Genomic DNA, 56,760 nt, shown 5'->3' with positions numbered 1-56,760 from the left:
GTATTCGCCGTCATCGGCTCTGTCTTCGAGGTTCATCATCCGAAGCAGCGTCGATTTGCCCGAACCGGATTCGCCGACGATGCCGAGCACTTCGCCCGGATAGACGGTGACATCGACGCCGCGCAGCGCCTGTACCTCGCCGAAGCTCTTGCGGATGCTGTTCATCGTCAGGATCGGGGAAGACAGCATCAGCCGCGGCGGCTGGCGCCCGGATGCCGAAAGATTTGCGGCAGAAAGATCGGAGGCGGAAAGGGGTGCAGCGCTCATTGCTCGATCCTGCCTTGCTTGTAATAGGTTTCGCCAATGGCAACGGCCTCGCCGTCCTGCTTGCAGATATGCTTGACGCCATACTGGCTATCAGAAACCTCGAAGGTGGAGGAGCCATCATCCTGCGGTAGTTCGTTCATGAAGTAGCCTGTTACGCCGCTGCGGTGACAAATCTTGTCAGCATGATCCTCGACCCGGTAGGGCACATCGTCGAAGACCAGCGGCTCGACGCGTGTATAGGGAGGTACGGCATGGATGCGCTTTTCGCGGCCGGCCGAGAGGATGGTAAGGTTCGCCGCCTGGTTCATTTTCGGCACATCCCAGCGCGGGATCGGCGAAGGGGTCATCACATGGCGACCATTGACCATGCTCGGATAGCTCGATCCCTGCATGATCCGGCCGGAGCGCACCAGCTGTTCATAAAGCGTAAGCCACAGCTGGCCGTAATCGGCATCACCATGCATGACGCGTGCTTCTGACATGTCCGGCTGGACAGGTCGCAGTGGTTCGGGATTGGGAACCTGCAGCACGAGGATCTGGTCCTCGCGCAGCTTCTCTTCTGGGATGCGGTGGCGCGACTGGATGATGTCGGCCTCAAGCGTATCCAGGGTCTCCCGGGCCGAGCTGACCCGGCGCAGGAACTTGCGGATGCTGCTGGCATTGACGGAATCGTCGGCACCTTGGTCGATGACCTTGACGACGGAAGTCGGCTTCAGGAGTGTCAGCGTTACCTGCAGACCGCCCGTTCCCCAGCCGCGGGCGATTGGCACTTCACGGCTGGCATAGGGTACCTGATAACCGGGAATGGCGATGGCTTTGAGGATGCGGCGGCGCATCTCGCGCTTGGCGGATTCGTCCAGGAAGCCATAGCTGAAGGCCGCCCAGGGTTTGGTCAGTTGATCGAGTTTCACGGCATTGCCTTTTCGAGTTCGGCCTGCTTGACCGCGCCGTCCTGGCGCGTGCCGGTTTCATTGGCTGCCTTGTCGGCTTTGACGCGCCTGATAGCATCGAGGCTCGACTGGAAGGTCACGTAATGCGGCAGCTTGAAATGGATGCAGAAGCCGGAGCTTTCGACCGGCTCCGTGTGATAGAGGATGAACTCCTCATTCGAGGCCGGATGCGGATTGGGCTGGTTGGAAGCAAGATCGAGCGAGGCGGCGGCGATGACCTTTACCTCGTTCCAGCCGAATGTGGCAGAAAAGCCGAGCTCCAGCCCCTTGCTCTTGGAGATGACCTCGCTTTGGCTGACACGCACGCGTCCCGCGCTGAAGAGCGTGCCACGGGGATGGCGGATACGGACCTCGGCCTCGCCGAGCCTCAGCTCGTTGACGGTCGGATGCACACTACCATAACCGCGCATGGTCGAGTAGCCGAGCGCCAGTGTCCCGCCGGTATCGGCACGCGCCAGACTCTGCAGCTTGTGGGCGCGGCTTGCCGGAAGGAGCAGCGGCTCGCGCGTCACATCTGGGATCTCGTCAAGCGGCACATCCGCGGCCGGCGTCTCGGCGATCAGGCCCTGCGCCTTCTGCCAGTCGGCCAGCGACGGTTGGGTGGCGGGTGCCGGCTTGTCTGCCGATACTACCGGTTCGGGAACGAAGGTCGCGCCGTTCAGAACATCGACGTTCAGCAGGCGGTGCGAATAGTCGAGCGTCGGCCCGAGGATCTGGCCGCCCGGAATATCCTTGAAGGCGGCCGAAATGCGCCGGACGGTGAAGAGATCCTGCTGACGCACCGGCTTGGCAATCGTCAGGCGCGGCTGGGTCGTGCGATAAGCGCGCAGGAGCAGTACCGCCTCGTAGAGATCGCCGCCGGACTGGGCCAGCGCCAATGCGGCAAGCTCCGGCGCGTAGAGCGACGCTTCGCCCATGACACGGTCGACCAGATAGGGCAGGCTCTCGCCGATAGCTTCCACGCGGGCCTTGTTGATCTGTCCAAGCTCTTCGCGATAGAGACGTTCAGACTGTTCAATGGCGTGTTCGCCGCCACGTGTTGCAACATAGGCCATCAGAGCACCTCTATCTTCGTGGAGCGGGGAATGCCGATGAGACTTGCACCATCGGCAAGGTAAATGTCCCAGCCGAGCGGATAGCGGATCGCCTCGGCGCGTAGTGCCCAAAAATCCAGATGCACGCCACCAACGGCGATATCGATAGAACCATTGACGCCGGGGCCTGTGAGGCGAAGCCTCGTTCCGGAGCCGATCTGCGCTTCCCCAAAAATCGTCGCCGAGACATCGGGATAGAGCAGGTTGCCGCTCAGCATCGCTGAAAGCGCGGAGATATCAGAGCGCTCGCCGATCGAGGTAAAGACATATTCGGCCTGTGGCAAGGCGACGGCATTGGCGCCGGTCCTGGCAATGTCTGCCTTCAGCCTCTCATCGGAGCAGAAGAAGCTGCATTCGCGATCAAGCAGGCTTTCGGCCAGCGCGAGCAGACCTGGAAAGGGCAGGGGCTGGGAGCGTCCCGGCCGGGCAAGCGCCCACATCAGCGCATCGAACGTGGCATTGGTGCGCATGTCATCATCGGTCGGAAGGAGCAAGGTCTGGCTCATCAGAAGGTCTCCATCCGTACGCGCGTCGCCTCGACCTTGCGCAGCCTGATATCGTCGTCCTGCGTCTGACGGCGATGTTCACCCGCCAGGAAGGTCTCGATGTCGGTCTTGCGGATATCGCTTGCGAAGCTCGCATCGACGACGGCCATTGCCATGGCATGTTGGAGATCGCGTCCGACGACGGCGCCATAGCCTTCCGTGCCATGATCGGCCAAGCGGATATGGGCTTCTGCCATCAGCACCTCGCCGAGATGGAATGCCGTGTTCTGCACGGTATCCGTATAGGGCAGCATTGCGAGACCGGTCCGGTTGACCAGAACCTCCACCGGTCCGAGCTCATCGAGCAGATCCTCCGCAACGGCCTTGATTCTCTCAGCATCGGCCCTGGCAAGTATGTCGAGCATGCTTGCATGGCTGACGCTGGCAGGGCGCGCGCCGGCTTCCATGGTGTCATTCATCGTCCTGTCCTTTCGCCGTGGTCGCAGCGCGATCCTCCGGCTCGTTATCAATGCTGAATTGCACGCGTTCTCCGGCCCAGACGGTCTCGGAATAGGCGATTGGCCGGCCTTCCATGTCGACGTCGGTCTTCTGGACGACGAGCACCGGCTGCTGGGGCGACTGGGCAAGAAGCTGCGCCTCATCACCGATCGCGCGCCGGGTGAGGATCGTGGTGCTCTGCCTGACATAGTCAGGGATGCCGAAGGCAGCGTAGATGGTGGTGACCGATTCACCTGCGCGGCGGCGCAGATGCATGTTCGGGAAACGCTCGACCGGATGGTAGGAATGGCTGAGGCTGATCGGCACATCGTCGGCAAAGCCACGGCGGGCGATCATGTAGACCTTTGCGCCTTCCGGGAGCTTCAGTGCTGCGGAAATCCCCGGCGGCGCTACGATCTCCGACTCCGAGACCGGCTGGCCGGAGGGAACGCGCCCTTGTTCCAGCAGGTTTTTGCGGAAGCGCGTTCGCCGGGCGATATTGTAGGTGATGACGGAGTGCTCTTCCACGAAGGTACCGCGCCCCTGCTCGACCCGCACCTTTCCGGCAGCAGCAAGCTCGGCGATCGCCCGCCGTACGCTGTGGCGGCCGACCTGGAACTGCTCCATGATCTCGGTTTCCGTCGGCAGGCGGCTTCCCGGTTGGAGCGCACCTGACGCGATATCCCTGTTGATCTGCTTCTCAACGATCTGCCACTGGCCCGACCGGGATCTTGCTTCGATCGAATGTTGTTCGTTCGTCATTCGGATGAATCCAAAATTCATTCGGATGACTTAAACATAGCGGCTGTCGGTGACGCTTTTGTGTAAGCGGGGACGATTTCTTCGTTGAGCGACTGCTGCTGAAGTGAAACGGCTGTGCGGACCTGATCCGGAAGATCTGGATGTACGAATAGGCTGACGACGAGTCATCATCCGATATCGGCTTCGCGTTCATGTCCGACACCAGGAGAACCGGTGGCGCCAGATGACCTGGTGTGGGAGCGAAATGAAACTCAGACCGCGTAGGGATTTTCTGCCGGCGTCGTGAACCAGTGTGGGCCGTCCTCGGTCATGTAGATATGGTCTTCGAGGCGAACGCCGAATGTGCCGGGGAAGACGACCATTGGCTCGTTCGAGAAGCACATGCCCGGCGCCAGCGGTGTTTTATTGCCGCGGACGATATAGGGCGCCTCGTGGATTTCGAGGCCGAGGCCATGGCCGGCGCGATGCGGCAGGCCGGGCAGGCGGTAATCCGGGCCGAGCCCATGCCGAGCAAACACGTTGCGGGCGGCCGCATCCAGACTTTCGCAGGGCGTGCCGAGTTTTGCCGCATCGAAAACGGCCTGCTGGCCCTCACGCTCGAGTGCCCATGCGCGTACGAATTCGGGATTGCCCTCGTCCAGCATATAGGTGCGTGTCAGATCGGAATGATAACCGTCGATCCGGCAGCCCGTATCGACGAGGATGACGTCATCCGCCTGCAGGATCTGTTCGCCATCCGCCCCATGCGGCAGCGCGGTCGCCGCACCGAAGGAGACAATGCAGAAGGTCGAGCCGCCATCGGCGCCGGCAGCGCGATGCTGCTGGTCGATGAAGCGCGCAACGTCCGAGGCGGCTATGCCGGGCGCGAGAGTGTCGCGGACCTTGCGATGAATATCGAGCGTAATACCCATCGCATACCGGATGAGGGCGATTTCAGCCGGCGATTTGATGGCGCGTAGCGCGCGAATGACAGGCCCTGCATCGACAAGACGGGTCGCCCCCATCTCTCCGGTAAAGGCGTAATAGAAGGCAAGCGGTAACCCATCGTCGAGCGCGAGCGTGCCGGACGGGCCAACAAGTCGCGATACCAATGCGGCAGGGCTTTCTTCTTCTTCCCAGACGGCAATCTCACCGGGCAGATGCGCCAGCGTCTCGACGCGGCTGCGCTCAAAACCGGGTACAATGTAAGTGAGCTTATCCTCAGTCACGACCGCACCGAGCAGCCGCTCGCTCAGGTGCCAGACGAGACCGGTGAAATAGCGTAAGCTCTCTGTCGGGCCGAGCAGCGTGGCGGCGATGCCGTTCGCCTGCATACGCTCGCGCAAGCGCGACAGGCGGCTGCGCCGTTCTTCGTCAGTGATGGCTGCGACGGGATGGGACCAGGCGGGGAGAGACACGCTATATATCCGTTATCTTTGTCAAAATTGAATGCTTGATTCCAGCATAGGGCAATTGTAGGCAGTGTGTCGACAAACATTCCACAGGATTTGATCATGCTCGTCAGCGAATATACGATCCCCGGCGTTCATGTCTGCGACCATCTCGTCGACGTACCGCTCGACTGGAAAAATCCGGATGGCGCTTCAATCAAGGTCTTCGCGCGCGAAGTCTGCGATCCCGCACGCAAGCAGGAAAAACTGCCTGTCCTGCTTTTCCTGCAGGGTGGCCCGGGCGGCAAGTCGCCGCGGCCGGTTGGCGGCGGTCCGTCCTGGCTCGGCGAGGCGCTCAAGAACTGCCGCGTCGTGTTGCTCGATCAGCGCGGTACGGGCAAAAGCACGCGCATCGAGAGCGCCACCATGGCTGCCTTTGCGGATGGGAACGCCGGAGCCGATTATCTCAGCCATTTCCGGGCCGACAGCATCATTGCCGATTGCGAGCATCTCCGGAAGAGCGTGTTCGGCGGCGCGCGCTGGGAGACGCTTGGCCAGAGCTATGGCGGCTTCCTGACACTGACCTATCTGTCGCAGGCGCCGGAGGGGCTGGCTGCCTGCTATGTCACGGGCGGGCTGGCCGGGCTCTCGGCAACGGCAGATGACGTCTATCGTCGCACCTATCCGCGCGTCGCTGCCAAAAACCGGGAATACTACCAGCGCTATCCCGCCGATCGCGACCGCATCGCCCGGATCGCCGAGCGCATTGCCGCCGATGATGTGCGCCTGCCTGATGGGGATCGCTTGACGGTGCGCAGGCTGCAGACCATCGGCATCGATTTCGGTATGGCGCCCGGTTATGAAAACGTGCACTGGCTGGTGGACGAAGCCTTCTCCGATCCGGAGGAAACGCGGTTCTCCGATGCTTTCCTCGCCTCCGTCATGTCGCTGACCTCCTATGATGGAAATCCAATGTTCGCCGTATTGCAGGAAAGCATCTACGGGCAGGGCAAGGGTGCGACCGGCTGGGCGGCAGAGCGTATCCGGTCGGAATTCGCCGAATTCGGTGAAGAGAGCCGGCCGCTCTATCTGACCGGCGAGATGATGTATCCGTGGATGTTTGAGGAAATCCGATCGCTGCGGCCCTTCCGCGATGCGGTGGAGGCGCTGGCGCGTCACGACGGGTTCGAACCGCTCTACGATCCGGCCCGGCTTGCATCAAGCGAGATCCCGGTCGCCGCAGCGGTCTATTTCGATGACATGTATGTCGATGCCGAGTTGTCACTCGCGACTGCTCGTGATGTCGGCAATATCAAGACCTGGGTGACGAACGAATTCGAACACGACGGCGTGCGCCAGTCAGCCACTGTCTTCACGCGCCTCAGGCAGATGGTTCGCGATCGCGGCGGCCCCCTCGGTTAATCCGAGGGGTTTCCGCCTTTGGTATGTTCGCACATACGTCGACGTCAGGCCGAAAGCGACCTGCCGCCGACGGGGTCGAAGAGATGCATGCGGTTCATGTTGAAGGAGAGCGGCATTTTCGTGCGTGGGCGCGGGTCGCTCTCGGGATCGACATTGGCGCACATGCTGACCGAGCCGATGTCGAAATAGATCATCGTTTCCGGCCCCAGCGGCTCCACCAGGTCGACATTCGCCTCGATGGTTTCAAAGCCGGGTTTCGGCGTCAGGCTTGATATCGATTCCGGCCGGATTCCGAAGATGACCGGCTTGCCGGCATGCGCCTGATATTCCTGAAACCGGGTCGCGGGAACCGCAAGCCGGCTGCCGTCTTCCAGGATGACGACCAGCCCATCTCCCTCGGCCTCAAGCATCGCAGTGAGGAAATTCATCGACGGCGAGCCGATGAAGCCGGCCACGAACTGGCTGACAGGATGATGGTAGAGTTCCTGCGGCGGCCCGGCCTGTTCGATGATGCCGCCATTCATGACGACGACGCGATCAGCCATGGTCATGGCCTCGACTTGGTCGTGGGTGACATAGACTGTCGTGGTTGGCAGCAATTGGTGCAGGCGCTTGATCTCGGTGCGCATCTGCACACGCAGCTTGGCATCGAGATTGGAAAGCGGCTCGTCGAACAGGAAGACCTTGGGATTGCGCACGATGGCGCGACCCATGGCAACACGCTGACGCTGGCCGCCCGAGAGCTGGCCGGGGCGCCGCGACAGGAGTTCGGTAATATGCAGCGTCTCGGCCGCACGGATGATGCGCTCGTCGATTTCCGCCTTCGGCAGCTTCTGCTGTTCGAGGCAGAAGGAGATGTTCTCGCGCACGCTCATATGCGGATAAAGCGCGTAGTTCTGGAACACCATGGCAATGTCGCGCTTGCCGGGGCCAAGCCGGTTAACGACCTGATCGCCGATGACGATATCGCCGCCGGTAATGTGCTCCAGGCCGGCAATCATGCGCAGCGTCGTCGACTTGCCGCAGCCGGACGGGCCGACAAAGACGACGAATTCGTTGTCCTCGATATCGAGGTTGATGCCGCGCACGGCTTCGTAAATGCCGTAGGATTTGACCACGTTGCGCAGTTCAAGGCGTGCCATTGTGATCTCCCTACTTTTCGTGCAGCCAGACGGCCATTGCGCCCGGCTCTCGGTTTGCCCAGAGATGGTAGGGGATCGCCCTGAACCGCCTCGGCTTCAGCGCCGGCGGCTCTGTGCGATAGAGCGAATCCTGCCAGTCGGATGCATCGGCTTCCAGCGCATCGCCTTCCAGAACCGTGGCGCCGCCGAGAAGCGTTTCGTCGAAGCTGGCGGCAATCTCGCCCTGCGAAGGCAGCCTCAGCCGCTGCGGTTCCGTACCGAGATCGGCTTCCTCGACGCAGAAAATGACAGGTCCGCGCCGCAGCGCAAAGCGGCCATTGTCCTCCGTCGCCGCCGGATGGGCATAGAGGCGGTCGACCGGCATGTCAAAGGCGAGCCGAACCTCGTCGCCGTCCTTCCATTCGCGTTCGATTGGTGCATATCCCTTGCTGACATTGAGCTTGATCGCCTCGCCATTGACGAGGGCCTTGGCATCGCGGCACCAGCCGGGAATGCGCAGCCGCAGCGTGAAACGCTTCGGTTGGTCGAGGCCGAGCGAGATCCCGACATCACCATTCCAGGGATATTCGGTCTTCTGCTTCAGACGCAGGAAGGAATTGCCGACCGTGAGCTCGGCGGCATTTTCGCCGTATAGGTGGATCGCGACTTCATCCACCTTGGTCGAATAGAAATATTGACCGAGCGAGGTGATGAAGCGGGCGATATTGGTCGGGCAGCAAGGGCAGTAGTGCCATTTCCAGCGGCGGTTCTGGCCGTGGCTTTCAAGCACGTTCTCATAGAAATAGTGTTGGCCGTCGCGAGAGATGCCTGACAGCGCGCCATTGTAGAGCACGGTTTCGAGCTTGTCGGTGAACTTGCTGTCGAGCTCGATCTGCGCCATGCGATGGCTGAAGAAGCCGAGCGCCACGGCAGCGCAGGTCTCGGCATAGGCCGTCTCGTTCGGCAGGTCGTATTCCCTAGTGAAGCCTTCGTTCGAGGCCGAGGGGCCGAGGCCGCCGGTGACATAGAGCTGGCGTCCCACCAGATTGTCGAAGAGCCGGCCGCAGGCGCTTTTCAGGCTCTCGTCGTCATTCTCAAAGGCAAGATCGGCCATCGCCGAGAACAGATACATGGCACGCACGGCGTGACCGACGACCTGCGTCTGTTCGCGCACCGGCATGTGTGCCTGGCTGTAGGCATAGGTCTGGAACACGTAGCTGGCCGGGTCCTCACCGCGCTTGCGAGCCTCTTCATCATAGTAAGAGGGCATCTGGCCGCGTTCGTCGACGAAATAGATGGCGAGATCAAGGTGGCGGGGATCCTTGGTGACGCGGTAGAGCTTGACCAGCGCCAGCTCGATTTCCTCATGCGCGTCGTAGCCGCGCAGCTTGCCCGGCTCACGGCCGAATGTGTCGATGATATGATCGACGGCACGGATCATCACGTTGAGGAAGCGGCGTTTGCCGGTCGCTTCGAAATAGGCGACCGCACCTTCCAGCAGATGGCCCATCGAATACATTTCATGCAGGTCGCGCAGATTGGTCCAGCGCTTCTCCGGCTCGCGGCGAATGAACCAACTGTTGAGGTAACCGTCGGCCATCTGGCCATGTTCGAGCTTCTCGACAATCGCGTCGATCTTGGCCTCGATGTCCGGATTCGGATTGTTCTTCAGCGTGTAGCTCGCGGCCTCAATCCACTTGCCGAAATCGGAATCGAAGAAATGCTGCATCGACAGGCCACTCGGCTGGATCGGCCGCGCCAACGGACCGGCCGGCTTGTCGAAATCGAGCACTTCAAGAAAGCCCTCCTCGTCAAGCCGCATATGCTGGGTGGGGATGGTCACGTCGCGGACGGTTTCCGTCCAGCTCTTCCAGAAGCCGCTGTTGAAGACGACGCGGGTATGGTCGGCCGGCACGTAGCGGTCGATCGGGGAGCGAGATTGGGATTTCTGGGCGATGGGCATGGGAACTCCTTGAGCGGACGGGCCGCTTCTCATTTCACGGCGCCGGCCGTCAGGCCGCGCACATAATAGCGTTGCAGAAGAAGGAAGAGGATGATGCAGGGGATCATGGTCACCACGATGCCGGCCTGCAGTGCGCCCCAGTCGATGATGCCGTAAAGGCCGGAGGACACGTTCACCAGCATGATCGGTAGCGTGAACTTGTTCTGGTCCGACAGGAAGATGAGCGCGGCGAGGAACTCGTTCCACGAATTGAGGAAGGCGAACATCGCCACCGTCGCCACGCCAGGCAGCGCAATCGGCAGCATGATGCGGCGCAGGATTGTCGCCTGCGAGGCGCCGTCGATGCGCGCCGCCTCGATCAGCGCCTTCGGCACGGCATCAAAGGCATTGCGCATCATGAAGACGGAAAACGGCAGCTGGAAGGTGACGTAGATCAGCACCAGACCGAACAGGTTGTTCTGCAGCCCGAGAAGCTTCAGGATCAGGAACAGCGGCGTCAGGATCGACTGGAACGGGATCATCATCGTCGCCATGATCAGCACGAAGAGGAGCGACTGGCCGGGAAACCGGAACTTGGAGAAGCCGTAGCCGGCCGGCACGGAGACGACGACCGTCAGCACAACCGTGCCGACGGCGATCATCACGGAATTGGCAGCGTACACATACCAACCGGCGCCAACGTTCTCGAGCCGCCGGTAATTTTCCAGCGAAAAGGTCTTGGAAAACAGCGCAGCCGGGTTGGCGAGCGCCTCGGCAGCCGGCTTGAAGGAGTTGGCGAGCGACCAGACGATCGGCATGATGAAGAAGATCGCCAACAGGATCGATGCCAGCAGGAAGAGCAGGTAGCCCGTCTGGCCGCCCCGCGGATTGGTGTTCGTCTTGGATGGGGTCACGGTCATTAGCCTTCCTCCGGCCGCTCGCGCAGCAGCACGAATTGAATGGCGCTGATGGCGACCAGCACGATCAGCAGCGCGAAGGAGAGCGCCGAACCGTAGCCGAGCCGATAGGATGAGAAGGACGCCAGGTAGATGGAGAACACCGCCGAGATCGTGCTGTTTTCCGGCCCACCCTGGGTGATGATGAAGAATTGGTCGAAGGCGAGCATCGAGGAGGTGACATTGAGGACCAGAGCCAGCACCAGCGAATTGCGCATTAGCGGCAGGGTAATGCGGCGGAACCGGCTGAAGACGCTGGCGCCGTCGATCTTGGCGGCCTCGATGACATCGTTGGAGATGCCCTGCAGACCGGTCAGCAGAATGACCATGGTGAAGCCTGCGGTTTTCCAGACGACCATCAGGATGATCACGGCCATCGCCGGCCAGAAACTTTCCAGCGGGCGCGGTGCCGAGCTGATGAGACCTATGCCACGCAGGACCTGTGCGAAGACGCCGCTGTCGGGATTGAGCAGCCACATCCAGAGTGTGGAGGCCGCGCCGAAGCCGATCACGACAGGCATGAAGAAAATGGTGCGGAAAAAGCCTGCCGAGCGCAGCGGGCGATCGACGAGCAGCGCCAAGGGAAAGGCGACGGCGAAGATCGCGGCCGTCACCAGCACGGTATAGAGCATCGTGAAGCCCAGCGAATGCCAGAGCTGCATGTCGCCTAGCAGCTCGCCGTAGTTGGCAAGACCGATGAATTTTTTCCGGCCGAGCAGCGGCCAGTTGTAGAAGCTCATCCATATCGTCATGGCGAGCGGAACGAGAAACAGCACAAGGATGAACAGGAAGCCGGGCAGGATGAAGGCCAGTCCCAGCCAGCCCTTCGGCTCCGGCTCACCGGAGATCGGCTGTTTTGCGTGTGTTGTCGGCGTGTCGACCACTGTCATTCCTCGAAGATTTCAAAACCGCGCGTCGGCAATCCGCGGAAGGAGCGGGGCGGAAGGCCGCCCCGCTTGAGACGCAATTACGGATTGGTACGGTCGAGGATCTTGGTGAAGTCGTCCTGCGCCTTCTTGATCGAGCCGTCGACATCATCGCCGAAGATCGTGCCCTGGATCAGGTTGAGGAACGGGCCTGTGCGGCTGACGAACAACTCATCCGAGGAAAAGGTGTAGGGCGTGCGCGCCTTGGCCAGGATATCGTAGGCGATCAGGTTGCGCGGGTCGAACTTGGCATAGGCTTCCTTGGCGAGGTCCGTGCGCGACGGCATGCCGGATTCCTGGGTAATATAGACCTGCTGCTCGGGCTCCATATAGAATTTCACGAAGTCGAGCGCGACCTTCTTCTTTTCCTCGCTGATACCCTTGATGAGCGCCACCGTATCACCGCCGGCAAAGCTCGATGCGCCGCCCTTCGGGCCGGGGATCGGAGCGACGGCGAACTTGACGTCAGGATATTTGCTGGTCAGCAGGTTGACGATGTAGGAGCCGGTCATGAGGATGCCGACCTTGCCGGAGGCGAAGGCTTCGACGGCGTTGTTGCCGTTGCCTGAACGGGAGGTCGGATGAATGGCACCTTCCTTCCACATGGCGCGATAGGCGGCAATGGTGTCACGCAACGCCGGCGTGTCGACGGTCGCCGTGCGGCCATCATCGGAGAGCACGTCGGCATTGGCCGCCCATAGATGCGGCAGGAAGTCGTAAATCAGCCAGCTGCCGGAATTGGCGACGAAGTAGAAGCCGTAGGTTTCCTTGTCGAGCGCATGGATCTTCTTGGCGTCGGCGGCAATCTCCTCGAGAGAGGCCGGAGCCTTGTTCGGGTCGAGGCCGGCCTTCTTGAAGAGGTCCGTGTTGTAAGCGATGATCGAGGCATCCGGCAGCGCCGGCACGCCGTAGACCTTTCCGTCATAGGTGGCAAGGCGGATGTGCGACGGGCTGAGTGCTGCCGAATAGGGCAGGCCCTTGACGAAATCGCTGATGTCCTCAAGGCTGTCATTGGCCGCAAAGGTTGGCAGGTAGATCAGATCGAGGACCGCGCCATCAGGCGCTGCACCGCCGGCAATTGCGGCGCCGAGCTTCGGCACCATCTGCTCGGCGGTGATCTGGGTCACGTTAACCTTGTCGGAATGCGAAGCATTGTATTTTTCGGCCAGGCCCTGAAGCACGGCACCCGAAGATGTGCGCACCCATAGCGTGATTTCTTCGGCGCTGGCGAGAGAAGAGCTCGCCAGCAACGCAACAGCGGCAATCGTGGTTTTCAAATGTAACATGTGGGTTCCCCTTCTCTTATGCGAGGCTCCTCTGCCTCGAGACGAAGGCGACGTTAAAGGAGAAAATTTTTTATGTCGACAGGCTGTATGCATCAAAAGGCCATCTTTTTGTTAAAACCTTTTAGCAGCTAATTTTTTTCTGCTAAAAGGTTTTAACAAGCCAGTTGAGTGGGTGCGATTTTGAAGGAATCTGGTAGCGGCCGACATACGATCCGTGACGTTGCGAAGGCTGCGGGGGTCAGTATTTCAACGGCGTCGAACGCGCTGAATGGTACTGGGCGAACCAATGCCGAGACCCGTGACAAGGTACGACGGATCGCTGAGGAGATCGGATTTCGACCGAATGCGCTCGCGCGCGGGTTGTTGACCAAGCGCAGCCATGCGATCGGCATGCTGACCAATGATACATACGGGCGCTTGACCCTACCTATGGCGTCGGGCGTGTCGGAAGTGCTGGTCGATCATGGCGTCTCCCTCTTCCTTTGCGCCACCAACAATGATCCAAGACTGGCAAGACTGCATCTCGAAGCGCTGCGCGACCGTCAGGTCGATGGCATCATCTTCACCGCGACGCGCATTGATCTGGAACCACCGCCGGAACTGACCCTATTAGGCATTCCGGTGGTCTATGTCTTCGCGCAGGGGCCATCGGATAGCGTCAGCTTTCATCCCGATGATGCTCAAGGCGCGCGGCTCGCTGTCGAACATCTCCAGGGTCTCGGTCGGACGCGCATCCTGCATATTACCGGCGAGCAGAACTATCGCGCCGCCTGCATCCGCGCCGAGGCCTATCGGGAGCTCGTTGGACAGAGGGCCGAGGTCATGTTCGGTGACTGGTCGGAAGAATGGGGGCATGCGGCGATCGAGACGGTATTCTCGCGATCGGGGGCCAAACCGGATGCGATCTTCTGTGGCAGCGACGAGATCGCTCGCGGCGTCATCGATGCGCTGCGCGACAGAAACGTCTCCATCCCCGGCGACGTTGCGGTCGTAGGGTTCGACAATTGGGAAGTCGTCTCAAGGCAGACACGCCCGCCGCTGACGACCATCGACATGGAGCTCAAGGAGCTTGGTCACCGGGCCGGGCTAGCGATCCTCGGTCTCTCGAAAGGTGAGCCGGTCCAACCTGGCGTCGAGAGATTGCCCTGTACGCTCGTCGTTCGCCGGTCTGCCGGCCAGGGCGATCAAGCCCGAGGCCGGCAGGGCTGATCATCTATCCGCATGCGGCCTGACTGGCTTCGTCCTCGGCACCCTCCTTGTTGTCAACGCCGCGCGGCCTCAACGCCTTCGTCAAACAAAGGGCTGCGACGATGATCGGCAGGCAGACAAGGTAGGAAACTCTGATGCCGGCATGTTCGGCGACAAAGCCGAGAAGGGGCGGAGCCAGGAAAAATACGACGAAGGACATCTGCCCGAGAGCTGCGACGTTGAGATGGGCTGGGCGATCAGTTCGCTGTGCCGCCGCAGAAACGGCGAGCGGATAGACCGCACTGCAGCCGCCACCCATCAGCGCAAAACCGAACAGCGCGACATAGGGGTGTGGCGCAAGCCAGACGGCGCAAAGCCCGACCACCGCGAGAACCAGCAGAAACGTGGCGACGGCGCGCGCACCATATCGGTCGACTTGCGGATCGACGAACAGTCGGGCGACCGCCATGAAAAAGGTGAATAGCGTCAGTCCAAGGCCGCCGATAAAGGGTTCGACCGCGAAGGTGTCACGCATATAGATCGCCGACCAGTCGATACCTGCGCCTTCCACCAGAAAGGCGGCAATGCCGATCACGCAAAGTGGCATCAGCCCCCATGTCGGCAGCGCGATACTTGGGCCTTCTACATGCTCGGCTCCGGCACGGGCCGGCGCATTCTCTATGCCCGAGATGACGACAATGCCGACGATCAAGACAAAAGTGAATGTCAGCGCAAGATGCAGATGCATTGGCACGCCCGCCTGACGAACGGCAGAGCCGACGAGCGCGGTCAGGAAGAATCCAAGGCTCCAGAAGCCATGTGCCCTGTTCATCACGCCGCGGCCGAGTTGGGCTTCGATGCGATCGATCTCGACATTGAGATTGATCTCCAGGGCGCCGGCCAGCAAGCCCTCACAGAACAGGATGAAGAAAACCAGCCAGGCGGCATTGGCCCAGGGAATGGTCGCCAGCAGCGCGGACGTTCCGAGCACCGTCAGGAACGCCGTCTTGCGCGCGCCGAAGTGCGCGATGAGCGGCGACGCGAATGTCAGGGAAATCAGCGCACCGATCGCCGCGCCGATCAGCGTGAGGCCGAGTTCGGACTTGTTGACGCCCAAGGCGTCCTGTAGGTCGGGCAGCCGCGAAAGCAGTGCTCCCATCGAAATGGCGAAGAGAAAGAAGCAGATGTAAATCCGGTGTTGCGGCTGGATATGCATTCGATCGCTCCGGGAGTTTGATCTCAATCGCAACGATGGCGAAAAAGACAATTTCGAGTGGCATTTCCGAGATATATCTTGTTGACGGCAACCGCAACAACAACCTTAACTGGTTGTTGACAGACTCTCGGACTGTGTCCTGACGGCCGCAGGGCAGGGCGTTAAACCATCGTATATCTGACCTTTCCTTGTGCGTGGACTTAGCCTGCCCAGGTCGTAGCGAGCCTCAAAGGAGAAAGATACGATGCTCAAGTCCATGACCACTGCCGCGCTGGCGCTGTCCCTTGCCGCAGCCCCGGCTCTCGCGGCTCAGAAGGCCCACAATGCCAAGATCACGGTCGTCTTCGACCATGAATTGCCAAACGTCCCGGGCAAAAGTATGCGCGGCGTCCTCGTTGAATACGGGCCGGGCGGGTATAATCCCGCGCATACCCATGCGAAGAGCGCTTTCATCTACGCGACGGTTATCGAGGGTGAAATCAGAAGCAAGGTGAACGATGGCAAGGAAAAGGTCTTCAAGACCGGTGAGAACTGGATCGAAGTACCCGGCGATCATCACTTGGTAAGCGCGAATGCCAGCAAGACGAAGCCGGCAAAAATTCTGGCCGTATTCGTCGTCGATACCAAGGAAACGGAGCTGACGACGCCTGATCCCTGATCGAGAAGTCTATGTGTTGAGTTGGAAGGGGATGTTCTCTCATCACCTTCCCGTAATTTCGGCTTTACAACGCCCCTCGTTTTCAATCTGCGATGGAAACGGGATCAGGGCTGGCCGGGCCACGCTGGAACGGACGCCATCAATCGCGCAAATGCCGCTTGAGATCGCACACCCGTCTTGGACAGGAGCCTTGCTGTATGCGTTTTGACAGTGTTGGGAGACAGGGCAAGCATCCTGGCGGTCTCTGGAACCGAAAATCCGCAGCCGACAAACACAGCCACCTTCGTTTCCGCGGCGGTTAGGCTGAAGATGTTGCGAAGCTGTTCTGCCTGCCCGGTGGCGCGGCTTTCCGCATCGACGATCTGAAGAAGCACGCGGGCGCCGGAATCTGCCGAATCCCAGGCGACGAAGGAATTCGGCGGCAGCGGAGTGACCTGCGCGAGGTAGGGCGGCTGGCCCGACGGCCGGAGAATCTGGACTGCACCCTGCAATTGCGTGGCGGTTCCGCTTGCGATTTCGATGGCTTGCCGTATCGCGTGGGCCAGAGCCTTGGAGCTGCTGGAAATGCTTGGCAGCGCCGAGCGCTCATGCCTGTTGATGGAAAGGCCGTCGCCCCGTCGCAGGATGTCTTCGGCGGCGGAATTCAGCAGGACGATTTCGCCTTGGCTATCGAGCAGCATGGCCGCATCGGGCAGAGCCTCAAGCAGCCGCTGCAGAAGGCTGGCTTCCCGCCTTATGCTTCCGACATGAAGGGAGAGCTCTATCGAGCGGGAAAGATGCGGCGTCAATTGCAGCAGCTTCCGGGCAGCCTGGGTGTTTTCGGCGTCCTGAGCCTTGGAGAGAAAAAGCGCTACCCCGCCGATACCGCCGCGTTCGTGCAGGCTGGCGTGAGGAACGAAGAGCTGATTGTAGATATTTTGAGGCGCGCAGATGTCGGCATAGTATGCGGTGCGCCGAACGGCGGCATCATCGATGAGCTCATTGCCGATCGCCACCTGATCCGGCTGAACTTTCTCGAACGCCTTTGCATAGGGATTGCCGGCGTAATGTTGCAGATAGAGATCGTTGAGATCTTCGCGCATCCGGCCGGGGATCAGAAAGCTGCTTTTTCCATCAGGGGCCTGATAGACAATATTGCCGGCTGTTGCCCCGACATAGTCTACAACCGCGCATAGCGTGCTGGACCACAACTGTATGTTTACAGAGGCCCGATAGATGGCATCGACAATATCCGCATGCTCCATTTGACTGTCTTTCGATTGGTAAAGTCATATGAGCGGCCGAAGCCGAATATTAGTCTGACCGAATCTTTTAGAGGAGAGACTGATACTTGAGCATCACCCGATTGGGTGATGATAGAAAACTCCGTGGCTTATCAAGGAATAAGGCCGCGTATCTGGAGCCATCTGGTCGGTTCCTGCCATGGGACGCCGATAGGTTTGGCATGGGAGGCGATACTGCGTATCGCCTCGTCGATGTTCGTCCATCCCTTGGGTGTCGAGTTTCGAACTCGCCCAAGCGACGGAAATAGACACAATCTATGCGGGATAAAGCGCGGCTTGTTAGCGCTGGTGGCGATATGTGCCGCAGGTCGTATCCATAATGTTGACCATTCAAAATTAAGTAAAAAACAAGTTTTCCTCTCAAGAATTAGGGTATTCGACGCATGAGAGGACGATATGAGCGAAGAACAGATTAAGCGGCCGATTTGGATCCGCATCACAGGCTACGGGTTCGCTGCCGTTTTGTTTGCGAGCGCAGCAATCGGTGGTCTTGCCTGGCATCGCCAGAGCGCGATGAGCGATCAATCGCTTCAGAAGGAGCTCTCGGCAGACCTGCACGTCATCCAGACCGATATGGATGCGCAGAAACGCGCTGCTGCCGGGCTTGCAGTAGCCCTTGCCGGTGAGCCTGAAACGGCTGATCTGATCGCCAAGAATGATCGGGCATCCATTCTTGCAAAATACACGGCCAGCCTGCCGGCGATCAAAGCGCAAGGCCTTCAGCTCATCACCTTCAGCAATGGCGATGGCCTCGCGGTCGCACGTATCCATACGCCTGACACCTTCGGCGATGACCTCAAGGGACGTCGCAAGATGATCGTTGCGGCGCTGACGCAGGGCAAACTGAATGCAGGCATCGAACCTGGGCGGACCGCCGTCAGCATGTTTGCCTCAGCCCCCGTTATCAAGGACGGCAAGACTGTCGGCGTCGTCGATGTCGGCACCTCGCTGACGAATGACTATTTTGCGCCGCTTGCAAAATCCGTCGATGCTGAAGTTGCGGTCCATATCCTGCAGGACGGGAAATTTGTGCCGCAGGCCTCGACCTTCGGGGACAAGACAATCCTCACCCAGGAGCAGTTGCAGGCGGGTTTCAACGGCGACCGCGTCCGTGTCCATGCCGTTCTCGGCAACAAGGACTATGAAGTTACCGCCATTCCCTTCGAAGATTTCTCCGGTCGCAAGATCGGTGTCTTCGAAATCGGCTCCGATGTGACGGAAATCGTCGAAGCATCGCAGCAGGCGCTCTGGATGGCTGGGATCGGCACAGTTGTCGTTTCGCTTATTTCGCTGCTCGGTTTCCTCGTCTTTGCGCGTTCGATTGCGTCGGTCATGAAGAAGACGACAGGCACAATGGCGCGTCTGGCCGCAGGTGATATCAATGTCGAGGTCGAAGGTCAGGGCCGGCCTGACGAAATCGGCGCTATGGTCCGTGCCGTTCAGGTCTTCAAGCAGAACGCGATCGAGCGGGTTCGCCTCGAACAGGAGGCGGAAGCCAATCGCAGCTTGAGCGAAAAAGAGCAGATCGAGCGCGAGAAGGAAAAGGCGAAGGACGCTGCCGATGTGCAGTTTGCCGTCGACAATCTCGCTGCCGGCCTGTCAAAGCTTGCCGAAGGGGATGTGTCCTACCGTATCGCGCAGCCCTTCGTGACAAGGCTCGATGGCGTCCGCAGCGATTTCAATGACTCCGCCGAAAAGCTGCAATCCGCGTTGAACCGGGTCTCGCAGAATGCCCGCGGCATCGATTCGGGAGCAAACGAGATCAAGTCGGCTGCCGACGATCTCGCCAAGCGTACCGAGCAGCAGGCGGCGGCTCTCGAAGAAACGGCTGCGGCTCTCGAAGAAATCACCACGACCGTCAAGGGTTCCAGCAAACGCGCCCAGGATGTAGGCCAGCTCGTGGCGCGTGCCAAAACCGGCGCCGAACATTCTGGCGAGGTGGTCCGCAAGGCCGTGCTCGCCATGGAGCAGATCTCCAAGTCTTCCGGTGAGATCGGCAATATCATCGGCGTGATCGACGACATCGCCTTCCAGACGAACCTGCTGGCGCTCAATGCCGGCGTTGAAGCAGCCCGCGCCGGCGAGGCCGGCAAGGGCTTTGCCGTCGTCGCGCAGGAGGTGCGTGAACTGGCCCAGCGCTCCGCAACGGCGGCCAGAGAGATCAAGGATCTGATCACGGCCTCGAATGCGCAGGTGCACGCAGGTGTGCAGCTGGTCGACGATACCGGCAAGGCGCTTCAGGCGATCGTTTCGGAGGTCCAGGAGATCAACCGTCATATTGCTGCGATCGTCGAAGCATCGCAGGAGCAGTCGTTGGGCCTCGACCAGATCAACACCGCCGTCAATCAGATGGACCAGGACACGCAGAAGAACGCTGCCATGGTCGAAGAGTCGACCGCTGCAAGCTACAATCTTGCGAAGGAGGTTGCATCGCTCAACCAGCTTCTGGCTCAGTTCAAACTGAACGAAGCAGGCTATGCTTCGCATTCGGCGCCTGTTCGTAGCGCCGGGCGAAACGATGCACCGGCGCCGTCCCCCGCCCGGGCGCTCGGCCGCAAGATTGCCTCCGCATTCTCAGGAAACGCCGCACTTGATACGAAGGGCGGCAACTGGGAAGAGTTCTGAGGTTCGATCCGTCAAAGCAAGACAAGGTGCGGCGATCATCGCCGCACCGTTTTTATTTGGTGGCGCAAAGCAGCCGCTAGCCGATCGACAGGCGCTTTTCGGTTTTGGCGTCGAAGAGATGCAGTTTGGTGAGATCCGGCATCATTCTGACGGTATCGCCGGCTTGCAGGGAAATCCGGTCTCGCACCGTCGCCACCAGGGGATCCGATCCTAGCTTCGCGTTAATCTGGGTCTCGGCGCCTGTCGGTTCGATGACCGTCACCTCGGCGCTCACGCCATCCTGGCTGACGATAAGATGCTCCGGACGGATGCCATAGACCACCTCCGCGCCGCGTGCTGCCGCAGCAGCCTCTGGCAGCGGCAGGTGCGCCCCTCCGTCGGCGATGAATTCAAGCGGTCCGGACGCGCTGATCTTGCCTTTTATGACATTCATGCCCGGCGAACCGATGAAGCCGGCGACAAAGAGATTGGCTGGCCGGTCGTAGAGATCAAGCGGTGAACCGATCTGCTCGACGTAACCATCGCGCATGACGACGATCCGGTCGGCCATGGTCATGGCTTCGATCTGATCATGCGTCACATAGATGGTCGTCGTTTTCAGTCGCTGATGCAGCTGCTTGATCTCCGAGCGCATCTGCACGCGAAGCTTGGCATCGAGATTGGAGAGAGGCTCGTCGAAAAGGAAGACTTGCGGCTGGCGCACGATCGCACGGCCCATGGCAACACGCTGACGCTGACCGCCGGAGAGATTTCTCGGATAGCGGTCGAGCAGATGTTCGAGGCCGAGAATCTGCGCCGCATCGCGGACGCGCGCCTTGATCTGCTCCTTCGGCGCTTTCGCCAGTCGCAGCGAAAATCCCATATTCGCTTCGACCGTCATATGCGGATATAGTGCATATGATTGAAAGACCATGGCAATGTCGCGCTCCTTTGGAGCGACAGTGTTGACGACCTTGCTGCCGATCGAGACGTTGCCACCGGAGATTTCCTCAAGCCCTGCGATCATGCGCAGCAAGGTCGACTTGCCGCAGCCGGAAGGGCCGACGAGGATGACGAATTCTCCGTCGCGGATATCGATGTCGACCCCGTGCAATACTTCGAAGTGACCATAGTTCTTGCGGACATTTGCCACGTTTACGGACGCCATAACTGTCTCCGGCTGAAAATCTGATTTCGGATCTGCGCTCGCTCGGGCAGAGCGATATGCAGCGCCTCGCTTATCGAGGCGCTGTCGCGGTGGCGTAGGGAACGAGCGCCGCATCAACAGCGGCAAGGCAGAGATCGCGGGCTTTCGGAGCGACACGCTTTTCGACCACATCAGGGTAGAGGCGGGCGAGATGCTGGCTGATCAGCGTTTCCGGAATCTCGTCGGGCAACCGGGCGAGCAGTTCGTCGACTGCTGCTGCCGCACGTGTGTCGGGCCAGTAGTACCGGATGCGGTCGCTATAGCTGAAATGCCGCTGCAACCGCTGCTCATCAGCCGTACCACCATAGTGGCCAGCCCAGTGGCTGGGCTCGGCGAGCATGATCTCTTCCATCGCCGCCGCCAGCCCGCTGCCTGGCCTACCATCGCCAAGAATACCGGCGATCGCATCGAGGCCGTAGAGCGCCTCCCGCAGTGCGAAGGTCAGGCCGGGGCCGACTTTCAGGATCGCAAACCCGCCGTCGACCAGAGCCGAGAGTGCGGCTGCCGGCTGATAGTCGGTGGAATGGGCTTCGAAAAGCAGTCCCTTCATCCCATCAAGCGCCGAGATGAGCTTTTGCGCGCGGTCGGGCTTGTAGAGCGCGACATTGGCGTTGCCGAACTCGACTCCCGGCTGGACGACAATGGCGATAACGCGCTCCAAAGCTGGAATGACGCCGGCTTCGGCAAATGCCCGACGGTGAACATCAAGCGTCCTCAGAACTGCTTCCCGCCGCGTAATCTCCAACTCGTCCAGTGCATGGGTTGCACCGCCGGGCGGCGGCACCTCGGTGCCAATGACATAGACCGGCAGACGTCGACCGCTGCGACGGGCAGCCTCTTCGGCAGCTTTCGCCAGACGTGCCGCTCTTGCGGCGGTCAGTTCGTCGGCAAGCGCCACGGGCTCGCCAGCGCAGCCCATCGACGTGTCGAGATGCAGTTTTTCGAAGCCGGCCTCGACGTAAGCCGTCACCATAGCCTCAGCACGCGCCATCGCATCCTCGGCAGGAAGCTTTCGCCATGGGTTCGGGCCGAGATGGTCGCCGCCGAGAATGATGCGGTTTGCCGGAAAGACGACCTCTGTCGCGATACGCTCGATGAAGGCCCGGAAGTCCACCGGCTTCATACCCGTATAACCGCCTTCCTGATTGACCTGGTTGCAGGTCGCTTCGATCAGGACGACATCACCCCGCCGGGCCGCATGTCGCAATGTCGCCTCGATGACCAGCGGATGAGCCGAGCATACCGATGTGATGCCGCGCGGCAGGGGCAGGCCTCTTTCGCCGAACAGTTTCGCCAGGGCGGTCTGGCGGTTTTGATCGATCACGGCGCTCATACGAGTGTGACGACCTTGGTGAGATGACGCGGCGAGACGGTATCAATCTGTCTTGCTTGCGCTGCGCGTTCGCCAAGGATCTGCAGCGCCGGCAGGACGACGAGACCGGCAAGCGACAGCTCGACATCAACAGGAAGCTCCAGATCGCCGGGGCCGCCGAACCCGATGACCACGGCGCCTTTCTCGCGCAACTCGCCGACGAGCTTGGCCTCGGCTTGTCTCTGGTCCGTGCTGTAGAGCATTATGGCAGCCGTCTTCTCGTCGACGAGGCTGATCGGCCCGTGGCGGTATTCGAGCGGATGGAAAGCCTGAGTCATTAGCTGGCTCATTTCCATCAACTTGAGCGCCCCTTCGAGCGCTATGCCGAAAAGGGGGCCGCCGCCGAGAAAAACGAAGTGAGAGCGATCCTCGATGATGTCGGGCAGGGCGGTGTCGAGCGTATTCGCGAGCTGACGTGCCGATGCGACGGCCGAGGCAGGCACGGTCTGACCGATCAGCTGCAGGCTGAGCAACACCATGAGGCTTGCCGAGACCGTCATGACGATGCCTTCCTCGGGATGGGTCGGAGAGCAGATCAGCTGGTCACAGTTCTTGGCGAGTGTGCTTTTGGGCTCGACGGTCACAGCGGTCACGAAGGCGCCGGCAGCGCGGCTTGCCTTTGCCGCGGCAACCGTTTCCGTCGTTTCGCCGCTACGCGAGAGCGCGACCACATGGGTCTTCTGCCATTCCGGCCAGAAGTAAGAAGGACGGTTCAGCCATTCCGCTCCCGGAACGGCGATCGCCTTGCGCTTGAGGCTGTTGGCATAAGCGGCCAGAGACAGAGCGAGGTTGAAGGAGGTGCCACAGCCGACGAAGACGAGGAGGTCGTCCGCCTTGTCGCTTGCCGTATTCGAGCCGATGGCTTTTTCCCAATAGGGAAACTGTTCGAAGATTACCTTTTCGGTCGTGTTCATGATGTCTCCGATTATTTGACCGAACCAGCCAGCAGACCGCTGACGAGGTACCGGTTGAGGAAGATGACGACCAGGGCAGGGATGACGATCGCAATCGATCCGCTTGCCGTGATCAGCCCGTAGTCGATGAAGTTCTTGGTGACGAATTCAGGAATGAGAACCGTCAGGGGTTTCGTCGCCTGCGGTGAGAAGATGAGGGGAACGAGGTACTGACCCCACGCCCCCAGGAAGGTGAGGATAGCGGCCGCCGTCAGGCCGGGTCCGGCGAGTGGCAGCACGATGTGGAAGAAGATGAAGAGGCGACCCGCGCCATCAAGCTGTGCCGCCTCTTCGAGCGCGATCGGAAGCTGCTCGAAGACGCTGCGCAACAGCCAGAGGGAGAGCGGCAGATAGGCCGAGACATAGATCAGCGAGACGCCGGTATAGGTATCGACCAGATGCATCCTGATCATGATCTGATAGAGCGGGATCAGTACCGCATAAGCAGGGATGGCCAACGTCGCGACGACAGCGCCAAACAGAAGCTGACGCCCGGGAAAGCGCATCCGGGTGAATGCATAGGCGCCAAGCGCCGAGATCGCGACGCAGAGAGCCGTGGCAGCTGCAGACGTGATCACGCTGTTGAGCAGCGCTGCACGGAACTGCTTCCACACCTCCACCCCGCCGATTCGCGCAATGTTGATGCCGAGCAGGCGCGAATAATGGTCGAGCGTGAAATGCTGCGGGAAGAAATGGATCGGCCGCGTGGAAAAGTCTTCCGTTGGTGTCACGGAACTTGCGATCGTCCAGTAGATCGGGCCAAGCGACCAGATCAGCAGCACCGCAAGACCGACCCAAATCATCAGGCGATAGAGAATGGTTGGTTTCATCAGTCGAACCGTGTGTTGCGATAGACGCGCAGGACGTAGACGAGCGAGACGAGCAGCGACACCAGCGTGATGACCACCGACAGAGCCATCCCGTAGGAGAAGCGAAGGTTCTGGAACGTCTCGAGATAGATCTGCACGAGGATCGGCCGCGTTTCGAGGCTTGATCCAGCCAGCACCCAGGCCTCGTCGAAAAGGTTGAAGGCATTGACCGTCGCGTTCGTCATGGCAACGGCGATTGCGCTGCGCACGAGCGGGAGCGTGACCAGGCTGAACATCTGCACGCGCGTCGCGCCGTCGATGCGGGCAGCCTCATAGAGATGTGCCGGGATGCTCTGCATGGCCGCAAGCACGATGACGATGGTCAGCGGCATCATGCGCCAGACATGCACGACGGTGACCGCGATGATCGCGCTCGTCCGGTCGTTGAACCAGACATGGTTTTCGAAAGGCAGGCCAAGTGCGACGAGGATGCCGTTTAACAGGCCGGCGCCGGGCTGATAGATCCATAGCCAGATGACGGAGTTGACGACGCCGGGGAGCGCCCAGGGCAGGATGACAGCCGCAAGCACCCACTGGCGCCCGACCTTCATCTGGTTGATGAGCGCTGCGGCAAGCACGCCGAAGATGGTTTCGGCAGCGACGGCGAGAACGACGTAGATGAGGGTATTCGTCCAGGTCGTCGCCAGCTGTCCGTCCGACAGCATGCGTGTGTAATTTTCCAGTCCGACAAAGGGCGTTCCGGCCTGCATCGGATTGACCCGGTGCAGCGAGTCCCAGACCGTCCGTCCCATCGGATAGAAGACCAGAGCTGCCATCGTCACCAGGATCGGCAGCACCAGCAGCAGTCCGAGCATGGTGTCGGCGTTGAGGCCGACACTACGCTTGGCTGCGACACCTTCAGCGGTGGCTGTTGTCATTGCGCCATCGCCTGCTTGGCTGCATCGGCGATGCTCTGCATGGCCTGATCGACGGTGACCTGGTCCTTTGCCGCGCTGTTGATCGCCGTGTTCACCGCGCTCGAAAACTGCGGATACCACGGCGGCGTTCCCTGCTGGAACAAAGGCTCGACGGTCTTGGACTGTGCGACAAGTGCGTCGCCGCTCGTCAGCTTGCCTTCCGTATTGAGTTCGGCGAGCGCCGAAGTCCGTGTCGGCAGGAAGCCGTTTGCCGCATTCTTCTTCTGGAACTCCTTGCTGGTGAACCATTTGACGAAGGCGACCGCCGCTTCCTTGTTCTGCGAGACATTTGGAATGGCGAGCGCTTCCGGAAGGCCGAAGCTGCGGGTCTGACCGCTTTCGGTCGGCACGAGGATCGCTTCCACCTGGCCGGCGACCTTGGACTGCTTCGGATCGTTCATCTGGCCCAGGCGACCTGGTTCACCCGAGATCATGATGCTGGTCAGCCCCTGGGCGAACATGCTCTCGTTGATCTGGCTGTCCTTGAGGCCTGTCGAGGCCGGATCGACCAGACCGTCCTTCAAGAGCTTCAGTTCGAAGGCGAGCGCCTTGTAGCCGGCTGAATCGGCGGTAAGGAAAAGCGGCTTGAAATCCTTGTCGAAGAGTTCGCCGCCGAACGCCTTGGTCAGCAGATACCAGCTGGTGGAGGCGCCTTCGGTCGCCGAGAGCGGCAGGCCGATCGGATAGGTGGAGATGCCCTTCTCCTTGATCTTCTTTGCTGCCTCGACTAGCGCGTCGAGCGTCTTCGGCATTTCGGTAATGCCGGCATCCGTGAAATGCTTCTTGTTGACGAGCATGACGCGGAAGTCGTTCGTGTAGGGTACGCCGAGCAACTGACCGTCGACGGTGAAGATCTTGGTGACGCCAATATCATCGACACTATCCTTGTCGATCACGTCGTTCAGCGGCATGTACCAGCCGGCGGCGCTGAACTGACCCGTCCATGACCAGTCGAATTCGGTGACATCGGCTGGTGCCGTGCCGGCGACGAGCGCCGTTACCAGCTTCGGCCGGATATCGTCCCAGGAGAGGGTCTGGAGATCGACATGAATGCCGGTCTCGGCTTCAAAATCGGCCGCAACCGTGGCGCCCTGCGGCGATGGCATCAGCACCGTGATAGACTGGCCGGCAAGCGGCTTGGCATCGTCCGCCAGGGCAGGCAGGGCGATCGCAAGGGCGGCGGAGGCAAGCAAAGGCAATATGAATTTACGCATGTTCCCATCCTTCGTTATCGTTGACAGTCATTGTCTTGATCGCGCGATCACGGTTTCGGCCGCGACCGCGATTTGCCCGAACCAGCGCTCGTCGAGCGGCCAGTCGAGAAGTTGGGCGGCGGCCAGAAGCGCGCCGCCAATGGGGGGAAGTACGGGTGAAACCGCCCGCCGGCCGATCCGCCGTTCGACGGCCTCGAGCAGCAGACGGCTGGAGAAGGTGCCGCCCGCATAGGTCCAGTCGGTGCCGGGTTCACAATGGCCTGATATCGCCCAATGGTGTTTGGCAAGCTCCTCGGCTGCCTTCTCGATCAGGTCGATTGCGGTTTCGTCACCCTGGCTCGCTGTTTGGTCGACAAGGACGGAGAGCGCTGCAATACCTGCGCGCGGACGCGTGAGCCCGCTGATCCAACCTTCGAGCGCGTTGATCGGATCGGTGATATCGAGATCGAGGTGGTCATAAATGGCCTTTGCCAGCACGGTCGGTTTGGCACGTCCATCAAGGCTCTGGCTGATGAGATGCAGGGTTTCGCGGCCGATCCAATAGCTGCTGCCCTCGTCGCCGATCACATCGCCCCAGCCGCCAGCGCGTGCGGAGGCACCCGCGACATTGCGCGCCCAGGCCATGGAGCCGGTACCCGACAGAACGAGGATGCCGGGGCGCCCGGCAAAGGCGCCGAGATGGGCGGCGTCGACGTCATTCAGCACGATCCCGCGGATATCCGGAAAGGCGTCATCAATGCATTGCTTCTGGAGCGCGGAGAGATGTGCTACTTCACCATAGGCAGGCAGGGCAGCGCCGACGGCGGCCAGTCCCGGCTCATTGCGGAACGGTTCGATATGCCGCTCCAGCTCCTGTCGCCAGTCCGGATTGTCCATCGGATTGACGCCGCCGCCGAGCGCAGTGCGGAGAATCTGGCCGTCTCTGTCGGCCAGTGTGACGAGCACCTTGCTGCCGCCGCCATCGATGCCGAGGATCAGCTCGTTGCTCATTCTTTTGCTCCGAGCTCTGCGTAGGTCGCTTCAATACCGAAGTTGGTGAGTTCGGCGCGCCATTGGGGTGTCAGGCCCTTGTCGGTGATGAGCTTTGCGGCGTTCAAGGGCGCGACCTTGTAGGTTGCCATCGTCCCGAATTTCGAGGAATCGGCGAGCACATAGCCGTTGGCAGAGCGGGTAAGCATGCGCCGGTTCAGGCTAGCTTCGGCACTGTCCACGCTGTAGATCGCGCCGTCTGGGCTGATGGCGCTTGCTCCGAGAAACAGCTGATCGAACCAGATCGTTTCCAGCATCGCCTCGGCTTGCGGGCCGACAAGCGAGGCGTTTTCGCTGCGCAGCTGGCCACCGAGAAGCACGACCTCGAGGTTCGGAATGTTGAGAAATTCCTGAGCGACGATCAGGCCGTTGGTGAAGATGCGCAGCGGCATCGGATTGATGCGGATTAGGCGCGCAAGCTGAAGAACCGTCGTGCCGGCGTCGAGGAAGATCGCCGTGCGGGGCAGCAGCAGCTCATAGGCCGCATTGGCGATTGCGCGCTTGGCCGAAAGCTGGCGCTTTTCCCGTTCCTGGAAAGCCATTTCAACCGAGGAACCTTCGGCGATGCGTGCGCCACCATGCACACGGTCGATCGCGCCATCCTGTTCGAGAATTTGCAGGTCGCGCCGCACGGTTGCCAAGGAGGCGCCGACAGCGTCGGCCAGGTCCTGAATGGTGGAAAAGCCATTCGCGTAGAGATGGCTGCGGATGGCATCGAGCCGATCAGTCTTCACGCCGCCAGTCTGGTTCACAGATTGTCCCCTGCTGCAATTGTGCTTCTTGCATCAAGGTTCCCACTCGATATGATCAATGTCAATCAAGATTATGATCGTTTATGATCATTTTCATGTTGGCCCATCAGGTGGTGCAGGATCAAAAAGAAAGGCACGCCGTCTCTGATGACGACGTGCCTCTTGGCTTTTGTTTGGTGAGCGAATAGCCCTGTGGCCGATCTCAGCTATATCTGGGCAGGAGGTCGCCGTGTGCCTCGATCAGGTCGTCGACCAGGCCCCAGATCTCGTCCGGCGACAGCTCTGCCGATGTATGCGGATCGAGCAAGGCTGCCTGATAGATGCGGTCGCGTTTTCCCGTCAATGCTGCTTCAACGGTCAGTTCCTGGACCGAGATACTGAGCTTCATCACAGCGGCGAGCTGCGAGGGGATCCTGCCGATGCGGGTTGGCTGGATGCCGTTCCTGTCCACATGGCAGGGCACTTCCACGATACATTCGGCCGGAAGGTTCTCGATCAGGCCGTTATTGGGAACATTGCCATAGATCAGCGCCGGATTGCCGGTGACGGCGGCGTGAATGATGCCCGCGGCATATTCATTGCTGCGGCAGACTTCGATCGGCTTGTCGCCTTCGAGATCCCGGCGCAACGCATGCCATTCTGAAATCTGCCGCTCGCAGCGGCTGATATACTCGTCAAGCGGGATGTTGAGCTTGTCGATGAGCTCCGGACGGCGGTCCTTGATGTACCAGGACGTATATTCGGAGAAATGCTCGCTGGATTCCGTCACGAAATGGCCGAGCCGCTTCAGCACATCGAAGCGCACCCGGTCGTCGGATGGCACACGTCCCTCGCCGGCGAGAGCCTTGAGGCGGGGATAGAGATCCTCGCGTCTGCCATCGGCATGCAGCTTCTCGTATTTCAGGAAGAAGGCGACGTGGTTGATGCCAGCCGAGATGTAGTTGATGTCGGCAATGTCCTCGTCGAGGCAGGAGGCGAGATGGGCGGCCGTATGCTGCACGCTATGGCAAAGGCCGACCGTGCGGATACTGGGCGCCACCTCCTTGATGGCCCAGCAATTGATCGCCATCGGGTTCACATATTGCATCAGCAGTGCATCCGGGCAGACCTCCTCCATATCGCGGCAGATCGCTTCCAGCACCGGAATGGTGCGAAGTCCGCGGAAGATCCCGCCGATGCCGAGCGTATCGGCAATGGTCTGCCGCAGGCCGTATCGCTTCGGTACGTCGAAATCCGTGACAGTCGCAGGCTTGTAGCCGCCGACCTGCATCATCAGGATGACGAAATCCGATCCGCGCAGCGCCTCGCGACGATCGAGGGTTGCCTCTACCCTTACCCTCTGCAGATTGAGCGCCTCGCAAATGCGCCGTGCTACGATCTCCGATGTCTTCAGCCGCTCGGGATCGATATCGAACAGGCTGACTACATAGTCGCTGCCCGAGGGCGTGGAGAGCACGTCCCCCAGAATGTTCTGTGCAAAAACGGTGCTGCCCGCACCCACGAGGCAAATCTTCGGCATTTCGGTCTCCCGCGAATTAAGATCGCCACAGTCGTGCCTCTTCCAAATCAGAATTTCTTCCTGCTATTGAAGGGATTATTCCTGGATTGAAGCGTTGGACGCATGAAAGACGATCATTTCAAAGAGGGCGGCGAGTGGGCGGGGTCGCCGCGGAGCTTCCTGATCGAGCGCCACACGGCAGATGCCATGAGCGCTGCGCATTGGCACGACCATGTCGAGATCAACCTGCTTCTCGATGGTGCCATGACCTATCTCTTCAATGGTCGGCAGGAACGGGTCGAGGCCGGGCGCCTTGTCCTCTTCTGGGCGGCCATTCCCCACCAGACAATCCTGGTGACGCCGGAGGTGCCGCTCATCTGCGTCTACCTTCCGCTCGTCGACTTTCTCGCGCTCTCCATCGACAAGAAGGCGAGACAGGCAATCATGCAGGGTGCCTTCGTGGTCGAGCCCCGCCGCCGCGAGACGACGCTGCTCACCGTCTCTGCCTGGGTCGAGGAATGGGGCACGGGCGACCCCGTCCGGCGCCAGCTGATCGCGGATGAGGCCAAGCTCAGGGTGCGCCGGCTCATCCTAGATCACGCCGATGATCGAGGCTCGTCCGTCGCAGCCGCTGCGACGCCGGTAAGCCCCGCCATCCGCCATTCCGAGGTGCTGACCGACCTGATCAACCGGCATTTTTCCGAACCGCTCGGCCTGGCGGATATTGGAAAGCGCGCCAACGTCCATCCAACCACCGCCAACCGGGCGTTTCGCGATGTGCTCGGCATTTCCGTAATGGAATATCTGACACGTTATCGTCTCGCGAGAGCAATGCAGCGGCTGGCCGAGACCGAGGACTCGATCCTGGAGATTGCCCTCGACTGCGGCTTCGGCTCCAGCAGCCGGTTTTACGACATCTTCAAGCAGCGAACCGGCACGACACCCCGGCAGTTCCGCTTGTCGCTCGGCAAGCCGTGACGTTTGCACAAGTCGGACAGGGGTTTGAAAGAAATGCAGGTTCAGGCGCGGTGCGGCTATCGAATCTTCTCGCCTGCGCGCTAGAGTTTGCAGACGATCCACCCGAACGGATTGAGGCCCATGACGACTGACAGCCAAAACCCCGCTGGCGCCCTGGCGTCCCTGGCAACGATCGAGGATTTCTGCCGAAAGGTCTTTATCGCGGCCGGTGCCGACCAACCGACTGCGGATGCAGCGACGCGGGGGATGCTGCATGGTACGCGCTATGGCATCGACAGCCACGGTGTGCGCTTGCTTCCTCATTATGTGAAAGGGTTGACCGAAGGACGCCTCAATCCGCGCCCGCATCTCGCGCTGGTAAACACTTTCGGCGCCGTCGCTTCGCTCGATGCGGATAATGGCCATGGTGCGCTTGCGACCTATACGGCGATGGAGCATGCGACGCGTCTTGCCGGGGAATTCGGAATCGGTGCGGTTGCGATCCGCAATTCCTCGCATTTCGGACCGGCAGGTGCCTATGCGTTCGATGCCGCCCAACGCGGCTTCATCGGCTTTGCTTTCTGCAATTCCGATAGCTTCGTGCGTCTGCACGACGGCGCCATGCGCTTTCATGGCACCAATCCGATCGCCTGCGCTGTGCCGGTCACGGGAGATAACCCGTGGCTCTTCGACATGGCGACGAGTGCCGTGCCCTATAACCGCGTGCTGCTCTATCGTAGCCTCGGCCGCCAACTGCCCGAAGGGGTTGCCTCCGATGAGCGGGGTTACGACACGAGCGATCCCGATGTGGCCGACATGCTGGCGCCGCTCGGCGGCGAATTCGGTTTCAAGGGTGCAGGGCTTGCCGGCATTCCCGAGATTCTGAGCGCCGCGCTCACAGGTATGAAGCTGAGTTTCGATATTGCTCCGATGCCCGGGCCGGATTTTTCGACACCACGCGGTCTCGGTGCTTTCGTCATGGCGCTGAACCCTGCAGCCTTTCTCGATATCGAAATCTTCGACGCTGCCATGAAACGCTACGTCGAAACCTTGAGGGCGTCTCCGCCACGCGAAGGCTTCAGGGTAATGGCGCCTGGCGACCGGGAATGGGCTGTCGCCGCCGAGCGGGAAAAACATGGCGTGACGCTGGATCCGGCGACGGTCGAGGCCTTGAGAACCCTTGCGTCCACTTATCAACTGGCCAGCCCGGTCTGAATGCATGCGTCGGATTGACGCACAACTTCTCCGATGATAGGTTCGGATTAATTGGTCAGGCCAGTTGACCAGTTGTGCGCTTGAGGAGAAGCGTGCCGGGGAGGCCATAATGTTTTCGGCAGTTGAATCACGCCGCCTCTACAGGCAGGTGGCGGACCAGATTCGTATGATGATTATCCGAGGCGAACTCGCCGTCGGCCAGAGGTTGCCTGCCGAGCGCGAGCTTGCGGAGCAGCTTTCGGTTTCGCGCCCCACGCTGCGCGAAGCGCTGATCGTGCTGGAGGTCGAGGGATACATCAATATCCGCATGGGCTCCGGCATCTATGTCACGCGCAAACATGTGGCCGAAGCGACCGGCAGCGAGCGCGAACCGGTCGAAGGTCCTTTCGAGCTGCTGCAGGCCCGCGCCATCATCGAATGCGCGATATCAGAGGAGGCCGCAAAAAGCGCCCGCCCTGAGGACATTGCCGTCCTCGATGAGGCGCTGAGAGCAATGAGCGGCGTGGTGGAGGATGCGCGCGCCGTGCTTGTTGCTGACCGCGCCTTTCATACCGGCATCGCCGCAATCGTTGGCAATGCGACCTTGATCCGCGTCACCGGCGAGATGTTCGACATGCGCATGACGCCGTATTTCGAAAAGCTCGCCAGCCATTTCGAAGGACCGGTGTCGTGGCGTACAGCGCTCGAAGAGCATCGGGCTATCCGTGACGCGATCGCTGCCGGCGATACGGCAGGGGCAAAGGCCGCCATGCGCACGCATCTGACGAATTCACAGAAGAGATTTTCCGAAAGCTTCGGGGAGGAGTTTTCGGGCGAGCAGGGGCGCGGCCACACGGCCGGGCCAAACAAGGGAAAAGCAGCCACTTAACGAGATCTCAGGAGGAGAGAGCGATGAAGTTGAAACTGACGACGATACTCTGCACTGCCGCCGCAATCATGGCGACGACGGCGATCGCACATGCCCAGACGGTGCTGAAATGGGCCCATGTCTACGAGACATCGGAACCTTTCCACACGGATTCCCTCTGGGCCGCTGAAGAGATCAACAAGCGTACCAACGGCCGCTACAAGATCGAGGTCTATCCGGCTTCGCAGCTCGGCAAGGAAGCCGATATCAACCAGGGTCTCAAGCTCGGAACGGTCGACATCATCATTTCCGGATCGAGCTTTGCCGCCCGCGACTATAAGCCGATCGGTGTGACCTATTTCCCCTATATCTTCCGCAGCCCGGAACACCTGATCGCCTACACCAAGAGCGACGTCTTCAAGCGCCTGGCCAAGGGTTATGAGGACAAGACCGGCAACCATATCGCAGCCGTCAGCTATTACGGGACGCGCCATACGACGGCCAACAAGTCGATCGCCAAATGCGCCGACATGCAGGGCCTGAAGATCCGCGTGCCTGATGTTCCGGCCTACCTCGCCATGCCGCGCGCCTGCGGCGCCAACACCACGCCAATCGCCTTTGCCGAGGTCTATCTCGCCTTGCAGAACGGCACGGTCGAGGCCCAGGAAAACCCGCTGACGACGATCGAGGCCAAAAAGTTCTACGAGGTCCAGAAGAACATCATCCTGACCGGCCACATCGTCGATCACCTGAATACGGTGATCTCGAAGACGCTCTGGGCGAACCTCTCCGACGAAGACAAGAAGATCTTCGGCGACGTCATGCAGGAAGCTGCCGAGCGCACGACCAAGACTATTGAAGGCAAGGAAAACAGCTTGATCGCCACCTTCAAGGAGAAGGGCTTGAGCGTCACTGAGGTCGATAAGGCCGATTTCGAGAAGACGGTCGCGGAAAAGGTCAAGTTCGAGGACTTCGGCTACGACAAGGCCGATTGGGAGGCGATCCGCGCGATCCAGTAACAGCCCGCGGGCGCGCCGCCTGAGCGCCGCGCGCCCTTCCTTTCCGTCAGGAACAAGGCCGATCATGTCACAAGAAGTCCATACGCAAGTCATTGCCGAAGAAATCGGCCACGAATTCGAAGGGCATGCGCCCACCGCCAATATCTCGGACTACGCCATCGAAGACTGGATCACGCTGATCGTCTTCTGGCTGATGGCCGGTTGCGTCTTCCTGCAGTTCTTCACCCGCTATGTACTGAACAACAGCTATGCGTGGACCGAAGAGATTGCCGTCAACTGCCTGATCGGCGTCGTCTTTCTCGGCGCCGTCATGTGTGTGCGCACGTCGCGCCATATCCAGGTGGACGTCTTCTATCATTACATGCCGGCAGGCCTTGCGCGCGTTCTCGCAACTTTCGTGGACATCGTCCGCATCGGCTTCTTCGCCTATGGCTGCTATCTGATGTGGCGCTACGTGCAGATCGTCGCCGACGAGCAGATGGTCACCGTCGACCTGCCGCGCAACATCGTCTTCTACAGCGTGCTTGCAGCCTTCGTGCTGATGCTGGTCCGCGCGGTGATCGTCTTCATCGCCAATATGCGCCGCGGCTATTCCGTCCTGGAACGCCCCGAAGAATTCCACGCTGTCGAAGGATGACCCGATGCTGCTCTTGCTTGGCTCGTTTCTGCTGCTGATGCTGATCGGCGTGCCTGTCGCGATATCGATGGCCGTCGCCTCCGTTCTCTACATTGTTCTCTATGGCGTTGCGCCCGATATCATCGTCGCCCAGCGCATGATCGCGGGTGTCGAAAGCTTCCCGCTTCTCGCTGTTCCCTTCTTCATCCTTGCCGGCAACCTAATGAATTCGGCTGGTGTCACCGGCCGCATCTATTCCTTCGCCGTCGCGCTCGTCGGCTGGATGAAGGGTGGTCTCGCCCAGGTCAACATCATTGGTTCCGTTATCTTCTCGGGCATGTCGGGCACTGCGCTTGCCGATGCGGCCGGCATCGGCACGATCGAGATCAAGGCGATGAAGGATCACGGCTATCCGGTCGAGGCCGCGGTCGGGGTGACGGCGGCGTCTGCCACGCTCGGTCCGATCTTCCCGCCGTCCTTGCCCTTCGTGATCTACGGCATGATGGCCAATGTCTCGATCGGCGCTCTTTTTATGGCGGGCATCCTGCCGGGCATCGTCATGACGCTGCTGATGATGATCACAGTCGCAGCCTTCGCCTACGTAAAGCGCTGGGGTTCCGATGCGCCCTTCGACGTCAAGCAACTCCTTTCCGCAGGTTTGGAGATCGTCGTTGTCCTGCTGGTGCCGCTGTCGATCTACGTGATGATGCGATCAGGTGTGTCGATGAATGCCGCAGCGGGCATCGCGCTTGTCGTGCTTCTGGCGCTTGACTGGTATTTCCGTTTTTCCGCGGTCATGGCGCTGATGACGCCGGTCATCCTGATCGGCGGCATGACCATGGGTTGGTTCACGCCGACGGAAGCAGCTGTCGCCGCTGTCCTCTGGTCGCTATTCCTCGGCCTCGTGCGCTACCGCACGATGACGTTCTCGACACTCGCCAAGGCGAGCTTCGACACGATCGAGACGACGGCTTCCGTTCTCTTCATCGTCACTGCCGCTTCGGTTTTCGCATGGCTGCTGACGGTTAGCCAGGCTGCGCAGCTTCTGTCCGACGCGATCCTGTCGATCACCGACAACAAGTGGGTGTTCCTGATCCTTGTGAACCTGCTGATGCTCTTCGTTGGCTGCTTTCTGGATACAATCGCGGCGATTACCATCCTCGTGCCGATCCTTCTGCCCATCGTAGCGAAATTCGGCATCGATCCGGTGCAGTTTGGCCTTATCATGACCCTGAACCTGATGATCGGGCTACTGCATCCGCCGCTCGGCATGGTGCTTTTCGTGCTGTCGCGGGTGGCAAAACTATCCGTCGAGCGAACGACGATGGCGATCCTGCCCTGGCTTGCGCCGCTCTTCATCGCCCTGATCCTGATCACCTTCGTTCCCTCCGTATCCCTGTGGCTGCCACAGCAGCTCGGGCTTCTGAAGTAGGAGAGTGCGATGCAGACCCGTCTGGCACGGCTTTATGCGAAGGGCGATCTGCGGATCGAGACTGATTCAGTCGCAGCCCCCGGCCCCGGTGAGGTGCTTTTGAAGATGGCAGCCGCAGGCATCTGCGGCTCCGACCTCCATTATTACCAGGATGGCGGTTTCGGACCGGTCCGGGTTCGCGAGCCGATGATACCCGGTCACGAGGCCGCTGGAACCGTGGAGCAGGCAGGTGAGGGCGTCACCCTGAAGACTGGCACGCTGGTCGCCGTCAACCCGAGCCAGCCGTGCGGTGCCTGCGATTATTGCAGCATCGGCTTGCCGATCCACTGCCTGGAAATGCGCTTCATGGGCAGTGCGATGCGCCTGCCGCATGAGCAGGGCATGTTCCGGGAATGGTTGGTGGTGCCGGCCAAACAATGCGTTGAGGTTGGAGCCTCGACAACGCCTGCGGAAGCGGCCTGCAGCGAACCGCTGTCCGTCTGCCTGCATGCCGCATCGCGCGCACCCGGCATTGCCGGGAAGAAAGTCCTGGTGACGGGTGCCGGACCGATCGGCTCGCTGATGGTTGCGGTTGTAAGGCACTATGAGGCCGCCGAAATCGTCGTCACGGATCTTGCCGACGCGGCGCTCGCACGGGCGAAAGCCATGGGCGCCAGCTGCACGATCAACGTGGCGCGGGATGCAGAGACATTTGCAGAATTCCAGGCAGGAAAAGGCTATTTCGATCTCGTGTTCGAATGTTCTGCTGCCGCCCCGGCCATCCATAGCGCGATTGCGGCGGTCCGGCCGCGCGGCACCATCGTCCAGGTCGGCGTCACCGGCGACGTTCCGGTGCCTCTCAACGCCGTTGTCGGCAAGGAACTGCACATCCATGGAACGCAGCGTTTCCACGAGGAGTTCGCAACCGCCGTCGACCTGATTTCCCGCCGGAAGATCGATGTGCGGCCGATCATCAGCCACAGAATGCCCCTCGAGGATGCCGTTTCAGCCTTTGAAATTGCCGGCGACCGTTCGCTGGCCTGCAAGGTGCAACTGACCTTCCAGTCAGGCTAAACGACGGTCTCGCCGCCATCGACGACGAGGATCTGCCCTGTCATGTAAGAGGAGCGGTCCGAAACGAGAAACAGGATCGGTTCGGCAATCTCCGAAACATCCGCCCAGCGGCCCAGCGGCACCTTCTCGGCGATGTAGCCTTCAATGGCGCTGCGCCCGCCCATCTGCGCGATGAACGGTTCGTTGAATGGCGTGTCGACCCATCCGGGGCAGAGTGCGTTCACGCGAATGCTGAACTTCGCATAGTCGCCCGCCATTTGCCTGGTCATGGCGATGACAGCATGTTTGGTCGTCGTGTAGGCGATCATTTCGCGGTCGTAGAGCACGCCCGACGACGAGGACGTATTGAGGATTACGCCCTTGCCTGCCTTTTTCATGATGGGCACGACGAAGCGCGCGGCCATGAAATGCGCCCGCACGTTCAGGCTCCAGGACTTGTCGAAACCTTCGATCGCAACCTGCTCCAGATCGCCGGCCACCTGCGCGCCCGCGTGATTGTGGAGAATGTCGATCCGGCCGTGACGCGCAGCAACAGCGGCAATGCCGGTTTCAAGCGCCTGATCGTCGGTGACATCGACCACCAGGCTTTCGGCGCTACCGCCCGCCTCGGCAATCAGACCGACGGTCTCTTCGGCATTTGCGAAATTGATATCGGCAACGACGACATGGGCGCCTTCGCGCGCCATGATCTGTGCGCCGGCCCGACCGATGCCCGAGCCTGCGCCCGTGACGATTGCAACGCGATTTCTCAGTATCATGGCATTTCCCCGGTCAGTTTGTCGTTGTCTTTTCGCGCATCAGGAAGCGCGCGATGAAAATGAGGGCAAGCGAGGCGATCAGCACCATCGTGGCGACTGCATTGATCTCAGGCGTCACGCCGCGGCGGATGGAGGCGAAGACATAGATCGGTAGCGTCGTGTTCGAGCCCGCCACGAAGAAGGCGATGATGAAATCGTCGAAGGAAAAGGTGAAGGCGAGCAGAAAGCCCGCCAGGATCGACGGCATGATCTGCGGCAGCACGATCTGTCGGAAGGTCGTGAACGGTGTCGCGTAGAGATCGCTGGAGGCCTCGACGATATCTCGACCGAGGCTCGCAATACGTGCCTTCACGATCATTGTCACCAGCGCCATGGTGAAGAGCCCGTGCGCAGCAATGATCGAGCCGTAACCGAGCGTGAGCTTCGGCGGCTGTTCGCCCGGCCAGAGGGCGGCGATGACAGGATTGATGAAGCCGAAGACTTCGACGAGGGCTACCAGCGTTGCGATGCCGATGACGACACCGGGCACGACGATCGCCGCCGCAAAGAGCCCGTCGAAGATGGCGCGCGTCCGTGCCCCGAGCCGCTCCATGCCGATGGCAGCCATGGTGCCGAAGATCGCTGCAAGGGCGGCGCTGGTAAAGGCGATGATCAGGCTATTGCGCAGCGCCTCCATCAGGAAAGTATTGGCCAGAGCCCGGCCATACCATTGCGTCGAGAAGCCGGTGAACTCGCTGGCATTGCGGCCCGCATTGAAGGAGAACAGCACGACGAGCGCGATCGGTGTGTAGAGGAACAGATAGACAAAGGTGACGAGCGCGCGCATCAGATAAGATCCACCTGCCGCGTACCGGCGACACGCCAAGCGATGCGCATCGCGACGAGCAGGACGATCACGACGACACCGACAAGCGTGACAGCAATTGCCGAACCGAACGGCCAGTTGCGTGATTGCAGGAAGAGATCGACGAGCGCATTGCCGATGAAAAACACCTTGCCGCCGCCCAGAAGCTGCGGGATCAGATATTCGCCGAGAAGCAGGATCGTCACCAGCGCAACGCCGGTCATCACGCCCGGCAGCGATAGGGGCAGGGTAATACCGAAGAAGGTCGAGATAGGCTTCGCGCCGAGGTCGGCCGAAGCTTCGAGCAGCCGGCGATCCAGCTTTTCGAGGCTGACATAGATCGGCATGATCATCAGCGGCAGGTAGCCGTAGACGATGCCGAGCAGCACGGCACCCGGCGTATTGATCAGCCTGACATTTTCGATGCCGACGAATTCAAGCAGATGCGGAATGCCGCGTGCGCCGAGCAGATACATCCAGGCATAGGTGCGCACCAGCAGGCTGGTCCAGAAGGGAACGACGACAAGCGAGACGAGCAGCAGCCGGCGCTGCGGGCTTGCCTTGACCGCGAGGTAGTAGGCGACCGGGTACGCAACGATGAGGCAGGCAGCCGCCCCGATCGGCGCCAGGATCAGTGTATTGACGAAGGCTGCCGACCGCGCGCCGAGATTGGCGAACTGCTCGAAGGTGAAGGCTGGCTGATAACCGCCTTCCGGCGCTCGCTCGCCAAAGGCAAAGACGATGACGGCGATGAAGGGCAGCACCAGGAAGACGAACAGCCAGATACTGGCCGGGCCGACAAGGGCGACGGTGATCAGGCGCCGTTTGGTAGCGTGGGGCAGGGGCATGGCTTTGGTCTTCATCCGCCGGATCAAGGAGCTGAACCGGCTCCCGCAGTAAGCCGCGGGAGACCGGCATTCACAGGTGGTGTCAGGCCGACTTGAAACGCGCCATTAGTTCAGCGCGACCCGGATCGGTGAGCGTGACGGCGGCGCCGAATTCCAGTGGCGTAAGGGCTGCTTCGTCCGGATAGACGATCTTGTTGGACGTGACCTCCTTCGGCAGCAGCGCAATGACGCGGCTGTCGGTGGTCGGCGCACCGTTGGCGATGTGCTCCTTCACCGCATTCTGCGGGTCCATCAGATAGTTGAGCAGCGCGTAGCCGGCAGCCTTGTTCGGCGCATCCTTAGGGATTGCGTAATAGTCGGTCCAGATTTCGCCGCCGTCGGTGCCAAGGATATAGGCAAGCTCCGGCATGTCGCGGTTGAGCTGCGCGCCGTCATTGGTCCAGCACATGGTCAGCCATGCATCGGTCGAACGCATCGACGGCTGATAGTCGGAATTGATGGCGAACAGATGCGGCTTGACCTTGATCAGCAGTTCTTCTGCCTTGGCGAGCTCATCAGCCTTGATCGAATTGAAGTCATAGCCGAGCGAAACAAGCGCGCTGCCGATCGTCGTCAACTGGTAGTCATGCACCATGGCGCGGCCATCGGCTTCGGTCTGGGCGATCTCGAAAAAGTCCTTCCAGCTGGAAAGCTTGGTCTTGATCTTGGACGTGTTGACGGAAAAACCGGTCGTGCCCCAGTTCTTCGGCACGGCATAGGTCTTGCCGTCGATCTGGCCTTCCTTGGTGAAGCGGGGGCTTTCGGTTGCCTGGCTGAAATTCGGGATCTTCGAAAGGTCGAGTTCGTCGATCAGGCCGAGCTTGTGATGGGTCGAGATCGTGTAGTTGGTCGGCACGAAGAGCGACCAGCCGGAGGCGCCGGCCTGCAGCTTGGCGAGCATTTCCTCGTTCGAACCGAAGACGTTGACTTCGACGGCAACGCCGCTTGCCGCCTTGAAATTCTCGAAGGTCGCCGGGTCATGGTAGTTCGGCCATGTGGCGATCGACATCTGCGTGCCGAGATCTTCTGCTGCGTAGGCGGGCGTCGACAACGCACCGGGGAAACGCGACAGTACGGCGGTCGCAAGACCGAGGCCGGTAATGCCGAGGAAGTGGCGGCGGCTGACGGAGCCGCGCTTCAGGCGCATGAACTCGTCCATGAAGCCTTCGGCGGAGATGGGCAGATTGTCCTTATAATCCTTGCTCATGATGCTGTTCCCTTGTTTTGGTTTATGCATTCGATGCTGGAAAGACATGGATGGCGGCAGGGTCGAAGCCGAGGAAAACCTCCTCGCCCGGCTCCACGAGATCGCTCTCGTTCATGCTGCGGCGATCGGCTGTAATCAGGAAGTCGCCAAGCCCCGGTACGCTGACGGCATATTCCGCCGACGAGCCGAGGAAGATGCGGTGCGTCACCGTACCCTTGAACGACGTGCCGGCCGCCACCCTGCGTGTCATATGGATCGCCTCGGGACGGAGTGCAGCGATGACGTCGCCTGACGCCAGCTGCTTGCCGGAGGCGATCGCCGAACCGTCGGCCAGCCGCAGCGTCGTACCATCAGCTTCCATCGCAGCGGTGATGCGGTTGGTCTTGCCGACGAAATCGGCGACGAAAAGATCGGCCGGGCGGTCATAGACTTCCTGCGGGCTGCCGAGTTGACGGATGCGTCCGGCACTCATCACGCAGACGATATCAGCCATCGAAAGCGCCTCTTCCTGGTCGTGGGTGACGAGGACGAAAGTGATGCCGAGTTCCCGCTGCAGGGTCTGCAGCTCGATCTGCATCGCCGAGCGCAGCTTCTTGTCGAGGGCTGCCAGGGGCTCGTCGAGCAGCAGGACGGAAGGCCGGTTGACGATGGCGCGAGCGAGCGCCACGCGCTGTTGCTGGCCGCCCGACATTTCATGGATCCGCCGCTTGGCAAAGCCGCCAAGCCGGACCATTTCGAGCGCCTCTGCGACACGGCGGTCGATCTCCGCCGTCCCGATCCTCGGGCGCATCTGCTTCAGCCCATAGGCGACGTTCTGCTCGACATTGAAATGCGGAAACAGCGCATAGTGCTGGAAGACCATGTTGACGGGTCGGCGATAGGCCGGAACGCCGTTCATCTCGCGCCCGTCGATCAGCACCGTGCCTTCGCTCGGCTGTTCGAAACCGCCGATCATGCGCAGGCAGGTCGTCTTGCCGCAGCCCGAAGGCCCGAGCAGCGCCAGGAACGCACCCTTGGGCACAGTAAGGTTGATGTCCGTTACAGCGGTCACGGCGCCATAGTTCTTGGTGACCGAACGGAATTCGATATCGTTCGTCGAAGCGGATGCCACGTCTGTTCCCTGCGGTTGGTTGGAATGGCAGTCTGTCGCTGCCTTATTGCCACCGTCGTTAAAGAAAGAGTAAGCCTGAGCTTCCTGCGCGGTATATACCCCGAGAGAGGTATTTAGGCGCACAACGTTTCGTGGAAGGTGTATATCCGGGCTGCGTGAAATTGCGCGGTACGGCGAAGGGGAAGGGCTAGTGAGTATCGACCTGGAGACGCTGTTTGCCGCTTTCAATGCCACGGTCGGCAAGTCAGCCATGACGGATGCGGGCTTCGGCGATACGTTCCGCCAGATGATGGCCGCACTCGTGCGCTTCGACTATGTCGTCGTGTTCGCCTATCGCGGAAAAGAGCGGCCCATCGATCTCTACAGCACCTTCGATCGCGATGAGCACGTCGTTTTCGTGACGCTCTATCAGGCCGGTCCTTACCTGCTCGATCCCTTCTATCATACCGCTCGGGAGAGGCGTGAAGGCGCCTTCAGGATGCGCGAGTTGGCGCCGGACCGGTTCTTTTCCAGCGAATATTATCGCACCTATTACGTCCAGACCGGACTTGCCGAGGAAATCGGCTTCTTCGTACCTGTCGATGGCGATATCACGGTCGTGTTGTCACTGATGCGGCGCGAAAAGACCGGCGCTTTCCCGCCCGCCGAATTCGTGACGCTGAAAAAGGTCGAGCCGCTCGTGGCCAGCATGGTGAAACAGTATTGGGCCGGGCTCGCGCCGCGCTTCGATACGCAGCTTGCCGCAAGAGGCAGGAGCCGCCGCAAAAGCGAGGGCATCCCGCGCGCCGATACCGTCTGGCACGACCTCAACCTGACGAGCCGTGAAACGGCCATCGTCGAGCTGGTGCTGCAGGGCCATTCGTCAGAATCGATCGGTCTCAAGCTTAACATCTCGACGGGGACGGTGAAGGTTCACCGCCGCAACGTCTACCGCAAGCTCGGCATCTCCTCGCAGACGCAGCTGCTCTCGCTCTATTTGAAGAATCTGAGCTGATCGATTGCTGCGCGCCCCGGGCTGCTGTTAGGCGCGCGCCTCTGCCTCACGCAGCGAAATCAGCCGTCGTGCCGTCTCGTCCCAGAGGATGAGTTTCACGCAGCTGAGGCTGTCACGAATGTTGATGCGCCCAAGTTTAGCCAACTCCGGATAGTCACGCAGCACTTCCGGCAACCGGTAAAACGGCACTCGGCTCGACAGATGGTGAACATGGTGCATGCCGATATTGGCTGTGATCCATCGCAGAGGACGTGGAAGATCATAATGCGAGGCGCCATGCATGGCGGAATAGGGGAATGTCCATTCCGGAGGCTTGGACCAGTGGGTGTCTTCGAATTGGTGTTGAACATAGAAAAGCCAGACACCGGCCGATCCGGCAAGCAGAACGGTTGGCAAATGGATCAGCAGAAAGGGAACGATCCCGACGGCCCAGATGAGGAGAATGGCAAGTGCAGCAATGCCGGCGTTGGTCGCCATCGTGGAAATCCAGGGCAATGCCCCAGAGCGCATCATGCCGAACGGCAGCCTTTGCTTGAAGAGAAAAAGATAGGCAGGGCCAATGCCGAACATGACCAATGGATGCCGATAGAGGCGATAGGCGAGTTTTCCTCGACCCGTCAGGGCGCGATATTCCTCGACCGTCAGCGTGGTGATATCACCGACGCCCCTCTCATCCAGATTGCCGGCTGAGGCATGGTGCTCCGCGTGCGCGCGGCGCCAATAGTCGTAGGGTGTGAGCGTGAGGATGCCGATCACGCGCCCTGTCCAGTCATCCCACTGACGCCGTCCGAAGAACGAACCGTGCCCGCAATCATGTTGCAGCATGAAGAGCCGCAAAAGGAAGCCGGCGGCCGGGACGACGAGGATTATGCCGAGCCAATAGCCAAAGTGGATCGCAACCCACGCTGCCGCCCAAAAAAGGACAAACGGGATCAGGGTCACTGCCAATTCATACAGGCTTCGGCCTGTATTGGGTTTTCGGTAGTTCGAGAGAATCTTGAGCCAGGCTTTTTCGGCACCGGCGTCTTGGCCGGCCGTCATCGTTGCGTTCATAGTCGGTCGGCGTCTTTCTGTTGGGCAGCGCTGCGGAAGAAATGTTCGGCATGCTGGTAGTCATTTTCTGCGCCGATCCGGTCGCCGGCCAAAGACTTCAGCTCGGCAAACTGAAGGTACTGCTTGTATCGGTCCAGCAGGCGCTGTCTCGATGGTGTAGCACTTCTATTGGGTTGGGCGAAATGGTGATTATTCATGATAAATCCGAACCGCGAGGGTTCGCTCCTGATTGTCTGAAAATGATTGCTTGAGCGCTCTGCGGCGACGATCCGCCATCGCAGCTTGCACCTGATGCCTTGCCTTAGAAGACTGCGGTAGGGGGCGTTAGCGATTGGCCAGGCAGGGTTTCCGCCAGCAGATAGGGTCGTTCTGATCTGGTCTGTATGGGATCCACGCGCAGAAGCAATACTCCACTGCGGCTGCTACAAATCGCTGATGGGAAGGTCGCAAGCACACGTCGGCAATCGGACAACGTAGCCTGATCATCGAGGATACAATGTCCTCGGATGTTTATGGTATTACCGTGGTATTGTGGCTGCATCACGTCCAGGATGTCTCGAAGCTATCCGGATCGAAAGAATTCTGCGGTCGCTTCCCGCACCCGCTGTTGAGCTGGCGATCGACGCAGGCTATCAGGACGGGCAACAAAGTCCCGGTTCCGAGAGACGCATCTGACAATGACCCCTTCATACCTGGTTACGCATTCCGGCGGCTTCCACGCCGATGAGCTGCTTTCGAGCGTCATCCTGACCCGGCTGTTCCCTGAGGCCAGGATCATTCGCAGCCGAAATGTTGAATGGACCACACCGGCCGTCGATCGCATCATCTACGACGTTGGCGGGCAGTATGATCCCGCCGCAGGTATTTTCGACCACCATCAACGTGGCGCGCCCGTGCGTCAGGACGGACGGCCTTACAGTTCCTTCGGCCTGGTTTGGAAACACTATGGGGCCGATTATCTTGCAGCACTGGGAGTGCCCGAAGCGCATATTTCCCCGGTACATGCTTCGTTCGATGCCAAGTTCGTCTTGCCGGTCGATCTGACCGACAATGGTGCACTTGATCCTTCCATCGCAGGCGAACTGGCCGGCCTTACGCTGCCGGCCCTGCTGGAAACCCTGAAGCCCGTTTTCGATGCCAAGGATCCCGAGGCCGATGACAGGGCATTCCATGCCGCCCTTTCGATCGCGCGAAGCTTCGTCGAGGCCGGTATCGCGGCGCAGGATGCCAAGCTGCGCGCCGAAGCCCTCGTTCTCAAGGCGATCAACGAAACAGGCGAGGCGCGCGTCCTCGAACTGCCGGTGGGCATGCCTTTTCGTGCGGCAATTGTAAGGGCGAAGGCCGATCATCTGCTTTTCGTCGTTCACCCCCGCGAAAACGACTGGTGTCTGACCGGTATCCGCCGCGCTGACGAAGGCTTCGAGCTGCGCGCCGATTTGCCTGCATCCTGGGCGGGATTGACCGGCCAGGAACTCGAGCGCGTCTGCGGCGTCGAAGGAGCAACCTTCTGCCACAAAGGCCTCTTCGTCGCAGCGGCAAAAACCCGCGAAGCAGCACTTGCGATGGCACAAATCGCCGTAGACGAGGCGTTGTCGTAGGACGACTACCGTGCGTCGGCGACGTCGTTCCGCGCTTATAAGGAAAGCCGATCCAATGGCCGGCGCCGAAGCGATTTGTCGGTCGGCTTGCACACAGCTTCGCTTGCGATCATGCTCACCGGCATGATGATTGTTGAGCCTATGCAACGTCCTCGTCGACTGCCGGAGAGAAGCTTTCCGCGCTACGCCTATTTGCCCGGCCGAATGCCCCATCCCGTAAGGGATCCGGCAGGGCATAGTTACGGGGTCGAGCCTGCGCCGATTCTTCCGACACTCGATTCCGATGAATTCGCGTGGGGCTCTGACCTTTTCAACCACGGCTATTACTGGGAAGCCCATGAGGCCTGGGAAGGGATCTGGCAGGTCGCGGCGAGACGCAGTGCGCTGCGCACCTTGCTTAAGGGCTTGATCCTGCTCTCTGCTGCCGGCGTGAAGATCCGCGAAGGCAAGCGCGCACCGGCCATGCGTCATGCTGGCCGCGCCGCCGGGCTGTTTCGTCAACTATCGAAAGTCCCGCATGACACCTTTTCGCAGGCACTTGGAATGTCGCCAGCGATGCTTGCTGACAGAGCAGAAGCAGCGGCAAGCGTTCCGCCGGTTTTGCGGACGACCGGGCCGGGACAGCCTGAACCGGTCTACGATTTCATTCTTGGAAATCCACGAAGCTTTGCGCCATAAAGGATTTATTGGCAGCTCTGTTTGAGACAACAACATGGGCAATCGCTATGTGCTCGGTTTTCCGATGATGATGGCCATGGACCCAACGCTCATTGCCCATCGTCAGCGCTCTCATCAAACTTCCATGACGTCTTCAAACGCTTCCGGGAAATTCTGACGTGCTACCTTTTCGTCGATGACGAGCATCGCCTCATAGGACATCGGATCGAAATCCTTGTCCACAGCCACCACTTCTCGTCCAAAGAGCAGGTTGAGCCGAGCCGCGTCCAGATTGCCGCGCTCGAAGGGCTCTGCCCCGAAATGATGCCAGAGCGCATGCAGAAAGGCTGCATCGACCCGGTGCTCTGCCGTGCCGGGTCGGGCACGGCGGGGCAGGGCCTTGATCGGCGTCACGCCCCTGGGATTGGCGCGCCGGATGGTGAACTGAATGCCGCTCCCCGGCATGCCCGATGGAAAGCCGCGATGTTTCGTCATATCGGGAAGATTGGCCATAGCTGCCTCTCCAGCGCAGTGAAATCGTGTCTTGTTTCTTTTAAATGTCGGACTGCCGATGGCGACACCCGCGACCACACGAATAGCGATGTAGACGCCGCTTACGAGCGCTGCAAGGCTCTGTCCATTGAATATTCCGCGACGGAACGTTGAGCGTTATGGCTGCTCAGACGTCTCTGCCATCAAGACGATCGGCGGTACGCCACGCGCAGGCGCCGATGACAGGCTGAATGGCGATACCCGGCGAATTTCACTCGCCGGGTATCAATCGTAAATTTACTCACTTTGGCGTCACGTCGAAGCCGAACCACTTTTCCGACAGCGTCTTGATCGTGCCATCTGCCTTTGCGGCGGCAATTGCGTCGTTGAACATGGCCTTCAACTCGGTGTCACTCTTGCGCAGGCCAACGGAGCTGCCGCGGCCGAGGAAGCCGCCCTGGAAGCGCGGGCCGGTGGTCGTCATATCCTCATTGCCCGGCTTCTCAGAAGCCGTGGTCAGATAGGCCATGGACGCCATGACGATATCGACACGACCGGCTTTGAGATCGAGATCATGCTCTTCCGTCGTCTTGTATTCTCTGACATCGACGACACCCTTCAGATATTTGTCGACGAAGGTCGCTGCGGTTGAGGCCGTCTGCACGCCGATCGTCTTGCCCTGCAGCGCCGGCTTGATCTTCTCGATCTCGGCAGCAGCGCCCGCTTCATCGCTGGCGAGCGAGAAGACTTGGCCCTTTTCAGGCAAGTTTGCGAGATCGCCCGTCTTCGAGGTTGCGAAGGCCTGGCCGGTGGAGCCGTAGGAATCGCTGAAGGCGATAACCTCTTCGCGCTTGGCCGTCGCCGACATGCCGGAGATGATGGCGTCGAACTTGCCGGCGTTCAGCGCCGGGATCATGCCATCGAAATTCTGAACGACGATCTTGCACTCGACTTTCATGTGGTCGCAGAGATATTTGGTCAGCTCGATCTCGTAACCATCGAGCGAACCATCCGGCTTGGTGAAGTTATAGGGCTTGAAGGCGCCTTCGGTGGCGATCGTCACCGTCGTCCACTTCTTGTCTTCGGCATGCGCGATGCCGACCGTCGCGATGATGGCTACGGCTGATGTCGCGGTCAGAACCCTTGAAAAGAACGTCATGTTTTTGCTCCCCTTTTCTTTGTTTGGGCTGAGAAACTATTTGCTGATGAACTGGCGGAAACGGTCCGACCGGGAATTGGCGAAGACCTCCTGCGGCTTGCCGTCCTCTTCGACGACGCCCTGATGCAGGAAGACGACCCGGCTGGAGACATCGCGGGCAAAGCCCATTTCGTGGGTGACGACCAGCATGGTGCGGCCTTCCTCGGCGAGCGCGCGCATGACGCGCAGGACTTCGCCGACGAGTTCGGGATCGAGTGCGGAGGTCGGCTCGTCGAAGAGCATCACCTTCGGCCGCATCGCAAGCGCGCGTGCGATTGCGGCACGCTGCTGCTGGCCGCCGGAAAGATGCGAGGGGTAGAAATTGCGCTTCTCAGCAATGCCGACCTTGGCAAGCAGGGCCTCGGCTTCCTCGATGCATTCCGCCTTCGAGCGGCCGAGCACATGCACCGGCGCCTCGATGACGTTTTCGAGCACGGTCTTGTGAGACCAGAGATTGAAGCTCTGGAAGACCATGCCGAGCTGCGAGCGGATACGGTCGACCTGCCTGCGTTCCGCTGGCCGACTGCCGCCTTTGTGGTCGGCCACCATGCGGATCGTCTCGCCTGCGACGGTCACCTCGCCGGAATTCGGCATCTCCAGAAGGTTGATGCAGCGCAGAAAGGTAGACTTTCCCGAACCGGAAGACCCGAGGATCGATACGACATCGCCTTCATGTGCATCAAGCGAGATGCCTTTCAGGACCTCCATAGGCCCGAAGCTCTTGTGCAGATCCTTCACGCTGAGCGCGATCGGAGAAAGAGGGGCATTCGCCGCAGTCATCGGGCGTCTCCTTCGAGTGCGGATGCGGGGGCGGCCACCGGATGGTGGGGAACAGGTTGGCGCAGATGCGGGCTCAGCCAATATTCGACAAGGTGGACGAGGCGCGTCAGCAGGAAGTTGATCGCCAGGTAAATGGCGCCTGCAACGATGAAGACTTCGATTGCCCGGTAAGTCTCGGAAATGATCTTGGCGGCGACGCCTGTCACCTCCATCAGGGTGATGATCGAGGCGAGCGACGTTGCCTTCACCATGGCGATCATCTCGTTACTGTAAGCCGGCAGCGCCTGTCGGATTGCAAGCGGAAGAACGATGCGACGGAACTGCGTAAGCCGGGGCATGCCGCAGGCGCGCGCCGCCTCGATCTGGCCGAAAGACACAGACTGAAGTCCGCCGCGAATGATCTCGCTGGCGTAAGCGGCCGTATTCATGGTCAGCGCAAGCACGGCGCACCAATAGGGTTCACGCAGGAACGGCCAGAAGATGCTGTGCCTGACCTCGGGAAACTGGCCGAGCCCGTAATAGATCAGGAAGATCTGCACGAGCAGAGGCGTTCCGCGGAAGACGAAGACATAGGCGCGCGCAAACCATTCGAGCACCATGATGCCGGAGAGCCGGCACAGTGCGATCGCGAGCGCCAGGATGGCGCCGAGCGCGATCGAGGTCGCGGCAAGTTGAAGCGTCAGCGGGATGGCGGAAACGAGACTGACGAAGGTTTCGCCGAGAAATTGCCAATCCATCAGCCTCTCCTCACGCCGCGAGAGAAGTGCTTTTCAGCTCGCCTTAGGAAAAGGCCGGAACCGGTTGAAATAATGAGATAGATCGCTCCCGCAACGACATAGAAATCGAAGGGCAGACCGGTCGAACCTGCCGCCACCTGTGTCTGGCGAAGCAGTTCGGCGACGCCGGTGATGGAGACGAGCGCGGACTCTTTCAGAACGACCTGCCAGACATTGCCGAGGCCCGGAAGCGCGTGGCGAAGCGTCAGCGGCGCGACGATACGGCGGAACCGCAATATACGGCCCATGCCGCAGGCAATGGCAGCTTCGATCTCACCGGAATGGACCGCCTTGAACGCCCCACGGAAGACTTCGGTAAATTGCGCACCTGAGGTGACGCCGACAGCAAGAGATCCGGCGAGAAAACCCGGAAAACCGAGGAAACCTTCAGCGCCGAACAGGCGGCCGAGAGCGGTGACGGCGGCGCTGCCGCCGAAATAGAAGAGGTAAATGACCAGAAGATCCGGTATGCCGCGAAGGACCGTCGTATAGGTGTCGGCGGCGATCCGGAGGCTTCGCCCGCCCGATATTTTCGCCCAGGCGCCGAAAGTGCCGATGACAGCGCCGATCGCATAACCGGAAATCGCAACCAGAATCGTCATCCACGCGCCGGCCAGCAGCGCCTTGCCCCAACCATCGGGGCCGAAGCTTATGAGCTCGAGGATGCCGGGCTGGTTCATAGTGACTGCTTCTCCGGCAGCGGTGGCTGAACGTCGTCCGGGATCGGATTGACGAAAGGTGTCCCATCGAGACGGCCCTTCAGGTCCGCCTTGGCTGCCTCGATGAGTGCCGGATTGCCGATCAGGTCGATGACGGTGCTCGCCATGACCTTTGCCGCGTGTTCCGTGCCTTTATGGGCTGCCGGAAGCTTGCCCTGAGCAACCAGCTGCCAGGAGTGACCGGGCGTGCCGATCGCATAGGTCGCGCCGCGCATCTGTACCGTTGGTACGACCCAGCTGACGCTCCCCACATCGGTCGAGCCGACGATTGTGCTGTCGCCGGCATAGAGCGGGAAGATTTCCTCGCAAAGCGGCTGGTCCTTCTTCGGCTTAAGACCGAAGCGTGCGTAGGAAGAGGCGATGTCCTCGGCGCTCATGGTTGCCTGGAATGTCCGGGCAGTGGCGCGGTCGTCTTCATCGAAGACGGGCGGGCCGAGGCGTTCGAGGTTGGCAAACATCAGTTCTTCGAGCGGAACGTTGCCGACGAGATTGGCGTCACCACTGATCACTTCGCTGCGGACCGACGTCTCGGTCATGAGGGCTGCGCCCTCAGCCACCTTTTTGACACGGGCGACGAGCGACAGGAGTTCGGGGAGATTTCGGGAGCGGATGAGATAGCGCACCGTCGCACGGGCCTGCACCACGTTCGGCGCCGACCCGCCTGTATCGGTTACAGCATAATGGACGCGCGCCGTCGAAGGCATATGCTCGCGCATATAGTTGACGCCGACATTCATCAGTTCGACGGCATCGAGCGCGCTGCGGCCGAGATGCGGCGTTGCCGAGGCGTGCGAGGCTCGGCCGGTGAAATGGAAGTTGAGTTCGTTGCAGGCAAGCGAGACCGGGTTATTGACGCCGGCAAAGGCAGCCGGATGCCAGCAAATGGCAATGTCGACGTCATCGAAGATACCTGCACGAACCATGAAGCCCTTGGAGGACCCGCCTTCTTCTGCCGGGCAGCCGTAATAACGCACGCGGCCCTTGAGGCCGTTTGTGGCGAGGAAGTCCTTCACTGCCGCTGCCGCCAGCATCGAACCGGCGCCAAGCATGTTGTGGCCGCATCCATGGCCATTGCCATTTGCCGTCACTTCACGCTTTTCAGCGAGACCGGCCTCCTGGCTAAGCCCGGGCAGTGCATCGAATTCCCCGAGGATCGCGATGACAGGACCACCTTCGCCGGCTTCGCCCATGACAGCCGTCGGCAGTCCCGCAACGCCGCGCTCGACACGAAATCCTTCCGCTTCCAGCTGGCGCGCGTGCTCTTCGGCGGAGCGATATTCTTCGTAATTCGTCTCCGGCATATCCCAGATCCGATCGCTGAGCGCAAAGAAGGCTGCGCTCTTGGCTTCAACGATGTCCCACACGGCTTCCGAGTTTTTCATGGCTTCCAAAACAGCTTCGTCTTACATAGTATCCAAAATTGGCGCCAATTTAGGATACAAAAAATTTATGCGCAATCCGTGTGCACGAATAAATTTTCATCACGGCAAACTGTTCGGGCTGCCTTACGAAAATGCCTCAGCCCGTGGTATCGATGCAGAAAGTCAGGAGAAGTTCGAATGGCGGATGTCATGATGGATTCGGGGCAGGGAGTGTCCAATGGGCGCGACGTGACGGATCTCGTGCTTCAGGATATTCTGGCCGGTGTCCTCTTGCCTGGAACATGGCTGAAGCAGATCGATCTCGAGCGACGTTATAATTGCACGCGGCCTGAAGTGCGCCGGGCTCTCGATCGCCTCGCCCAGAAGAGGCTTGTCGAACATGTGCCGAACCGCGGCTACCATGTCTACGAGCCGGACGGTCGGCGCGCGCGGGAAGTAAGCGAGATCCGCATCATCCTGGAAACCGCCATCGTCGGAACGATCATTCAGAACGCCTCGCCGGCGGACATCGCGAATCTGCGCGGACTGGCAGAGCAGTTCGACTTCATGGTGCTGAATGGCACGATGCTGGAACTCTATGAAGCAAATCTCGCCTTTCACCGCCAATTGCTGATCCTCGGCGGCAATCAGGAATTGGTTGACCTCATCACGGAAATTCGCCAGCGGACCTCATCGGCGCCGGTTTCGCAGTGGCGAACGCGCGCCCGTGTGGAACAGTCGGGCCGGGAGCACCACCTGATGGTCGATGCAATCGAAGCTGCCGATACGGAGGGTCTGAAGGAACTGGTGCGGCAACACATTCTCCAAGGCTAAACGTGACTAACCTATCCCCGCCATTCACTTCGCCGTAGTGGTAACTTGCGGCCACGACCACCCATAAGGCGAGAACGTACCATATGTCTCGGGCTTCGAATTGTAGTCGATAAATTTCCGAACCCGTAACATAGTACCTGCTAGTTTCGATCGTAACCGGTCGAACGGGTTTCGAGGCCATTCGAGCGAAAGGCAACATGACGAGGCCGGGCATGCGAGGACAGCTTCAGCAGGAAATCTTGGATATGCTGGCACGGGGGTCTTCCCTCGAAGACGCCTGCGATCGTATTTGCGAGCATGCTGAACGGCTCGCAGCCGGCGTCATTTGCTCAATCGTGACCGTTGACCGCGAAGGGCTCCTGCATCCCCTGGCGGGGCCAACGATCGCCAAAACCTATTCGGATGCGCTCGACGGAATACCGATCGGGCCTGATGTTGGCTCGTGCGGCACGGCTGCCCATTTCCGCAGGCCGATCGCCGTCACCGATATCTTTGCAGACCCGCTTTGGACGCCCTATCGGCCGCTTGCCGACATCCTTGCGAAAGAACATGGCGTCAAGGCGTGTTGGTCGAGCCCCATCCTGCGCAGCGACGGACGCGTGCTCGGCGCGTTCGGATTTTACTACAAGGAGAATCGCGGCCCCACGCCAGAAGAACGCATGATCGTTGCCGAGTGTCTCGACCTTTGCTCGCTGGTGCTCGAGCGCGAGGAGGTGAAAGCCGATAATCAAAGGCTCGCCTTTTTCGACAATCTCACCGGCTTCGGCAACCGCGCCAACTTTTTGAAAACGCTGGAGGCGGCCGTCGATGGTGCTTCTGCCCCTCATTCGGTTCTGCTCGTCGATATCGATCATCTCGGCCGGGTCAACGACGCCTTCGGGCATGCGACCGGCGACAGATTGATCCTGGAGGTCGGTCAAACGGTTGCACGGATCGCGGCGCCGGCGGCGATCTTCAGGGTGGACGCCGATGAGTTCGCAGTATTGATCGAAAATCGTTCCGCAACGGACCTATCAGCGGTTTCGGCAGAAATTCTACGTGCTATGGAGAACCGGACGCCGCAGCGCGACGAACATCTCCTGCCGGTCTCGGTCACGTGCGGGGGCGCAACCTTCGAACCGTCCGGGCCACCCGACGTTCCGACCTTTCTGCAACATGCAAATCTCGCACTCCACCATGCCAAGCAGACAGCCAGAGGCGGTTTTGTGCTTTACAGCGACGATCTTGCCGGGGCGATCGCAAACCGGTTTCGTGCGCTGCAGACAGTGACGAGCGCCTTGGCCGAAGATCGGATAGAGGCGCATTACCAACCGATTGTCAGCCTTCCAACGCAGGAAATCGTTGGCCTTGAGGCTTTGTGCCGCATTCGTACGGACGGTGGCCAGATCCTTTCACCCGGCGCGTTTGCCGAGGCGCTCCAGGATCCGTCGGTGGGCTATCTCCTGACAGACCGGATGCTGGAGCAGGTCGCCCGCGACATCCGATACTGGCTCGATCTCGGGCTCTCGTTTCAATATGTCAGCGTCAACGTATCGATGGCGGATTTCAATCAGGGAAATCTCTGCGAGCGGATCAAAAGCGTTTTTGCCCGCCACCGCACGCCCCTCAAGCATGTCGTGCTCGAGGTCACCGAAACGGTCTATATGGATGAAAAAGACGGGAAGGTCGCAAAAGCGATCGAGGAGCTTCGAAGGGAAGGGCTGCTTGTGGCGCTTGATGATTTCGGCACAGGGTATGCCTCGCTCACGCATCTGCTGAATTTCCCCGTCGACATCATCAAGATTGACAAGACCTTCATTGACCGGATGTCCGACGGACCCGGCGCAGTCATCGTTAAAGCCCTTCTCGACATGTCGATCGGACTTGGTACACGGATTGTGGCCGAAGGTGTGGAAACGGAAGATCAGGCAGAACGTCTGCGGCGCCTCGGATGCCCCTATGTGCAGGGATATCTGTTCGGCCGTCCGGTTGACCGCGACCGGGCAACGGAAGCGTTGCGGGCCGAGGCTCCCCTTCGGCAAGCAAGGCGAAGCGAAAACTCAAGCGGCCCGTGACCTTGATACGCTGACGATCAGGCGCGTCAGATAACGCGACTATTGTGACCACAACTGAGCTGCGCTCACTCTGCAGCCTCGTTGTGGCGCTCGAGATAATTCCCCTTCAGGAAGGACTGGTAGGCGTCTGCAATGCCCTCCTTCAGGCCTATCTTCGGTGACCAGCCGAGCGCGCGGAGCTTGTCGGCGCTCATGAGCTTGCGTGGCGTGCCGTCCGGTTTGCTGAGGTCCCGCGTGATCTCGCCTTCGAATCCGATGACCTCTGCGACAAGTCCTGCCAATTCCAGGATGCTGATGTCTTCGCCTGAGCCCACATTCACGTGACTTTCGGCGGAATAGGTCTTCATGAGATGGATGCAGGCGTCGGCGCAATCATCGACATGCAGGAACTCGCGCAGCGGCGTTCCTGTGCCCCAGATGCGTATTTCCTGCTCGCCATTGAGCTTGGCCTCATGCGCCTTGCGTATCAGCGCCGGCATGACATGGCTTGAATCGAGGTCGAAGTTGTCGCCTGGCCCATAGAGATTGGTGGGCATGGCCGAGATGAAATCCTTGCCATGCTGTTTTCGGTAGGCAGCGCAAAGCTTCAGTCCGGCAATTTTGGCGATCGCGTACCATTCATTCGTGGGTTCGAGCGACCCGGTGAGAAGCGCCTCTTCGACGATCGGCTGATCGGCGAACTTCGGGTAGATGCAGGACGAACCCAGGAACATCAGCTTTTCGACGCGAACTTTACAAGCGGCGTGGATGACGTTCGCCTCGAGGATAAGGTTGTCGTAGAGGAAGTCGGCCGGATAGGTATCATTGGCGAGAATACCGCCGACCTTCGCAGCCGCCAGAAAGACGGCATCGGGACGGTTTTTCCCCATCCATGCCTCCACCTGATCCTGCCGCCTCAGATCGACCTCGGCGTGCAGGGCCGTCAAGATCTCACAGCCCTCGGACGCGAGACGCCGCACGATCGCAGAGCCCACCATGCCGCGGTGTCCCGCGACATAGACTTTTTTTCCGGCAAGGCTGTAGATGACCTCAGGCATGGACCAGGCCCTTGTTCGCACCGACCAAGGGAACATTGCGGGCCATGACTTTCAGGTCCTCGCGAACCATCTCCGCAACCAGCTGGTCAAGACTGATCTCGTTTTTCCAGCCGAGCTTTGTATGCGCCTTTGTCGGATCTCCGAGCAGAAGGTCGACTTCAGTGGGCCGAAAATAGGCCGGATCGACCTCCACCACGCAGCGGCCGGATATCTTGTCGTACCCCTTTTCCTCGGCACCTTCCCCACGCCAATCAATCGGCATGCCTACCCTGGCAAAGGCCTTCTCGACAAAAGAGCGAACCGAATGCGTTTCGCCGGTCGCAAGAACATAATCCTCCGGTTCGTCCTGCTGCAGCATCAGCCACATGCCGCGGACATATTCTCGTGCATGTCCCCAATCGCGCTTGGCATCCAGATTGCCGAGATAGAGCCGGTCCTGCAGGCCGAGATGGATGGCAGCCGCCGCCCGGGTGATCTTGCGGGTCACGAAGGTTTCGCCACGGATCGGGCTTTCATGGTTGAACAGGATGCCGTTCGAGGCATGCATGCCATAAGCCTCGCGATAATTCACGACGATCCAATAGGCATAGAGCTTGGCAGCCGCGTAGGGGGATCGAGGGTAGAAAGGCGTCGTTTCGTTCTGCGGGACCGCCTGAACTTTGCCGTAGAGTTCGGAGGTGGATGCCTGATAGAAACGGGTCTTCTTGGTCAGGCCCAGTAGGCGAATAGCTTCAAGCAGCCGCAGAGTGCCCGTCCCATCCGCGTTGGCGGTGTATTCCGGCGTCTCGAAAGACACCTGGACGTGGCTTTGTGCGGCAAGATTGTAGATCTCGTCGGGCTGCGTTTCCTGGACGATCCGGATGAGGTTTGTCGCGTCGGTCATATCTCCGTAGTGCAGGATGAAGCGCGGATTCTCGACATGAGGATCCTCGTAGAGATGCTCGATGCGATTGGTGTTGAAGGACGACGAACGCCGCTTGATGCCGTGAACAATATAGCCCTTGTCCAGGAGCAACTCGGCCAGATACGCACCATCCTGACCTGTTACGCCGGTAATCAGTGCAACTTTCCTGTCATGTCTCATTCCGGTATCCATGATCGCTCTCCAACTCGAATACTAACGCTGTTTCTGGGAAGTCGATGCTGCAAGAGACGGGCGTTATGCCGCCCCATGCAGGTGCAATGCCTCGCCGAATGCCATCGACAGGCGGTATTTCGGTGTTTGAACGGCGGTTCCCGCCTTGCCTGTGATGCGGGTGATCGAAACGTCTGGCCCTCATTTTTGCATCCCCAGATACGGGTGCAGCCAACGCAGGGTGAACCATGCCGCGATCGGCGATGTCTCGAAATTCTGATAGGTCATCAACGACCTTGCGTACAATTCGGAGTCACGGAAGTTATATTTGGCGTGCTGTTTGGGTT

54 protein-coding genes (1 of these 54 only partly in view) are annotated in these 56,760 nt (G+C 60.2%); 16 read left to right on the top strand and 38 right to left on the bottom strand.

Going from position 1 to position 56,760, the window contains the following annotated elements; all coding sequences use genetic code 11:
- From PMI11_RS34630 to PMI11_RS34600, 7 genes are all read right to left on the bottom strand, one after another.
- Positions 1-267: the beginning of an ATP-binding cassette domain-containing protein gene (locus tag PMI11_RS34630; protein WP_007826936.1), read on the bottom strand. The gene continues 582 nt to the left of window position 1, outside the view; the window shows 267 of its 849 coding nt (coding positions 1-267); its start codon is at positions 265-267; the stop codon falls past the left edge of the window.
- A complete protein-coding gene (locus PMI11_RS34625) occupies positions 264-1,178 on the bottom strand; it encodes an alpha-D-ribose 1-methylphosphonate 5-phosphate C-P-lyase PhnJ (RefSeq protein WP_007826935.1) in 915 nt (304 codons plus the stop codon). Before PMI11_RS34625 ends, PMI11_RS34630 begins: the two co-directional genes overlap by 4 nt.
- Positions 1,175-2,272, bottom strand: a complete 1,098-nt coding sequence (locus tag PMI11_RS34620) for a carbon-phosphorus lyase complex subunit PhnI (RefSeq protein ID WP_007826934.1) — start codon at positions 2,270-2,272, stop codon at positions 1,175-1,177. The genes PMI11_RS34625 and PMI11_RS34620 overlap by 4 nt, the downstream gene beginning before the upstream one ends.
- Positions 2,272-2,817, bottom strand: a complete 546-nt coding sequence (gene phnH, locus PMI11_RS34615) for a phosphonate C-P lyase system protein PhnH (protein ID WP_007826933.1) — start codon at positions 2,815-2,817, stop codon at positions 2,272-2,274. The genes PMI11_RS34620 and phnH overlap by 1 nt, the downstream gene beginning before the upstream one ends.
- Positions 2,817-3,275: a phosphonate C-P lyase system protein PhnG gene (gene phnG, locus PMI11_RS34610; RefSeq protein ID WP_007826932.1), complete on the bottom strand. Its 459-nt coding sequence runs from the start codon at positions 3,273-3,275 to the stop codon at positions 2,817-2,819. Before phnG ends, phnH begins: the two co-directional genes overlap by 1 nt.
- Complete coding sequence (gene phnF, locus PMI11_RS34605) at positions 3,268-4,056, bottom strand: phosphonate metabolism transcriptional regulator PhnF (protein WP_007826930.1); 789 nt, start codon at positions 4,054-4,056, stop codon at positions 3,268-3,270. The genes phnG and phnF overlap by 8 nt, the downstream gene beginning before the upstream one ends.
- Positions 4,057-4,307: 251 nt before the next feature.
- The gene (locus tag PMI11_RS34600; RefSeq protein WP_007826928.1) at positions 4,308-5,453 is read right to left on the bottom strand and encodes a M24 family metallopeptidase; all 1,146 of its coding nucleotides are present in this window, start codon (positions 5,451-5,453) and stop codon (positions 4,308-4,310) included.
- Between the two features lie 96 nt (positions 5,454-5,549).
- Between PMI11_RS34600 and PMI11_RS34595 the strand changes: the two genes are divergently transcribed.
- The gene (locus PMI11_RS34595; RefSeq protein WP_007826926.1) at positions 5,550-6,848 is read left to right on the top strand and encodes an alpha/beta fold hydrolase; all 1,299 of its coding nucleotides are present in this window, start codon (positions 5,550-5,552) and stop codon (positions 6,846-6,848) included.
- A gap of 44 nt (positions 6,849-6,892) precedes the next feature.
- Here PMI11_RS34595 and ugpC (PMI11_RS34590) read toward each other — a convergent pair whose 3' ends face one another.
- From ugpC (PMI11_RS34590) to PMI11_RS34570, 5 genes are all read right to left on the bottom strand, one after another.
- Positions 6,893-7,990 carry an ABC transporter ATP-binding protein gene (ugpC, locus tag PMI11_RS34590; protein WP_007826924.1) on the bottom strand — a complete coding sequence of 366 codons (1,098 nt, stop codon included), beginning with the start codon at positions 7,988-7,990 and terminating at the stop codon, positions 6,893-6,895.
- Positions 7,991-8,000: 10 nt separating this feature from the next.
- Positions 8,001-9,932, bottom strand: coding sequence for a glycoside hydrolase family 127 protein (locus PMI11_RS34585; RefSeq protein WP_007826919.1), 1,932 nt, complete (start codon positions 9,930-9,932; stop codon positions 8,001-8,003).
- Between the two features lie 29 nt (positions 9,933-9,961).
- Positions 9,962-10,831, bottom strand: a complete 870-nt coding sequence (locus PMI11_RS34580; RefSeq protein WP_007826916.1) for a carbohydrate ABC transporter permease — start codon at positions 10,829-10,831, stop codon at positions 9,962-9,964.
- On the bottom strand, positions 10,831-11,757 hold the full coding sequence (locus PMI11_RS34575; protein WP_037072681.1) for a carbohydrate ABC transporter permease: 927 nt from the start codon (positions 11,755-11,757) through the stop codon (positions 10,831-10,833). The genes PMI11_RS34580 and PMI11_RS34575 overlap by 1 nt, the downstream gene beginning before the upstream one ends.
- A gap of 77 nt (positions 11,758-11,834) precedes the next feature.
- A complete protein-coding gene (locus tag PMI11_RS34570; protein WP_007826912.1) occupies positions 11,835-13,079 on the bottom strand; it encodes an ABC transporter substrate-binding protein in 1,245 nt (414 codons plus the stop codon).
- 180 nt (positions 13,080-13,259) lie between these two features.
- On the opposite strand from PMI11_RS34570, the gene PMI11_RS34565 reads away from it, so the two are divergent.
- Positions 13,260-14,288: a LacI family DNA-binding transcriptional regulator gene (locus PMI11_RS34565; RefSeq protein ID WP_007826911.1), complete on the top strand. Its 1,029-nt coding sequence runs from the start codon at positions 13,260-13,262 to the stop codon at positions 14,286-14,288.
- A 4-nt stretch (positions 14,289-14,292) separates the two neighbouring features.
- Here PMI11_RS34565 and PMI11_RS34560 read toward each other — a convergent pair whose 3' ends face one another.
- The gene (locus PMI11_RS34560) at positions 14,293-15,483 is read right to left on the bottom strand and encodes an MFS transporter (protein ID WP_007826910.1); all 1,191 of its coding nucleotides are present in this window, start codon (positions 15,481-15,483) and stop codon (positions 14,293-14,295) included.
- Positions 15,484-15,727: 244 nt separating this feature from the next.
- Here PMI11_RS34560 and PMI11_RS34555 point away from each other — a divergent pair, with 244 nt between their 5' ends.
- Positions 15,728-16,141 (top strand): cupin domain-containing protein, encoded by a 414-nt coding sequence (locus PMI11_RS34555; RefSeq protein ID WP_007826909.1) that lies wholly within the window; start codon positions 15,728-15,730, stop codon positions 16,139-16,141.
- A gap of 104 nt (positions 16,142-16,245) precedes the next feature.
- Here the strand turns inward: PMI11_RS34555 and PMI11_RS34550 are convergent, their stop codons facing one another.
- Entirely contained in the window at positions 16,246-17,385 is a 1,140-nt protein-coding gene (locus PMI11_RS34550) for a helix-turn-helix transcriptional regulator (protein WP_007826908.1), read from the bottom strand.
- Positions 17,386-17,820: 435 nt separating this feature from the next.
- On the opposite strand from PMI11_RS34550, the gene PMI11_RS34545 reads away from it, so the two are divergent.
- Positions 17,821-20,049, top strand: coding sequence for a methyl-accepting chemotaxis protein (locus PMI11_RS34545; protein ID WP_007826907.1), 2,229 nt, complete (start codon positions 17,821-17,823; stop codon positions 20,047-20,049).
- 76 nt (positions 20,050-20,125) lie between these two features.
- Here the strand turns inward: PMI11_RS34545 and ugpC (PMI11_RS34540) are convergent, their stop codons facing one another.
- The 9 genes from ugpC (PMI11_RS34540) to PMI11_RS34500 all read right to left on the bottom strand — a co-directional run bounded on the left by ugpC (PMI11_RS34540) (position 20,126) and on the right by PMI11_RS34500 (position 29,860).
- Positions 20,126-21,196 carry an ABC transporter ATP-binding protein gene (gene ugpC / locus PMI11_RS34540; protein WP_007826906.1) on the bottom strand — a complete coding sequence of 357 codons (1,071 nt, stop codon included), beginning with the start codon at positions 21,194-21,196 and terminating at the stop codon, positions 20,126-20,128.
- A gap of 70 nt (positions 21,197-21,266) precedes the next feature.
- A complete protein-coding gene (locus tag PMI11_RS34535; RefSeq protein WP_007826904.1) occupies positions 21,267-22,568 on the bottom strand; it encodes a D-tagatose-bisphosphate aldolase, class II, non-catalytic subunit in 1,302 nt (433 codons plus the stop codon).
- On the bottom strand, positions 22,565-23,521 hold the full coding sequence (locus tag PMI11_RS34530) for an SIS domain-containing protein (protein ID WP_007826903.1): 957 nt from the start codon (positions 23,519-23,521) through the stop codon (positions 22,565-22,567). The genes PMI11_RS34535 and PMI11_RS34530 overlap by 4 nt, the downstream gene beginning before the upstream one ends.
- Positions 23,522-23,532: 11 nt before the next feature.
- The gene (locus PMI11_RS34525) at positions 23,533-24,390 is read right to left on the bottom strand and encodes a carbohydrate ABC transporter permease (protein WP_007826902.1); all 858 of its coding nucleotides are present in this window, start codon (positions 24,388-24,390) and stop codon (positions 23,533-23,535) included.
- Entirely contained in the window at positions 24,390-25,307 is a 918-nt protein-coding gene (locus tag PMI11_RS34520) for a carbohydrate ABC transporter permease (RefSeq protein WP_007826901.1), read from the bottom strand. Before PMI11_RS34520 ends, PMI11_RS34525 begins: the two co-directional genes overlap by 1 nt.
- Positions 25,304-26,560 carry an ABC transporter substrate-binding protein gene (locus tag PMI11_RS34515; protein WP_007826900.1) on the bottom strand — a complete coding sequence of 419 codons (1,257 nt, stop codon included), beginning with the start codon at positions 26,558-26,560 and terminating at the stop codon, positions 25,304-25,306. Before PMI11_RS34515 ends, PMI11_RS34520 begins: the two co-directional genes overlap by 4 nt.
- A 27-nt stretch (positions 26,561-26,587) precedes the next feature.
- A complete protein-coding gene (locus tag PMI11_RS34510) occupies positions 26,588-27,550 on the bottom strand; it encodes an N-acetylglucosamine kinase (protein WP_007826899.1) in 963 nt (320 codons plus the stop codon).
- Complete coding sequence (locus PMI11_RS34505; RefSeq protein ID WP_007826898.1) at positions 27,547-28,341, bottom strand: DeoR/GlpR family DNA-binding transcription regulator; 795 nt, start codon at positions 28,339-28,341, stop codon at positions 27,547-27,549. The genes PMI11_RS34510 and PMI11_RS34505 overlap by 4 nt, the downstream gene beginning before the upstream one ends.
- A 202-nt stretch (positions 28,342-28,543) precedes the next feature.
- Positions 28,544-29,860, bottom strand: coding sequence for an alpha-glucosidase/alpha-galactosidase (locus PMI11_RS34500; protein ID WP_007826897.1), 1,317 nt, complete (start codon positions 29,858-29,860; stop codon positions 28,544-28,546).
- Positions 29,861-29,962: 102 nt separating this feature from the next.
- Between PMI11_RS34500 and PMI11_RS34495 the strand changes: the two genes are divergently transcribed.
- The 7 genes from PMI11_RS34495 (at position 29,963) to PMI11_RS34465 (ending at position 36,978) form a co-directional block, all read left to right on the top strand.
- Positions 29,963-30,817, top strand: coding sequence for a helix-turn-helix domain-containing protein (locus tag PMI11_RS34495; protein ID WP_007826896.1), 855 nt, complete (start codon positions 29,963-29,965; stop codon positions 30,815-30,817).
- A 120-nt stretch (positions 30,818-30,937) separates the two neighbouring features.
- Positions 30,938-32,011 carry an Ldh family oxidoreductase gene (locus PMI11_RS34490; protein WP_007826895.1) on the top strand — a complete coding sequence of 358 codons (1,074 nt, stop codon included), beginning with the start codon at positions 30,938-30,940 and terminating at the stop codon, positions 32,009-32,011.
- A 109-nt stretch (positions 32,012-32,120) separates the two neighbouring features.
- The gene (locus tag PMI11_RS34485) at positions 32,121-32,879 is read left to right on the top strand and encodes a FadR/GntR family transcriptional regulator (protein ID WP_007826893.1); all 759 of its coding nucleotides are present in this window, start codon (positions 32,121-32,123) and stop codon (positions 32,877-32,879) included.
- Between the two features lie 23 nt (positions 32,880-32,902).
- Positions 32,903-33,877, top strand: a complete 975-nt coding sequence (locus PMI11_RS34480) for a sialic acid TRAP transporter substrate-binding protein SiaP (RefSeq protein ID WP_007826891.1) — start codon at positions 32,903-32,905, stop codon at positions 33,875-33,877.
- 64 nt (positions 33,878-33,941) lie between these two features.
- Positions 33,942-34,514 carry a TRAP transporter small permease gene (locus PMI11_RS34475; RefSeq protein ID WP_007826889.1) on the top strand — a complete coding sequence of 191 codons (573 nt, stop codon included), beginning with the start codon at positions 33,942-33,944 and terminating at the stop codon, positions 34,512-34,514.
- A gap of 4 nt (positions 34,515-34,518) precedes the next feature.
- Complete coding sequence (locus tag PMI11_RS34470) at positions 34,519-35,925, top strand: TRAP transporter large permease (RefSeq protein WP_007826887.1); 1,407 nt, start codon at positions 34,519-34,521, stop codon at positions 35,923-35,925.
- A 9-nt stretch (positions 35,926-35,934) separates the two neighbouring features.
- Positions 35,935-36,978, top strand: a complete 1,044-nt coding sequence (locus PMI11_RS34465) for an L-idonate 5-dehydrogenase (protein WP_007826885.1) — start codon at positions 35,935-35,937, stop codon at positions 36,976-36,978.
- Here PMI11_RS34465 and PMI11_RS34460 read toward each other — a convergent pair.
- The 5 genes from PMI11_RS34460 to PMI11_RS34440 form a co-directional block, all read right to left on the bottom strand.
- Positions 36,975-37,736 (bottom strand): SDR family NAD(P)-dependent oxidoreductase, encoded by a 762-nt coding sequence (locus tag PMI11_RS34460; RefSeq protein WP_007826883.1) that lies wholly within the window; start codon positions 37,734-37,736, stop codon positions 36,975-36,977. The genes PMI11_RS34465 and PMI11_RS34460 overlap by 4 nt on opposite strands.
- A gap of 13 nt (positions 37,737-37,749) precedes the next feature.
- A complete protein-coding gene (locus PMI11_RS34455) occupies positions 37,750-38,562 on the bottom strand; it encodes an ABC transporter permease (protein ID WP_007826881.1) in 813 nt (270 codons plus the stop codon).
- On the bottom strand, positions 38,562-39,428 hold the full coding sequence (locus tag PMI11_RS34450) for an ABC transporter permease (protein ID WP_007826879.1): 867 nt from the start codon (positions 39,426-39,428) through the stop codon (positions 38,562-38,564). The genes PMI11_RS34455 and PMI11_RS34450 overlap by 1 nt, the downstream gene beginning before the upstream one ends.
- Positions 39,429-39,510: 82 nt before the next feature.
- Positions 39,511-40,674 (bottom strand): polyamine ABC transporter substrate-binding protein, encoded by a 1,164-nt coding sequence (locus tag PMI11_RS34445; protein WP_007826877.1) that lies wholly within the window; start codon positions 40,672-40,674, stop codon positions 39,511-39,513.
- A gap of 22 nt (positions 40,675-40,696) precedes the next feature.
- Positions 40,697-41,785 carry an ABC transporter ATP-binding protein gene (locus tag PMI11_RS34440; protein ID WP_037072680.1) on the bottom strand — a complete coding sequence of 363 codons (1,089 nt, stop codon included), beginning with the start codon at positions 41,783-41,785 and terminating at the stop codon, positions 40,697-40,699.
- Positions 41,786-41,975: 190 nt separating this feature from the next.
- Here PMI11_RS34440 and PMI11_RS34435 point away from each other — a divergent pair, with 190 nt between their 5' ends.
- Positions 41,976-42,779 (top strand): helix-turn-helix transcriptional regulator, encoded by an 804-nt coding sequence (locus PMI11_RS34435; RefSeq protein WP_007826873.1) that lies wholly within the window; start codon positions 41,976-41,978, stop codon positions 42,777-42,779.
- A 27-nt stretch (positions 42,780-42,806) separates the two neighbouring features.
- On the opposite strand, the gene PMI11_RS34430 is transcribed toward PMI11_RS34435, so the two are convergent.
- Both PMI11_RS34430 and PMI11_RS37560 read right to left on the bottom strand, forming a co-directional pair.
- Entirely contained in the window at positions 42,807-43,832 is a 1,026-nt protein-coding gene (locus tag PMI11_RS34430) for a fatty acid desaturase (protein WP_007826871.1), read from the bottom strand.
- Positions 43,829-44,029 (bottom strand): DUF4167 domain-containing protein, encoded by a 201-nt coding sequence (locus PMI11_RS37560; protein ID WP_007826869.1) that lies wholly within the window; start codon positions 44,027-44,029, stop codon positions 43,829-43,831. The genes PMI11_RS34430 and PMI11_RS37560 overlap by 4 nt, the downstream gene beginning before the upstream one ends.
- A 480-nt stretch (positions 44,030-44,509) precedes the next feature.
- On the opposite strand from PMI11_RS37560, the gene PMI11_RS34420 reads away from it, so the two are divergent.
- Positions 44,510-45,430: an MYG1 family protein gene (locus PMI11_RS34420; protein WP_007826866.1), complete on the top strand. Its 921-nt coding sequence runs from the start codon at positions 44,510-44,512 to the stop codon at positions 45,428-45,430.
- A gap of 75 nt (positions 45,431-45,505) precedes the next feature.
- Entirely contained in the window at positions 45,506-46,108 is a 603-nt protein-coding gene (locus tag PMI11_RS36135) for a DUF309 domain-containing protein (RefSeq protein WP_244430754.1), read from the top strand.
- 114 nt (positions 46,109-46,222) lie between these two features.
- On the opposite strand, the gene PMI11_RS34410 is transcribed toward PMI11_RS36135, so the two are convergent.
- The 6 genes from PMI11_RS34410 to PMI11_RS34385 all read right to left on the bottom strand — a co-directional run bounded on the left by PMI11_RS34410 (position 46,223) and on the right by PMI11_RS34385 (position 51,434).
- Positions 46,223-46,600, bottom strand: a complete 378-nt coding sequence (locus tag PMI11_RS34410; RefSeq protein ID WP_007826858.1) for a hypothetical protein — start codon at positions 46,598-46,600, stop codon at positions 46,223-46,225.
- Between the two features lie 280 nt (positions 46,601-46,880).
- Positions 46,881-47,738, bottom strand: coding sequence for a transporter substrate-binding domain-containing protein (locus tag PMI11_RS34405; protein WP_007826856.1), 858 nt, complete (start codon positions 47,736-47,738; stop codon positions 46,881-46,883).
- A gap of 36 nt (positions 47,739-47,774) precedes the next feature.
- The gene (locus tag PMI11_RS34400; RefSeq protein WP_007826854.1) at positions 47,775-48,557 is read right to left on the bottom strand and encodes an ABC transporter ATP-binding protein; all 783 of its coding nucleotides are present in this window, start codon (positions 48,555-48,557) and stop codon (positions 47,775-47,777) included.
- Positions 48,554-49,294, bottom strand: coding sequence for an ABC transporter permease (locus tag PMI11_RS34395; protein WP_007826852.1), 741 nt, complete (start codon positions 49,292-49,294; stop codon positions 48,554-48,556). Before PMI11_RS34395 ends, PMI11_RS34400 begins: the two co-directional genes overlap by 4 nt.
- Positions 49,294-50,013 carry an ABC transporter permease gene (locus PMI11_RS34390; RefSeq protein WP_007826850.1) on the bottom strand — a complete coding sequence of 240 codons (720 nt, stop codon included), beginning with the start codon at positions 50,011-50,013 and terminating at the stop codon, positions 49,294-49,296. Before PMI11_RS34390 ends, PMI11_RS34395 begins: the two co-directional genes overlap by 1 nt.
- Positions 50,010-51,434, bottom strand: a complete 1,425-nt coding sequence (locus tag PMI11_RS34385) for a M20 family metallopeptidase (RefSeq protein ID WP_007826848.1) — start codon at positions 51,432-51,434, stop codon at positions 50,010-50,012. Before PMI11_RS34385 ends, PMI11_RS34390 begins: the two co-directional genes overlap by 4 nt.
- A 177-nt stretch (positions 51,435-51,611) precedes the next feature.
- Here PMI11_RS34385 and PMI11_RS34380 point away from each other — a divergent pair, with 177 nt between their 5' ends.
- The gene (locus PMI11_RS34380; RefSeq protein ID WP_007826845.1) at positions 51,612-52,247 is read left to right on the top strand and encodes a GntR family transcriptional regulator; all 636 of its coding nucleotides are present in this window, start codon (positions 51,612-51,614) and stop codon (positions 52,245-52,247) included.
- Positions 52,248-52,492: 245 nt separating this feature from the next.
- Complete coding sequence (locus PMI11_RS34375; RefSeq protein WP_162137089.1) at positions 52,493-54,301, top strand: bifunctional diguanylate cyclase/phosphodiesterase; 1,809 nt, start codon at positions 52,493-52,495, stop codon at positions 54,299-54,301.
- Between the two features lie 65 nt (positions 54,302-54,366).
- Here the strand turns inward: PMI11_RS34375 and PMI11_RS34370 are convergent, their stop codons facing one another.
- Positions 54,367-55,338 carry a GDP-L-fucose synthase gene (locus PMI11_RS34370; RefSeq protein ID WP_007826843.1) on the bottom strand — a complete coding sequence of 324 codons (972 nt, stop codon included), beginning with the start codon at positions 55,336-55,338 and terminating at the stop codon, positions 54,367-54,369.
- Positions 55,331-56,434, bottom strand: a complete 1,104-nt coding sequence (gene gmd / locus PMI11_RS34365) for a GDP-mannose 4,6-dehydratase (protein ID WP_007826842.1) — start codon at positions 56,432-56,434, stop codon at positions 55,331-55,333. The genes PMI11_RS34370 and gmd overlap by 8 nt, the downstream gene beginning before the upstream one ends.
- Between the last annotated feature and the right edge of the window lie 326 nt (positions 56,435-56,760).

Origin of the sequence: Rhizobium sp. CF142, assembly GCF_000281145.1 — a bacterium.
In the GTDB taxonomy this organism is placed as follows: domain Bacteria; phylum Pseudomonadota; class Alphaproteobacteria; order Rhizobiales; family Rhizobiaceae; genus Rhizobium.
The sequence above is the reverse complement of the archived record's forward strand: the minus strand, read 5'-3'. Positions and strand labels throughout refer to the sequence as shown.

Coding starts and splice junctions, on each gene's coding strand:
- PMI11_RS34620 (WP_007826934.1), bottom strand. CDS start 2,272: ATGGCCTATGTTGCAACACGTGGCGGCGAACACGCCATTGAACAGTCT.
- phnH (WP_007826933.1), bottom strand. CDS start 2,817: ATGAGCCAGACCTTGCTCCTTCCGACCGATGATGACATGCGCACCAAT.
- phnG (WP_007826932.1), bottom strand. CDS start 3,275: ATGAATGACACCATGGAAGCCGGCGCGCGCCCTGCCAGCGTCAGCCAT.
- phnF (WP_007826930.1), bottom strand. CDS start 4,056: ATGACGAACGAACAACATTCGATCGAAGCAAGATCCCGGTCGGGCCAG.
- PMI11_RS34595 (WP_007826926.1), top strand. CDS start 5,550: ATGCTCGTCAGCGAATATACGATCCCCGGCGTTCATGTCTGCGACCAT.
- ugpC (WP_007826924.1), bottom strand. CDS start 7,990: ATGGCACGCCTTGAACTGCGCAACGTGGTCAAATCCTACGGCATTTAC.
- PMI11_RS34585 (WP_007826919.1), bottom strand. CDS start 9,932: ATGCCCATCGCCCAGAAATCCCAATCTCGCTCCCCGATCGACCGCTAC.
- PMI11_RS34580 (WP_007826916.1), bottom strand. CDS start 10,831: ATGACCGTGACCCCATCCAAGACGAACACCAATCCGCGGGGCGGCCAG.
- PMI11_RS34575 (WP_037072681.1), bottom strand. CDS start 11,757: ATGACAGTGGTCGACACGCCGACAACACACGCAAAACAGCCGATCTCC.
- PMI11_RS34570 (WP_007826912.1), bottom strand. CDS start 13,079: ATGTTACATTTGAAAACCACGATTGCCGCTGTTGCGTTGCTGGCGAGC.
- PMI11_RS34560 (WP_007826910.1), bottom strand. CDS start 15,483: ATGCATATCCAGCCGCAACACCGGATTTACATCTGCTTCTTTCTCTTC.
- PMI11_RS34555 (WP_007826909.1), top strand. CDS start 15,728: ATGCTCAAGTCCATGACCACTGCCGCGCTGGCGCTGTCCCTTGCCGCA.
- PMI11_RS34550 (WP_007826908.1), bottom strand. CDS start 17,385: ATGGAGCATGCGGATATTGTCGATGCCATCTATCGGGCCTCTGTAAAC.
- PMI11_RS34545 (WP_007826907.1), top strand. CDS start 17,821: ATGAGCGAAGAACAGATTAAGCGGCCGATTTGGATCCGCATCACAGGC.
- ugpC (WP_007826906.1), bottom strand. CDS start 21,196: ATGGCGTCCGTAAACGTGGCAAATGTCCGCAAGAACTATGGTCACTTC.
- PMI11_RS34535 (WP_007826904.1), bottom strand. CDS start 22,568: ATGAGCGCCGTGATCGATCAAAACCGCCAGACCGCCCTGGCGAAACTG.
- PMI11_RS34530 (WP_007826903.1), bottom strand. CDS start 23,521: ATGAACACGACCGAAAAGGTAATCTTCGAACAGTTTCCCTATTGGGAA.
- PMI11_RS34525 (WP_007826902.1), bottom strand. CDS start 24,390: ATGAAACCAACCATTCTCTATCGCCTGATGATTTGGGTCGGTCTTGCG.
- PMI11_RS34520 (WP_007826901.1), bottom strand. CDS start 25,307: ATGACAACAGCCACCGCTGAAGGTGTCGCAGCCAAGCGTAGTGTCGGC.
- PMI11_RS34515 (WP_007826900.1), bottom strand. CDS start 26,560: ATGCGTAAATTCATATTGCCTTTGCTTGCCTCCGCCGCCCTTGCGATC.
- PMI11_RS34510 (WP_007826899.1), bottom strand. CDS start 27,550: ATGAGCAACGAGCTGATCCTCGGCATCGATGGCGGCGGCAGCAAGGTG.
- PMI11_RS34500 (WP_007826897.1), bottom strand. CDS start 29,860: ATGCCGAAGATTTGCCTCGTGGGTGCGGGCAGCACCGTTTTTGCACAG.
- PMI11_RS34495 (WP_007826896.1), top strand. CDS start 29,963: ATGAAAGACGATCATTTCAAAGAGGGCGGCGAGTGGGCGGGGTCGCCG.
- PMI11_RS34490 (WP_007826895.1), top strand. CDS start 30,938: ATGACGACTGACAGCCAAAACCCCGCTGGCGCCCTGGCGTCCCTGGCA.
- PMI11_RS34485 (WP_007826893.1), top strand. CDS start 32,121: ATGTTTTCGGCAGTTGAATCACGCCGCCTCTACAGGCAGGTGGCGGAC.
- PMI11_RS34480 (WP_007826891.1), top strand. CDS start 32,903: ATGAAGTTGAAACTGACGACGATACTCTGCACTGCCGCCGCAATCATG.
- PMI11_RS34475 (WP_007826889.1), top strand. CDS start 33,942: ATGTCACAAGAAGTCCATACGCAAGTCATTGCCGAAGAAATCGGCCAC.
- PMI11_RS34470 (WP_007826887.1), top strand. CDS start 34,519: ATGCTGCTCTTGCTTGGCTCGTTTCTGCTGCTGATGCTGATCGGCGTG.
- PMI11_RS34465 (WP_007826885.1), top strand. CDS start 35,935: ATGCAGACCCGTCTGGCACGGCTTTATGCGAAGGGCGATCTGCGGATC.
- PMI11_RS34460 (WP_007826883.1), bottom strand. CDS start 37,736: ATGATACTGAGAAATCGCGTTGCAATCGTCACGGGCGCAGGCTCGGGC.
- PMI11_RS34455 (WP_007826881.1), bottom strand. CDS start 38,562: ATGCGCGCGCTCGTCACCTTTGTCTATCTGTTCCTCTACACACCGATC.
- PMI11_RS34450 (WP_007826879.1), bottom strand. CDS start 39,428: ATGCCCCTGCCCCACGCTACCAAACGGCGCCTGATCACCGTCGCCCTT.
- PMI11_RS34445 (WP_007826877.1), bottom strand. CDS start 40,674: ATGAGCAAGGATTATAAGGACAATCTGCCCATCTCCGCCGAAGGCTTC.
- PMI11_RS34430 (WP_007826871.1), bottom strand. CDS start 43,832: ATGAACGCAACGATGACGGCCGGCCAAGACGCCGGTGCCGAAAAAGCC.
- PMI11_RS37560 (WP_007826869.1), bottom strand. CDS start 44,029: ATGAATAATCACCATTTCGCCCAACCCAATAGAAGTGCTACACCATCG.
- PMI11_RS34420 (WP_007826866.1), top strand. CDS start 44,510: ATGACCCCTTCATACCTGGTTACGCATTCCGGCGGCTTCCACGCCGAT.
- PMI11_RS34410 (WP_007826858.1), bottom strand. CDS start 46,600: ATGGCCAATCTTCCCGATATGACGAAACATCGCGGCTTTCCATCGGGC.
- PMI11_RS34405 (WP_007826856.1), bottom strand. CDS start 47,738: ATGACGTTCTTTTCAAGGGTTCTGACCGCGACATCAGCCGTAGCCATC.
- PMI11_RS34400 (WP_007826854.1), bottom strand. CDS start 48,557: ATGACTGCGGCGAATGCCCCTCTTTCTCCGATCGCGCTCAGCGTGAAG.
- PMI11_RS34395 (WP_007826852.1), bottom strand. CDS start 49,294: ATGGATTGGCAATTTCTCGGCGAAACCTTCGTCAGTCTCGTTTCCGCC.
- PMI11_RS34390 (WP_007826850.1), bottom strand. CDS start 50,013: ATGAACCAGCCCGGCATCCTCGAGCTCATAAGCTTCGGCCCCGATGGT.
- PMI11_RS34385 (WP_007826848.1), bottom strand. CDS start 51,434: ATGAAAAACTCGGAAGCCGTGTGGGACATCGTTGAAGCCAAGAGCGCA.
- PMI11_RS34380 (WP_007826845.1), top strand. CDS start 51,612: ATGGCGGATGTCATGATGGATTCGGGGCAGGGAGTGTCCAATGGGCGC.
- PMI11_RS34375 (WP_162137089.1), top strand. CDS start 52,493: ATGCTGGCACGGGGGTCTTCCCTCGAAGACGCCTGCGATCGTATTTGC.
- PMI11_RS34370 (WP_007826843.1), bottom strand. CDS start 55,338: ATGCCTGAGGTCATCTACAGCCTTGCCGGAAAAAAAGTCTATGTCGCG.
- gmd (WP_007826842.1), bottom strand. CDS start 56,434: ATGGATACCGGAATGAGACATGACAGGAAAGTTGCACTGATTACCGGC.